This window comes from Actinospongiicola halichondriae, from assembly GCF_049103745.1.
Classification (GTDB): Bacteria; Actinomycetota; Acidimicrobiia; order Acidimicrobiales; family Salinilacustritrichaceae; genus Salinilacustrithrix; species Salinilacustrithrix halichondriae.
Map to the genome: position 1 here is coordinate 3,673,810 of NZ_CP171622.1, position 57,157 is coordinate 3,730,966.

The 57,157-nt window shown below is 69.4% G+C and carries 55 protein-coding genes and 1 tRNA gene (1 of these 56 cut by a window edge); 32 read left to right on the top strand and 24 right to left on the bottom strand.

Annotated elements, in window-relative coordinates; all coding sequences use genetic code 11:
* Window positions 1-26: 26 nt before the first annotated feature.
* The 7 genes from AB8619_RS18260 to AB8619_RS18290 all read right to left on the bottom strand — a co-directional run bounded on the left by AB8619_RS18260 (window position 27) and on the right by AB8619_RS18290 (window position 8,366).
* A complete protein-coding gene (locus tag AB8619_RS18260; protein WP_436794052.1) occupies window positions 27-938 on the bottom strand; it encodes a ParB/RepB/Spo0J family partition protein in 912 nt (303 codons plus the stop codon).
* A gap of 27 nt (window positions 939-965) precedes the next feature.
* Entirely contained in the window at window positions 966-2,285 is a 1,320-nt protein-coding gene (locus tag AB8619_RS18265; protein WP_436794053.1) for an AAA family ATPase, read from the bottom strand.
* Between the two features lie 123 nt (window positions 2,286-2,408).
* Window positions 2,409-3,014 carry a 16S rRNA (guanine(527)-N(7))-methyltransferase RsmG gene (locus tag AB8619_RS18270; protein WP_436794054.1) on the bottom strand — a complete coding sequence of 202 codons (606 nt, stop codon included), beginning with the start codon at window positions 3,012-3,014 and terminating at the stop codon, window positions 2,409-2,411.
* 144 nt (window positions 3,015-3,158) lie between these two features.
* The gene (locus AB8619_RS18275) at window positions 3,159-3,881 is read right to left on the bottom strand and encodes a LysM peptidoglycan-binding domain-containing protein (RefSeq protein WP_436794055.1); all 723 of its coding nucleotides are present in this window, start codon (window positions 3,879-3,881) and stop codon (window positions 3,159-3,161) included.
* A 2-nt stretch (window positions 3,882-3,883) separates the two neighbouring features.
* The gene (locus AB8619_RS18280; RefSeq protein WP_436794056.1) at window positions 3,884-6,061 is read right to left on the bottom strand and encodes a hypothetical protein; all 2,178 of its coding nucleotides are present in this window, start codon (window positions 6,059-6,061) and stop codon (window positions 3,884-3,886) included.
* Between the two features lie 20 nt (window positions 6,062-6,081).
* Entirely contained in the window at window positions 6,082-7,143 is a 1,062-nt protein-coding gene (locus AB8619_RS18285; protein ID WP_436794057.1) for a glycosyltransferase, read from the bottom strand.
* A complete protein-coding gene (locus AB8619_RS18290; RefSeq protein ID WP_436794058.1) occupies window positions 7,140-8,366 on the bottom strand; it encodes a glycosyltransferase family 4 protein in 1,227 nt (408 codons plus the stop codon). The genes AB8619_RS18285 and AB8619_RS18290 overlap by 4 nt, the downstream gene beginning before the upstream one ends.
* A 36-nt stretch (window positions 8,367-8,402) precedes the next feature.
* Between AB8619_RS18290 and AB8619_RS18295 the strand changes: the two genes are divergently transcribed.
* The 6 genes from AB8619_RS18295 (at window position 8,403) to AB8619_RS18320 (ending at window position 18,288) form a co-directional block, all read left to right on the top strand.
* Complete coding sequence (locus AB8619_RS18295; protein WP_436794059.1) at window positions 8,403-9,359, top strand: glycosyltransferase; 957 nt, start codon at window positions 8,403-8,405, stop codon at window positions 9,357-9,359.
* A 5-nt stretch (window positions 9,360-9,364) separates the two neighbouring features.
* Window positions 9,365-10,225, top strand: coding sequence for an ABC transporter permease (locus tag AB8619_RS18300; RefSeq protein WP_436794060.1), 861 nt, complete (start codon window positions 9,365-9,367; stop codon window positions 10,223-10,225).
* Window positions 10,226-10,234: 9 nt separating this feature from the next.
* The gene (locus AB8619_RS18305; RefSeq protein WP_436794061.1) at window positions 10,235-11,458 is read left to right on the top strand and encodes an ABC transporter ATP-binding protein; all 1,224 of its coding nucleotides are present in this window, start codon (window positions 10,235-10,237) and stop codon (window positions 11,456-11,458) included.
* Between the two features lie 317 nt (window positions 11,459-11,775).
* Complete coding sequence (locus AB8619_RS18310; RefSeq protein ID WP_436794062.1) at window positions 11,776-12,618, top strand: glycosyltransferase family 2 protein; 843 nt, start codon at window positions 11,776-11,778, stop codon at window positions 12,616-12,618.
* Window positions 12,619-12,688: 70 nt separating this feature from the next.
* Complete coding sequence (locus tag AB8619_RS18315) at window positions 12,689-17,116, top strand: putative Ig domain-containing protein (protein WP_436794063.1); 4,428 nt, start codon at window positions 12,689-12,691, stop codon at window positions 17,114-17,116.
* Window positions 17,113-18,288, top strand: a complete 1,176-nt coding sequence (locus AB8619_RS18320) for a glycosyltransferase family 4 protein (protein ID WP_436794064.1) — start codon at window positions 17,113-17,115, stop codon at window positions 18,286-18,288. The genes AB8619_RS18315 and AB8619_RS18320 overlap by 4 nt, the downstream gene beginning before the upstream one ends.
* Before the next feature lies 1 nt (window position 18,289).
* Here the strand turns inward: AB8619_RS18320 and AB8619_RS18325 are convergent, their stop codons facing one another.
* Window positions 18,290-19,597, bottom strand: a complete 1,308-nt coding sequence (locus AB8619_RS18325; RefSeq protein ID WP_436794065.1) for a lipopolysaccharide biosynthesis protein — start codon at window positions 19,595-19,597, stop codon at window positions 18,290-18,292.
* Window positions 19,598-19,689: 92 nt separating this feature from the next.
* Between AB8619_RS18325 and AB8619_RS18330 the strand changes: the two genes are divergently transcribed.
* A complete protein-coding gene (locus AB8619_RS18330) occupies window positions 19,690-20,664 on the top strand; it encodes a hypothetical protein (RefSeq protein WP_436794066.1) in 975 nt (324 codons plus the stop codon).
* 23 nt (window positions 20,665-20,687) lie between these two features.
* Here the strand turns inward: AB8619_RS18330 and jag are convergent, their stop codons facing one another.
* Genes jag through rpmH form a run of 5 tightly spaced genes read right to left on the bottom strand, consistent with a single transcriptional unit; the run spans window position 20,688 to window position 23,440 of the window.
* Window positions 20,688-21,632 carry an RNA-binding cell elongation regulator Jag/EloR gene (jag, locus tag AB8619_RS18335; RefSeq protein WP_436794067.1) on the bottom strand — a complete coding sequence of 315 codons (945 nt, stop codon included), beginning with the start codon at window positions 21,630-21,632 and terminating at the stop codon, window positions 20,688-20,690.
* 6 nt (window positions 21,633-21,638) lie between these two features.
* Window positions 21,639-22,634, bottom strand: coding sequence for a YidC/Oxa1 family membrane protein insertase (locus tag AB8619_RS18340; protein WP_436794068.1), 996 nt, complete (start codon window positions 22,632-22,634; stop codon window positions 21,639-21,641).
* Between the two features lie 2 nt (window positions 22,635-22,636).
* Window positions 22,637-22,927, bottom strand: a complete 291-nt coding sequence (gene yidD, locus AB8619_RS18345; protein WP_436794069.1) for a membrane protein insertion efficiency factor YidD — start codon at window positions 22,925-22,927, stop codon at window positions 22,637-22,639.
* Window positions 22,924-23,364, bottom strand: a complete 441-nt coding sequence (locus AB8619_RS18350; RefSeq protein WP_436794070.1) for a ribonuclease P protein component — start codon at window positions 23,362-23,364, stop codon at window positions 22,924-22,926. Before AB8619_RS18350 ends, yidD begins: the two co-directional genes overlap by 4 nt.
* Complete coding sequence (gene rpmH, locus AB8619_RS18355; protein WP_436794071.1) at window positions 23,306-23,440, bottom strand: 50S ribosomal protein L34; 135 nt, start codon at window positions 23,438-23,440, stop codon at window positions 23,306-23,308. The genes AB8619_RS18350 and rpmH overlap by 59 nt, the downstream gene beginning before the upstream one ends.
* 432 nt (window positions 23,441-23,872) lie before the next feature.
* Here rpmH and dnaA point away from each other — a divergent pair, with 432 nt between their 5' ends.
* The 4 genes from dnaA (at window position 23,873) to AB8619_RS18375 (ending at window position 28,211) form a co-directional block, all read left to right on the top strand.
* On the top strand, window positions 23,873-25,303 hold the full coding sequence (gene dnaA, locus AB8619_RS18360) for a chromosomal replication initiator protein DnaA (protein WP_436794072.1): 1,431 nt from the start codon (window positions 23,873-23,875) through the stop codon (window positions 25,301-25,303).
* Between the two features lie 269 nt (window positions 25,304-25,572).
* Window positions 25,573-26,691 carry a DNA polymerase III subunit beta gene (gene dnaN, locus AB8619_RS18365; protein ID WP_436794073.1) on the top strand — a complete coding sequence of 373 codons (1,119 nt, stop codon included), beginning with the start codon at window positions 25,573-25,575 and terminating at the stop codon, window positions 26,689-26,691.
* 54 nt (window positions 26,692-26,745) lie between these two features.
* On the top strand, window positions 26,746-27,840 hold the full coding sequence (gene recF / locus AB8619_RS18370) for a DNA replication/repair protein RecF (protein WP_436794074.1): 1,095 nt from the start codon (window positions 26,746-26,748) through the stop codon (window positions 27,838-27,840).
* A 35-nt stretch (window positions 27,841-27,875) separates the two neighbouring features.
* A complete protein-coding gene (locus AB8619_RS18375) occupies window positions 27,876-28,211 on the top strand; it encodes a DUF721 domain-containing protein (RefSeq protein ID WP_436794075.1) in 336 nt (111 codons plus the stop codon).
* Here AB8619_RS18375 and AB8619_RS18380 read toward each other — a convergent pair.
* Window positions 28,195-29,106 carry a sulfotransferase family protein gene (locus tag AB8619_RS18380; RefSeq protein WP_436794076.1) on the bottom strand — a complete coding sequence of 304 codons (912 nt, stop codon included), beginning with the start codon at window positions 29,104-29,106 and terminating at the stop codon, window positions 28,195-28,197. The genes AB8619_RS18375 and AB8619_RS18380 overlap by 17 nt on opposite strands.
* A 42-nt stretch (window positions 29,107-29,148) precedes the next feature.
* Complete coding sequence (locus AB8619_RS18385) at window positions 29,149-30,021, bottom strand: RNA polymerase sigma factor (protein ID WP_436794077.1); 873 nt, start codon at window positions 30,019-30,021, stop codon at window positions 29,149-29,151.
* Between the two features lie 198 nt (window positions 30,022-30,219).
* Between AB8619_RS18385 and AB8619_RS18390 the strand changes: the two genes are divergently transcribed.
* A complete protein-coding gene (locus tag AB8619_RS18390; RefSeq protein WP_436794078.1) occupies window positions 30,220-32,163 on the top strand; it encodes a DNA gyrase/topoisomerase IV subunit B in 1,944 nt (647 codons plus the stop codon).
* A gap of 19 nt (window positions 32,164-32,182) precedes the next feature.
* Here the strand turns inward: AB8619_RS18390 and AB8619_RS18395 are convergent, their stop codons facing one another.
* Window positions 32,183-32,560: a hypothetical protein gene (locus tag AB8619_RS18395; protein WP_436794079.1), complete on the bottom strand. Its 378-nt coding sequence runs from the start codon at window positions 32,558-32,560 to the stop codon at window positions 32,183-32,185.
* A 43-nt stretch (window positions 32,561-32,603) separates the two neighbouring features.
* Between AB8619_RS18395 and AB8619_RS18400 the strand changes: the two genes are divergently transcribed.
* Genes AB8619_RS18400 through AB8619_RS18410 form a run of 3 tightly spaced genes read left to right on the top strand, consistent with a single transcriptional unit; the run spans window position 32,604 to window position 35,550 of the window.
* Entirely contained in the window at window positions 32,604-33,047 is a 444-nt protein-coding gene (locus AB8619_RS18400) for a DUF5655 domain-containing protein (RefSeq protein WP_436794080.1), read from the top strand.
* A complete protein-coding gene (locus tag AB8619_RS18405; RefSeq protein WP_436794081.1) occupies window positions 33,044-34,000 on the top strand; it encodes a glycosyltransferase family 2 protein in 957 nt (318 codons plus the stop codon). Before AB8619_RS18400 ends, AB8619_RS18405 begins: the two co-directional genes overlap by 4 nt.
* A complete protein-coding gene (locus tag AB8619_RS18410; protein WP_436794082.1) occupies window positions 33,997-35,550 on the top strand; it encodes a phosphotransferase family protein in 1,554 nt (517 codons plus the stop codon). Before AB8619_RS18405 ends, AB8619_RS18410 begins: the two co-directional genes overlap by 4 nt.
* Here AB8619_RS18410 and AB8619_RS18415 read toward each other — a convergent pair.
* Both AB8619_RS18415 and gyrA read right to left on the bottom strand, forming a co-directional pair.
* On the bottom strand, window positions 35,530-35,856 hold the full coding sequence (locus tag AB8619_RS18415) for a pilus assembly protein TadG-related protein (RefSeq protein ID WP_436794083.1): 327 nt from the start codon (window positions 35,854-35,856) through the stop codon (window positions 35,530-35,532). The two genes, AB8619_RS18410 and AB8619_RS18415, sit on opposite strands and share 21 nt — an antisense overlap.
* Window positions 35,857-35,925: 69 nt before the next feature.
* Window positions 35,926-38,415, bottom strand: a complete 2,490-nt coding sequence (gene gyrA, locus AB8619_RS18420; protein WP_436794084.1) for a DNA gyrase subunit A — start codon at window positions 38,413-38,415, stop codon at window positions 35,926-35,928.
* A gap of 180 nt (window positions 38,416-38,595) precedes the next feature.
* Here gyrA and AB8619_RS18425 point away from each other — a divergent pair, with 180 nt between their 5' ends.
* From AB8619_RS18425 to AB8619_RS18440, 4 genes are all read left to right on the top strand, one after another.
* On the top strand, window positions 38,596-39,312 hold the full coding sequence (locus AB8619_RS18425) for a DUF3566 domain-containing protein (RefSeq protein WP_436794085.1): 717 nt from the start codon (window positions 38,596-38,598) through the stop codon (window positions 39,310-39,312).
* 15 nt (window positions 39,313-39,327) lie between these two features.
* Window positions 39,328-39,401, top strand: a tRNA-Ile gene (locus AB8619_RS18430).
* Window positions 39,402-39,497: 96 nt separating this feature from the next.
* On the top strand, window positions 39,498-39,635 hold the full coding sequence (locus AB8619_RS18435) for a hypothetical protein (protein WP_436794086.1): 138 nt from the start codon (window positions 39,498-39,500) through the stop codon (window positions 39,633-39,635).
* Between the two features lie 7 nt (window positions 39,636-39,642).
* The gene (locus AB8619_RS18440; RefSeq protein WP_436794087.1) at window positions 39,643-40,620 is read left to right on the top strand and encodes a hypothetical protein; all 978 of its coding nucleotides are present in this window, start codon (window positions 39,643-39,645) and stop codon (window positions 40,618-40,620) included.
* Between the two features lie 289 nt (window positions 40,621-40,909).
* Here the strand turns inward: AB8619_RS18440 and AB8619_RS18445 are convergent, their stop codons facing one another.
* Complete coding sequence (locus AB8619_RS18445) at window positions 40,910-41,713, bottom strand: inositol monophosphatase family protein (protein ID WP_436794088.1); 804 nt, start codon at window positions 41,711-41,713, stop codon at window positions 40,910-40,912.
* A gap of 58 nt (window positions 41,714-41,771) precedes the next feature.
* Between AB8619_RS18445 and AB8619_RS18450 the strand changes: the two genes are divergently transcribed.
* Window positions 41,772-42,281, top strand: a complete 510-nt coding sequence (locus tag AB8619_RS18450) for a hypothetical protein (RefSeq protein WP_436794089.1) — start codon at window positions 41,772-41,774, stop codon at window positions 42,279-42,281.
* A 1-nt stretch (window position 42,282) separates the two neighbouring features.
* Here AB8619_RS18450 and AB8619_RS18455 read toward each other — a convergent pair whose 3' ends face one another.
* Window positions 42,283-43,014 carry a maleylpyruvate isomerase family mycothiol-dependent enzyme gene (locus AB8619_RS18455; RefSeq protein ID WP_436796413.1) on the bottom strand — a complete coding sequence of 244 codons (732 nt, stop codon included), beginning with the start codon at window positions 43,012-43,014 and terminating at the stop codon, window positions 42,283-42,285.
* 37 nt (window positions 43,015-43,051) lie between these two features.
* On the opposite strand from AB8619_RS18455, the gene AB8619_RS18460 reads away from it, so the two are divergent.
* The 4 genes from AB8619_RS18460 to AB8619_RS18475 all read left to right on the top strand — a co-directional run bounded on the left by AB8619_RS18460 (window position 43,052) and on the right by AB8619_RS18475 (window position 44,517).
* Window positions 43,052-43,402, top strand: a complete 351-nt coding sequence (locus AB8619_RS18460) for a hypothetical protein (RefSeq protein ID WP_436794090.1) — start codon at window positions 43,052-43,054, stop codon at window positions 43,400-43,402.
* 206 nt (window positions 43,403-43,608) lie between these two features.
* Complete coding sequence (rpmB, locus tag AB8619_RS18465) at window positions 43,609-43,845, top strand: 50S ribosomal protein L28 (RefSeq protein ID WP_436794091.1); 237 nt, start codon at window positions 43,609-43,611, stop codon at window positions 43,843-43,845.
* Complete coding sequence (gene rpmG, locus AB8619_RS18470) at window positions 43,845-44,009, top strand: 50S ribosomal protein L33 (RefSeq protein ID WP_436794092.1); 165 nt, start codon at window positions 43,845-43,847, stop codon at window positions 44,007-44,009. Before rpmB ends, rpmG begins: the two co-directional genes overlap by 1 nt.
* 22 nt (window positions 44,010-44,031) lie before the next feature.
* Window positions 44,032-44,517, top strand: a complete 486-nt coding sequence (locus AB8619_RS18475) for an NUDIX domain-containing protein (RefSeq protein WP_436794093.1) — start codon at window positions 44,032-44,034, stop codon at window positions 44,515-44,517.
* A 1-nt stretch (window position 44,518) separates the two neighbouring features.
* Here AB8619_RS18475 and AB8619_RS18480 read toward each other — a convergent pair whose 3' ends face one another.
* Window positions 44,519-45,043, bottom strand: coding sequence for a DUF3105 domain-containing protein (locus tag AB8619_RS18480; protein ID WP_436794094.1), 525 nt, complete (start codon window positions 45,041-45,043; stop codon window positions 44,519-44,521).
* Window positions 45,044-45,242: 199 nt separating this feature from the next.
* Between AB8619_RS18480 and AB8619_RS18485 the strand changes: the two genes are divergently transcribed.
* From AB8619_RS18485 to AB8619_RS18495, 3 genes are read left to right on the top strand one after another with little or no spacing between them, the layout of a single operon-like run.
* Entirely contained in the window at window positions 45,243-46,508 is a 1,266-nt protein-coding gene (locus AB8619_RS18485) for a glutamine synthetase family protein (protein ID WP_436794095.1), read from the top strand.
* 1 nt (window position 46,509) lies between these two features.
* Window positions 46,510-47,259, top strand: coding sequence for a gamma-glutamyl-gamma-aminobutyrate hydrolase family protein (locus tag AB8619_RS18490; protein ID WP_436794096.1), 750 nt, complete (start codon window positions 46,510-46,512; stop codon window positions 47,257-47,259).
* Entirely contained in the window at window positions 47,256-48,029 is a 774-nt protein-coding gene (locus AB8619_RS18495; RefSeq protein ID WP_436794097.1) for a glucose 1-dehydrogenase, read from the top strand. Before AB8619_RS18490 ends, AB8619_RS18495 begins: the two co-directional genes overlap by 4 nt.
* A 13-nt stretch (window positions 48,030-48,042) precedes the next feature.
* On the opposite strand, the gene AB8619_RS18500 is transcribed toward AB8619_RS18495, so the two are convergent.
* A complete protein-coding gene (locus tag AB8619_RS18500; protein WP_436794098.1) occupies window positions 48,043-49,182 on the bottom strand; it encodes a serine hydrolase domain-containing protein in 1,140 nt (379 codons plus the stop codon).
* A gap of 57 nt (window positions 49,183-49,239) precedes the next feature.
* On the opposite strand from AB8619_RS18500, the gene AB8619_RS18505 reads away from it, so the two are divergent.
* The 4 genes from AB8619_RS18505 to AB8619_RS18520 are packed head-to-tail and all read left to right on the top strand — an operon-like array spanning window position 49,240 to window position 53,996.
* On the top strand, window positions 49,240-50,487 hold the full coding sequence (locus tag AB8619_RS18505) for a CaiB/BaiF CoA transferase family protein (RefSeq protein ID WP_436794099.1): 1,248 nt from the start codon (window positions 49,240-49,242) through the stop codon (window positions 50,485-50,487).
* Window positions 50,488-50,512: 25 nt separating this feature from the next.
* Window positions 50,513-51,166, top strand: a complete 654-nt coding sequence (locus tag AB8619_RS18510; protein ID WP_436794100.1) for a Pr6Pr family membrane protein — start codon at window positions 50,513-50,515, stop codon at window positions 51,164-51,166.
* Window positions 51,163-52,575, top strand: coding sequence for a pyridoxal phosphate-dependent decarboxylase family protein (locus AB8619_RS18515; RefSeq protein WP_436794101.1), 1,413 nt, complete (start codon window positions 51,163-51,165; stop codon window positions 52,573-52,575). The genes AB8619_RS18510 and AB8619_RS18515 overlap by 4 nt, the downstream gene beginning before the upstream one ends.
* Before the next feature lie 44 nt (window positions 52,576-52,619).
* Window positions 52,620-53,996 (top strand): NAD-dependent succinate-semialdehyde dehydrogenase, encoded by a 1,377-nt coding sequence (locus tag AB8619_RS18520; protein WP_436794102.1) that lies wholly within the window; start codon window positions 52,620-52,622, stop codon window positions 53,994-53,996.
* Between the two features lie 3 nt (window positions 53,997-53,999).
* On the opposite strand, the gene AB8619_RS18525 is transcribed toward AB8619_RS18520, so the two are convergent.
* Window positions 54,000-54,455 carry a DinB family protein gene (locus tag AB8619_RS18525; protein ID WP_436794103.1) on the bottom strand — a complete coding sequence of 152 codons (456 nt, stop codon included), beginning with the start codon at window positions 54,453-54,455 and terminating at the stop codon, window positions 54,000-54,002.
* A gap of 49 nt (window positions 54,456-54,504) precedes the next feature.
* Here AB8619_RS18525 and AB8619_RS18530 point away from each other — a divergent pair, with 49 nt between their 5' ends.
* Window positions 54,505-56,013, top strand: coding sequence for a xylulokinase (locus AB8619_RS18530; RefSeq protein ID WP_436794104.1), 1,509 nt, complete (start codon window positions 54,505-54,507; stop codon window positions 56,011-56,013).
* A gap of 111 nt (window positions 56,014-56,124) precedes the next feature.
* Here AB8619_RS18530 and AB8619_RS18535 read toward each other — a convergent pair whose 3' ends face one another.
* A protein-coding gene (locus AB8619_RS18535; protein WP_436794105.1) for an EAL domain-containing protein crosses the window boundary here: on the bottom strand, window positions 56,125-57,157 show its 3' portion. Its footprint extends 203 nt past the window's final position; the window shows 1,033 of its 1,236 coding nt (coding positions 204-1,236); the start codon falls outside the window, past its right edge; its stop codon occupies window positions 56,125-56,127.

Consider the following 57,157-nt stretch of genomic DNA (forward strand, 5'->3'; position numbering starts at 1 on the left):
CCGTCGAACCCCGTGAACACGGGGTTTCAGGCCCCGACCATGGCCTTGTAGATGCGCTCCAGGTCGGCGAGATCGGCGAACTGCACGACCAGCTTGCCGGTGCCGGCTCCACTGGTGATCGAGACTCGAGTGTCGAGGTGATCGGACAGGAGCTGTTCGAGTTCGAGGAACCCGGGTTCGGGCAACGGACGGGAGGAACGGTCGGACTTGGTCGGCGCCGACTTGGCCGCCGGCGTCGGGGCGGCCTCGCCTCCGGCCTCGTGCGTACGGACAGCATCCTCGGTCTCGCGTACCGACAGGCGATCACGAACGATGCGACGGGACAGTTCGGCCTGGAAGTCACGATCCGGCGTGCCGAGCAGCGCTCGGGCATGACCAGCGCTGAGCTGACCGTCGGCCACCAGGCCCTGGATCGCCGGGGGCAGCTGGAACAGACGGAGCGTGTTCGAGACCGCGGCACGACTCTTCCCGACCCGGACCGCCACCGCCTCCTGGGTGAGGCCGAAATCCTCGATGAGCTGCTGGAAGGCGGCCGCTTCTTCGATGGCGTTGAGGTCGGCGCGGTGCAGGTTCTCGACCAGCGCCTGCTCGAGCAGTTCGGCATCGGTGTCGGCGTGGCGCACGACCACGGGCACGGTCTGGAGACCCGCCCGCTTGGCGGCGCGCCAGCGGCGTTCTCCGGCGATGAGCTCGAACCGGCCGTCTCCGACGGAGCGCACCAGGATCGGCTGGAGCACGCCCAGTTCGCTGATCGACGCCGTGAGCCCCGCCAGCGACTCCTCGTCGAAATGGACGCGCGGCTGACGAGGATTGGGCGTGACCGCGGCGATGGGGATCTCGATCATCCCCTCGATGTCGGCCATCGAGCCACCTTCTTCGGTGTACTCGGTGGGGATCAGTGCCCCGAGGCCACGGCCCAGACCGGATTTACGACTCATCGGTTCCCCTGTTTCCTGTGCATGCCATCAGTCATCGGACTCGGCCCTGGCGCCACCACTGATCTCACGAGCGAGTTCGCGATAGGCGATCGCACCCCGTGAACGGGGGTCGAAGGCCAGGATCGGCTGGCCATACGAGGGTGCCTCGGACAGCCGGACCGTTCGGGGGACCACGATTCGACAGACCTTGTCGCCGAAGTGCGACCGGACCTCGGTCACCACCTGGTCGGCGAGCTTGGTCCGGGCGTCGTACATCACGCACACGAACGTCGAGACCTGCAGCTTCTGATTGAGGTTTCGCTGGACCAGGGCCACGTTGCGTAGGAGCTGCCCCAGGCCCTCGAGGGCGTAGTACTCGCACTGGATGGGCACCAGCACCTCGGCGGCGGCAGCGAGGCCGTTGACCGTGAGCAGGCCCAGCGACGGTGGGCAATCGATGAGGACGTAGTCGTAGTCGTCGTGCACCTCGGCCAGCGCATGCCGGAGCCGGAGCTCACGGGAGAAGGCTGGGACGAGCTCGATCTCGGCACCCGCGAGGTCGAGGCTGGCGGGCGCCACGAAGAGGTTCCGCATCGCCGTGGCCTCGATGGTGTCGTCGATGCTCGCCTCGTGGATCACGACGTCGTACATCGACAGCTGGAGGTCTCGGATGTTGATGCCGAGGCCGGTACTGGCGTTTCCCTGGGGGTCGAGGTCGACCACGAGGGTGCGATAGCCCGCCTCGGCCAGGGCCGCACCGAGGTTCACGGCGGTCGTGGTCTTGCCCACGCCGCCCTTCTGGTTGGCCACGGCCATGATGCGGGGCAAGGCGTGGCCTGCGGCGTCGACACGGCTCGGGGCCGGCTCTGCCGTCGGTCCAACGGCCGGGACCGCCGTGGCCTGCACCAACTCGGTGACGTCCTCGATCCCCGGGAGCCCTCCTGCGAGGCCGGTGCTCTGCGCCTCGGCCGGCATGGTCGGCGGGCGGGGGACCGCCGGAGCGGGGGGAGCCGGGGGAGCATCCTCGGCAGCGTCGGCGACGGGGGCCTCTGCCTCGGTGTGCGTCGGTTCGACGGCGTGCGGAGTCTCCACCGGCGCGGATTCGGTGCTCTCCGTGGATTCTGTTGCCTCTTCTGCGTCGATCACGGTCGGATCGTCACGGTCGAGGTCGCCTGGGGCTTCCGGGGCCGGCGCTCCCGCTCCTTCGGCGTCGAGTCCGCCGAAATCAGCATCTTCGGCCGGGGTTTCGGCTGGACTCTCGGCTGGGGTTTCGGCCGGATTCTCGGGCGCTTCCGTTTCGACCTCGGCGTCGCGCAGCGTGTCGAAGATGGCGGCGCCGCGAGCCGCGAGGGAGTCGGGATCAGGCACGTCACCCATGGTGGCGGTCGGAGGGGTCGGGGGTCAAGAACCGCTGGAAGGTTTCACGTGAAACGGCAAACATTATCCTACGTACCGTAGATTTACGTTTCACGTGAAACACCCGCCGCACGGTCACCACAACGGTCGCTTGCGGGCCACGCCGGCCTTCCGGGGAAACCGCGTTTCCGGATCACCGGTCGCGCGGAGCTCTTGCATCGATGGTGACGCAGACCGCTCGCCCAGCGAGAGCCCCAGGGGGGCGAGCCCGTCGGTCGACCAACGCGCCTCGGCATCCGGCGGCTCGGTCACCAGCACACGCCCCCCGTGGCGAACCAGCGGGGCGGCGCACTCGGCCGTCACCGCCGGTGGCCCGAACAGGCGAGCGACGACGACGTCGAAGGACCGAGGCGGAAGCAGTCGGCGATCCTCGGCCCGTCCATGGACCGCAGTCACCCGGTCATTCCACCCGAGGGCGTCGATCGCCTCCTGCACCACCACGATTCGTCGGCGAGCGGCATCGAGCAACACCCAGCGCATCTCCGGGAGGTAGCCGGCCAGAGCGAGGCCCGGAACGCCGGCACCAGTGCCGACATCGAGTCCAGACGCCTCGTCGGGCCGGAAATGGGCCGCCAGGGCCTTGGCATGGGCCAGATGCTCCTCCAGCGGACCCGGTCCGACCGCTGAGCGGTCCTGGCCACGCGCCCAGCACGCCAGAACGGTCGTCTCCCACGGCTCCATCCGTGCAGTGTGGCACTTCCGGTCAGGACTGGCGCGCCCGAATGGCGGGTGTTCCACGTGAAACGTCGACTCGGGCATCGGCGCAGGGCGTCGGCCGAGCGTTGCGTTGCGCTGTCGGTGATCAGGCCACGCCGATCACCGGGATCAGGGCGCTGCGCCGCCGATGGGCGGGACGTCGAGCATCTGGCCGGGCACGATCAGATCCGGGTTCCCCGGCTCGACCAACTGGTCGGCGTTGGCGTCGATCAGGGTCTGCCAGTATGACACGACCTGGGCATCGGAAACGGGGCCGCCGGTGTCCGTCTCCAGCATCGTCTCGGCAATCGACCAGAAGTTGTCGCCGTCGACGACCTCATAGGTCGATGCTGCCGGCGGCCCGCGGCCCGGATCGACAGGAGCATCGACCCCGATCGGGTCGTCGACCGTGTCGGGCGGCACGGCCTCGCTCGGCGACGTGGTCGGCGGGGCCGGCGGGGCCGGCGGACCGACGACGACCGTCGTGGTCGACACATCAGCGCCGTCCGGAGCGACGTCGCCCTCATCCACCGTGGTCGTCACTGCAGTCGAGGAGGTGGTGGTCGAGGGCGTCGAATCGTCGGTGCCCACCGTGGTGCTGGGGGACACGGACGCCGCCGACTCACTGTCCGCGGCGTCCGGGATCCACTGGAAACGGCCACCGATGATCACCAGCGCCAGCACCGTCACGGCGAAGGCGCTCACCCCGAGCCCGCGGGACGCGGCGCGCCCGGCGGCCCGCCGGGACTCGAGCAGCACGAAGAGCGCCAGCGCCACCAGCACCGCACCGATACCGAGCACGTCGGTCACGGCATCGATGGTGTCGCGGTCCGCACCGAAGAGATTGGCCACGATCATGGCTGGTACTCCAGGACGGTGCCGCCGGCGTCATGCCGGTGGACCTCGAACAAGCCGGTCGCCACCAAGTCGTCGCCGACCTGGGTGAGCCAGCCGTCGGCACGGCTCACGGTCTGCTGACCGAAGACCTCCTGGGGACGGCTCAGGTACACGAAGTAGCCGCTGGCCTCATCGGCCTCACGGATCGCGCGCACGATCCCGGTCGCCGACGGGGGCGACACGGACACGTAGCGCAGTTCGCCGACGCGGTCGACGTTCACGAGGGCCTGACCGTTCACGATGAAGACATCGGCACCGGTGGGCGCCGACTCGAGCAGAACCTGCACGGTGGCGAGGTCGTCGTCGGTGACCGTCTCGAACTGCTCGTTCCCGTAGCGAGCCAGCACCAGGACCGGCAGTACGGCCACCGAGACAGCGGCGAGCACCGCCCGGCGCACGCTCGGGCCGGCCCCGTCCGGGAACAGCGTGTGTCCGAGCACCAGGACGGCGGCCGGCAGGACGAAGAAGTAGATCCGGATCAACAGCTCGCCGCCGTAGGGCTGGAGCACGAGGAGGGGGAACGGCGTGGCGAACATGGCCGCCAGGAAGAGGACACGGGGCTCCGGACGTCCCCGCCAGAAGCGCAGGAGCGACGCCCCCACGACCAGCCAGACACCGGCACTGAGACCCAGACGACTCCGCAGGACGAGCTCGCGAGCCGCAGCGGCGCCACCGGTGCGTTGGCCGACGTTGTCCTCGACGATCGAGCGGACGTTGCCGACCGAGCCGGTGAGCGTGTCGAGATGGCCGAGCCACCAGGCCTCGCCGCCGAACGACAGCCAGGCGACGGTCAGGAGTCCGACCATGACGCCCAGCCAACGCAGGCGGATCAACCCGGCGAGCCCCAGCGCCAACAAGATCACCGTGAGGAAGCCGGGTGTCAGCTGGTGGGTGATGATCATCGCCCCGGCCAGACCGACGACGGCCAGCACTCGCCACCGGATCGCCGTCGCCTCCTCGTCGATGGCGTCGCCCGCGCCCGCAGGCGCTGCCGGGACCCGCAGGAGGCGCCCGAGTCGACTCTCCGCTCGGGGCCCGGGGCCGGCGAACCAGCGCAGGACCAGGACGATCACCGTCAGGTAGAGGACGAAGGCCGTCGCCTGGGGGCTGAAGTAGTCCTGACCGGCCCAGTCGAGGACCAGGAACAACGTGGTGGCCGCACCCGTCGGGACCGATCCGAGTCCGAGGAGGCGCCCGAGCGTCCAGATGCCGAGGCAGCCCAGCAGCGTGATGACCACGGGGGTGAAGCGGACCAGCCACAGCGTCCCCGCCGTTCCCGCCGCTTGGTCGAGCAGGGCGCTTCCGGCGAAGAACCCCGGCCAGGAGAACCGGGCGTCGAGATCGGGCAACAGGGCGCCGTTGGTGCTGATCTGATCGATGAAACCGACGTGCAACCACGCGACCGGAAACCGCGGGTGGGTCTCGACCAGCCCCGGAGCGCCGTGGAGGATCAGCGCGATCATGGCCGTCAGGGCGGCCATCGCCGCGTGATCACGGGGTCGAGAGCCGAGGACGGCCGCCAGACACACCAGCGACACCGCGACGCCGAGCCAGGTCACGATCGGCACCGTGCCCACGAGGCCGTAGCCGTCGATGGCCCGTTCGTCGGAACCGGCGAGGCCGACGACCGCCAGGACGCCGGCGACGAGACCGGTCACGACGGCGGTCCACCACACCGTCGGCGACAGCCAGTGGGCGGTCGAGTCGTCGCCGACGTCGGTCTGCTCGTGATCCCGTCCCCAGGTGAGGGTCGGGATCCCGTCGACGACGTCGGTCCGCCAACGCTGCAGTGCGATGGCGCCGCCGGAAGCAGTGGCGACCAGGACCATCACCGGCGCCCAGTGCCATGCCAGCACCGTGACTGTGAGGTGCCCGACGACCGCCATCGTCGCCAGACTGGTTCCGACCGCGATGAAGACGTGCTCGGCGCTGGCCAGATGGCCGCTCCGACGCTGGATGGCCCACCCCGGGCCGATCACGAAGAAGAACAGCGCCATCCATCGGCGACCGAAGACGTCGTCGGCACCGACACTGGCCGCGACCACACAGGCGGCCGTCACGACCACCGCGATGTCGAGCGCTGCGGTGACCTGCGCACGCCGACGCTGGTCCATCGGCCCAGGAACAGCGGCCACGGGACGATCGAGGACCACCATCACCGTGTACCCGAGGTCGACAGTGGTGGCCCACCGTCGGTCGATCCCGTCAGGAACCGGTGGGCGAGGGGCGCCACCGAAGCACGCGGCGCGAGCGCGAGCGCCGTGATGAAGCCGGCAGCGGCCACACGACGGGCAACACCGAGGTCGGAGCGCCCGCGAGCGGCACGGATGCCGTCTCGCCATGCCGTGCGCCGACGATCCCCGGCGATCGGGTGCGTCGCGCGCCCGAGGCGGAGCGAGACCAGGCGATTCCCGGCGAAACTGACCGAAACACCGGTCGCCGCGTCGTCAGACAGGCCCAGAGACGCGGCCAGGGCGGCGATGTGGCGGTGCGTGACCTGCGAACGAGCGACGATTCCCTGGACCCGCTCCAGGTCGAACGCCGACCGTGCATCGGCATTGTCGCCGTGGATGCGGTAGTCGCCACCGATCTCGAGCACCCGCCCGACCCGGCCCACGAGCGCGGTGAGGGCGTTGAGCAGGTGATCGGCGCTGATGCGGTACTCGGCCTCGGGCAGCGGGAAGATCCCCGCCAACGCCGCGCGTCGGTAGACGTTGCCCGACGTGGGCTGCCAGGCGAGGTCGTCGGGATGGTGCACGACCGCGCGACGTAGGTCCCCATGCGGGAGCACCGAAATCACAGGAGGTACTGTTCCACCGATCGGCGCGCCGTGCACATCGACTCTGCGCAGCGGTGCATGCACGCGCGCCACCGCGAGGTCCGAGAAGCACGGCCGGGCGCGCGGCACCGCCCCCGGCGCCAACACGTCGTCGGCGTCGAGGAACACCACGAGGTCTCCGGTGGTGACGGCGAACCCGGCGTTCATCGCCGCGGCCTGGCCCTGCCCGTCGAGCTCCACGACCGTGATCATCCGGCCGTAGTCGGCCAGCGTCGCCAGCGAATCGTCGGTCGACCCGTCGTCGACCACGATCACCTCGACATCGTCCTGGGCCAGCGCGCTGTCGACTGCGGCTCGCAGGAATCGGCCGTAGTCACGATTGGTGATCACGATCGACACCCGGCCGGGGATGTCCTGGGTCTCGGGGGAGTCCGTCATCGCCCGTTCCGCACGACCGTCTCGTACACCGCCTCGACGAGGGGAACCACTCGCTCGGGGCGGTAGCGCGATGCCGCCGTCCGGCCGGCTCGACCCATCGCCTCGGCTCGCTCGGGGTCGTTCCAGAGCTCCTCGATGGCACCGGCGAGGGCGACGGCGTCGCCGGGAGGTGTCAACAGGCCGGTGACGCCGGGCTCGACGAGTTCGCCGAGGCCGCCGGTGTCGGAGGCGACCACGGCCCGACCAGCAGTCATGGCCTCGATGGCCACGATGCCGAACGGTTCCGCCCACACCGACGGGACGACGGCGAAGCGCGACCGTTCGAGCAGTGGTCCGACGAGGGCATTGTCCACCGTGCCGAGATGGTGCACGTGCGCGGGGAGTTCGTCGGGGGACGATCGGTCTCGTTCCCCGACGACGACCAGCGCCGGCGGGTCGTCGAGGCGGCTGAGCGCATCCAGGAGGGTGTGGAAGCCCTTGGTGGGCCGGAGATCCCCGATGAACAGGACGAAGGGCACCGGCGGCAGCGGAAGGGCGTCCAGTGCGCTCTCGACCTCCGACGGCGCCGCGATCCGGGGCGGTGGCAACAGGTTCGGGATCACCGAATACCCTGGGGGGGTACGGTTTCCGGTGGCCGTCGCCTCGCTGACCGCGATCGTCGCTCGGCTCGCCCGGTCCTCGGACCGCGCCCCGAGCCGGGTGCCGAGCGTGACCGGGACCGCCAGGGCCGCCCCATAGGTGTCGGCGGTGCAGGCCACGCAGCCGCGGAGCGTGGGTCCGGCACAGACCGCCCCGTCGCGCCACAGGTCCTTCCGGGCACACGAACGTGTGTAGTAGTGCTGCGTCGCCACGAACGCCGGGCCACCATCGCGGCACCACGGCGTGGCCGATCGAGCCAGCCAGTCGTGGCCGTGGACCACGTCCGGGGCCCAACTGCGGACCAGGCGTCGCAGGTGGCGGCTGGCCACGGGATCGACGATCGGTGGGGCCCAGGGCCGGTCGGCAGCGGCATGGGCCCGTCCGAACCGTGCGCTCAGGGTCGGGATCCGGTGGACCGCGACCGGACCGTCGGCCACGACCCCACGGGGCGCGCGAGCGGTCGCCGTCGTGGCCACCGCCACCTCATGGCCACGGTCGACGAGACCGTGCGACAACGAGCGGACGTGCTGCTCCACACCGCCCACGTAGGGCTCGTAGAAGTCCGCGACCATCAGGACCCGCATGGACCGACTCCCTGGCCATGGGTCAACATGCGTGCTGTGTCCCCGATCGAAGCCACCGGATCCGACGTCGAGATCGATGTCGTCATCTGTGCCTACACCCTCGATCGCTGGGACCAGTTGGTGGCCGCCGTGCGCTCCGTGGAGGCCCAGCGCCACCCCGCGGCACGCCTCATCGTAGTGATCGACCACAACGAGGAACTGCTCGCCCGGTCGTCGGCCGAGTTCACCGGCCACACGGTGCTCCCCAACGCCCACAAGCAGGGCCTCTCCGGCGCCCGCAACACCGGCATCGCCGAGGCCAGTGCCGACGTGGTCGCCTTCCTCGACGACGACGCCGCCGCCCACGTCGACTGGCTCGCCGCCACCGCTGCGTCACTCGCGGACGACTCCGTGGGCGGGGTCGGGGGACGGGTGCTCCCCGACTGGGAGACCGCGCAGCCGGGCTGGTTCCCCGACGAGTTCCTGTGGGTCGTCGGATGCAGCTACGTCGGCCTCCCCGAGGTCGAGACCGAGATCCGCAACCCGATCGGCGCCAACATGGCGTTCCGCCGCACCCTGATGACCGATGTCGGGGGCTTCCGCGAGGAGGTCGGCCGTGTCGGCGCCGTACCCGTGGGCTGCGAGGAGACCGAACTGTCGATCCAGGTCCGTCGCCAGGGCCATCGCATCGTCTACTCGCCCGACGCCCTGGTCTCGCACCACGTCCCCGCCGACCGGGCCGGCTGGCACTACTTCTGGACCCGTTGCCTGAACGAGGGGCGCTCCAAGGCCGCGGTCGCCCGCCTGACGGGAGCCGACGAGGCGCTCGAGAGCGAGCGCCACTACGCCAGCCGGACCCTCCCGGCCGGTGCCGCCCGCCGCCTGCGACGTCTCGGCACCGGTCCTCGTCGCCTCGACGGCCTCCTGGGCGCCGCGGCGATCGTCATCGGCCTCGTGGTGACCGGTGTCGGCTACGTCGAGGGGACGATCCGACGGAACCGGGCGATCACATGACCAGCGTGGCCGGCGCAGACGCGTCGGCGGCCGGCGGGCGCGTCCTCCCGGACCTGATCGTCATCGAGCCCCGTGCTCGCACGCCGATCCTCCCGCTGGCCGAACTCCGCCAGCGCTACGAACTCCTGGGCTTCCTCGTCTGGCGCGACATCAAGATCCGCTACAAGCAGACGGCCCTTGGCGTGGTCTGGGCACTGTTGCAGCCGCTGCTCGCCATGCTGGTCTTCACCGTCGTCTTCGGCCGTCTCGCGCGGGTGGGCTCCGACGACGTCCCCTACTCGCTCTTCGCCTACGCCGGCCTGGTCCCGTGGCTGTACGCCTCGAACGCCCTCGCGTTGTCGTCCAACAGCCTGGTCGACAACGAGAAGCTGCTGTCGAAGGTGTACCTGCCGCGCATCATGATGCCGCTCTCGCCCATCCTCGCCGGCCTCCTCGACCTGGGCATCGCGCTCGTCCTGTTGTGCATCCTGACCATGATCCAGGGCGTCGGTCTGTCGTGGACGGTCGTGGCCGTGGTCCCGTTCGTGTTGCTGGTGACGATCGGGCTGCTCGGTGCCGGCGCCCTGCTGTCGAGCCTCAACGTGAAGTACCGCGACGTCCGCTACGCCGTCCCGTTCTTCATCCAGGTCGGCATGTTCGCCACGCCGGTCGTCTACCCGAGCTCGCTCGTGCCCGACGCCTGGCGGCCCGTGTACGCCCTCAACCCGATGGTCACGGCCATCGACGGTGTCCGGTGGTCGGTCCTGGGCACCCCGTTCCCTCCGGCCACCGCGGTCATCGCCTCGGTCGCTGCCGCCGTCCTCATGCTCGTCGGCGGGTGCTACGCCTTCCATCGCAGCGAACGCACCTTCGCCGACGCACTGTGAGCTGCATCCGTGACTGACGACTGGGCCGTCTCGATCGAGGGCGTGGGCAAGCACTACACGCTGGGAGAACACGAGAACTACGGCGCCCTGCGCGACGCGATCACCAACGCCGCCCTGACCGTGGTCGGCCGGCGCCCGCCCCCGGCGCCGATCAAGTCGATCTGGGCCATCCGCGACATCTCCGCCCAGATCGCGCCGGGCGAGATCGTCGGCCTCATCGGACGCAACGGCGCCGGCAAGTCGACGCTCCTCAAGATCCTCTCGCGGGTCACGAGTCCCACCGAGGGTCGGATCCAGATCCGCGGACAGGTCGGATCGCTGCTCGAGGTGGGCGCCGGGTTCCATCCGGAGTTGACCGGCCTCGAGAACGTCTTCCTCAACGGATCGATCCTCGGGATGTCGCGGCGCAGCATCCAGGCCAAGTTGGACGAGATCATCGAGTTCTCCGAGTTGGCCGAGTTCATGTCGACCCCGGTCAAGCGGTACTCGGTCGGCATGTACATGCGGCTCGCCTTCACGGTTGCCGCCCACCTCGACGCCGAGGTGCTGGCCGTCGACGAGGTGCTGGCCGTCGGCGACGAGCGGTTCCAACGCAAGTGCCTCGGGAAGATCAACGACGTCGCCCGGGCCGGACGCACCGTGCTCTTCGTCAGTCACAACATCGACGTGACCACCCGCCTGTGCGACCGTTGCCTGCTGATCGACAAGGGCTCGCTGCTGGCCGACGGACCGGCCGACGAGGTCGCCCGCCAGTACCTGGCCATGAGCGGCGTCGTCGCCGAGTTGGGCGAGCGGATGGACCTCGCCGACGTGGAACGATCCGGGAGCGGCGAGGCACGATTCCGGGCCGCGACGATCGTCCGCTCCGACAACGGCGAGCTCCGGCTGCGCCTGGAGATCGACGCCGACGGTCCGGTCACCGTGCCGTCACTGGGGGTGACCATCACCTCCGAGAGCGGTGTCCTGCTGCTCAGTGTGGACACCGCCCATCTCACGGAGGGTGACGTCGAGCTCGGCGGCGGAACCCAGACCGTCGAGGTCACGCTCGGTCACCTCCCGCTGGTGGCCGGTCGCTACCGACTCGGACTGCGGCTGGCCAATCCGGCCACTCGACGCATCGGCAGCGGTGCGTTCGACCACCTCGATCCGGCGTTCATCGTGCGGATCGACCAGGCCAGCGATCCGGGCACCCGACCCGACAGCCTCCTCTCCGCACCGTTCCACATCCTCTGACCCGTACGCAGACGCGCGCTCTTGGTGACCGACCACCACGATGCGTGCTGGGCTCTTGCTCGGTAAACGCAACATTTCGTCACGGAACGTGACGTTGGAGGGAGAGAACCCTACGAACCGCGCGTGAATTCGGACATCGACGCAAGAATGGCCAAAAGGCCCATGCATTCCGTGCGGAAAGCGGCGTCCCGACCTTGTGATCAACGGTTCAGGACGTGAGTGTGTTGGACATCGACACCTCGTCGAGACCCATTCGACACACACGGACACCTGACGGCGGACACGCCGGGCGTTCTGCACCCGACATCGGAGAAGACATGACGTTGCACGAGATCGCATCCCACCGGCCCAAGACGGCCAGCAGCCTCCACGCGGTGGGCGCCGGGTCGGTGCTCAGCTCGGACGCACGTCACGATCGCTTCGCCATCCACGTCGACGACGAGCCCCGCTGGGTGCTCCGTGGCGACGCCGACCTCCACGTCGAGGTGACCGTCTCGGTGGTCATCCCGGCGATGAACGAGGCGCTCAACCTCCCGTACCTGCTCCCGCAGCTCCCCCCGGGCGTGGCCGAGGTCATCCTCGTCGACGGTCGCTCGACCGACGACACCGTCGCCGTCGCCACCGCGATCCGCCCCGACATCAAGGTCGTGCACCAGACCGGCAAGGGCAAGGGCGACGCCCTCCGCGCCGGCTTCGACGCCGCCACCGGCGACATCATCGTCATGATCGACGCCGACGGTTCCATGTCGCCCCGTGAGATCCCGCGCTACATCGAGGCCCTGGCCAACGGCGCCGACGTCGTCACCGGCTCCCGCCAGATGGAAGGCGGCGGCTCGGCCGACATCACCCCGTTGCGCAAGTGGGGCAACGACGGACTCAACATGGTCTTCGCGGCCCTCTACGGCGTCCGCCACACCGACCTCTGCTACGGCTACATGGCTTTCTGGAGTCACGCCCTGGAGAAGCTGGATCTCGACTGCGACGGCTTCGAGATCGAGACCCTCGTCAACGTCCGTGCCGCCAAGGCCGACCTCAGTGTCGTCGAGGTCCCCAGCCACGAGGCCCGTCGCCTCCACGGCGAATCGAACCTGCGCACGTTCCGCGACGGCTTCCGAGTTCTCCGCACCCTCCTGACCGAGCGGCGCAACGCCCGGGTCTGACCGGGCATCCCAAATTCCGGGCTTCCGGCCCACTCGCGGTGGCAGCCCCACCGAAGGAGTCAGCAAGAAGATGACGGATCGTCTCCGTTCCAGTGCCCTCGTCGCCGTGCTCGTGGCGATCCTCCTCAGCAGCACGCTGATCGCAAACGCCACGTCCGACGACACCACGGACGCCCCGATCAGCGAGGCCGCCGCGAGCGATGACGCTGGTGACAGCACCAGCGACGACGTCGTCACCGACGACACCCGTCCTCCCCTGGTCGTGGACGCACCGTCGAACCCCGTCCTCGCCGAGCGCTTCGAACTGACCGTGTCGACCGATGCCATCGACGGCGCTTCGGCGCTCGAGGGCGTCGTCCGCTTCGACGACACCAACCTGACCCTCACCGACGTCCGCACCGACGACGACGCCCGCGTCCTCGTGGTGCGCCGCACCGACGGGGCCGCGTTCGCCGCCCTGCCCTGCGCCGACGACTCGTGCGACCCCGCACCCGACGTGACCCTCGCCTTCGCCGCAGCACGCGCCGGTGACTTCGCCATCGATCTCCTCGCGACCCTGGTGGTCGACGCTGCCGGCAATGCCGTGGACCACGCACCACCCACGACCACCGTGGTGACCGTCGGTGACGCGGGCAGCCAGTACTCGTCCCTCGCCGAGGTGTGGGACGCCGACCGGATGCCCGAGGCACCGGCCACCGACCGTCTCGACATCAGCGGTGACGGCGTCGTCTCGTCCATCGACCTGACCGAGGGCGTCATCGCCTGGAACGAATCCCGCACCGCCGGCGACCCCTGCACGCTCGACCCGACCTCGGCCGCCGCCGATCTCAACGAGGACGGTTGCGCCGACGTCTCCGACCTCCAGGCCCTGACCCGTGCCGTCACGACCAGTGCCGTCGGCGCCGGCATCGCCGAAGCCACACCCACCGACAGCGTCACCACGGGCGACGACGCCGGCGACCCCTCCTACCAGGGCATCCGCACCGGCCTCACGACTCCGGCCGCCACCCGGTCCGGTGCCTCGTTCGCCTCCACCTCCCTCCCGATCGCACCCACCCCTGCCGCGCCCACCGTCCACGTGGTGACCACCACCAACGACGGATACGACACCCAGACCAACGACGGCGTGTGCGTGAGCAACCTCGGGGACGGCTGCAGCCTCCGGGCCGCGATCCTCCAGGCCCGCGCCACGGCCGGTCCCGACCGCATCGAGTTCGACATCCCGGGTGCCGGGACGCAGACGATCAACCTCACCAGCCGCCTCCCGACCATCAACGACACGACCGGCGCGATCGTCATCGACGGCTACACGCAGCCCGGATCCGCACCCAACACCTCGGCGCTCACCTCCAACGCCGTCATCAAGGTCCAGGTCCGGGGGATCGGGTACAACAACGGCGGCGCCGCCTTCACCATCTCGAGTGGCGGCAACGTGATCCGCGGCCTCGCCATCTACGACGCCTTCTACGGCATCGAGATCGTCGAAGCACAGGCGGTCGGCAACCAGATCCTGGGCAACTTCATCGGCACCAACGCCGCCGGCACCTACGGCTTGTCGTCCGGGTTCACCCTCGGCGCCGGCGTGTGGCTCAACAACGGGCCGACCGAGAACCACATCGGCACGCCCGCGCTGGCCGACCGCAACGTCATCTCCGGCAACCGGACCGTCGGCGTCAAGGCCGAACACGCCCGAACGAAGTACAACGTCGTCCAGAACAACATCATCGGCATGAACCCGGCGACGACGGCGGCCCTGCCGAACAACGCCGGGTTCGACCTCCAGTGGCACTCGACCGACCAGGTCATCGGCGGCACCGGGCCCAACGAGGGCAACCTCATCTCGGGCAACAGCTACACCGGCATCGACCTCTCGCACACCACGCGCTTCAACCAGATCCTCGGCAACCGGATCGGCACCGCGGCGAACGGCATCACCGCCACCACGGTCACCGGCAACGCCGACGGCATCCTCATCAAGGACAACCCCTTCGGCAACGTCATCGCCCACAACGTCATCTCGGGCAACGACCACGACGGCATCTGGGGCAAGCACAACTACACCGACGCCAACACCATCCGCGACAACCTCATCGGCGTCGGCCTCGACGGCTCACCCGTGCCCAACCGCGACTGGGGCATCTGGCTCACCGGCGAGTCCGACCTGATCACCCGCAACGTCATCGCCCACAACGACGACGGCGGGATCTACGTCAACAACTCCAACGGGGCCAACAACAGCTACCCGCCCGAACTGACCCGCCAGAACCGCATCACCGACAACTCCTTCTACGGCAACGGTGGTCTGGCAATCGACATCGAGCCGGTCGGCCCCAACCCCAATGATCCCGGCGACGCCGACGAAGGCGTCCACAACCTGCTGAACTTCCCCGAGATCACGGCCTTCGTGCCCGGACACCTCGAGGGAACGGCCTGCATCGGTTGCTCGGTCGAGGTCTACATCGCCGATGCATCGACCGACTCGCACGGCGAGGGTCGCCAGCGCATCGCCGCCATCACCACCGGTGCCGAGGGCGAGTTCTCCCTCGACCACGTCGCCTTGACGAACGACGTCCCGATCACCCTGCTCGCCATCGACGCCGTGGGGAACACCTCGGAGTTCGGTCCGAGGACCCAGATCGGCGAGACGCTCACCTTCACGCCGACCGCGCTGACCGGGGCATTCCACTACGTGGACATCTCGGGCATCGACCATGCGATCGTCGACGACGACGGGTACCGCAACGACGGGGGGCCCTCCGGCACCTCGTCGAGCGTCGTCTTCGACTTCAGCGTCCCGACCGCGGGCACCTACGTGGTAGCCGGTGGCATCTACGCCCCGTCCGGGAGCTCCAACAGCTTCTGGGTCCAGATGGACGGCGCGCCGAGCAGCGGCATCTACTGGAGCACCCCGACCCAGTCCGGGATCCAGCAGGCCACCGTCGGAGCCTCGACCGGGCCCGATCCCTACCCGTTCGACCTGACGGCCGGTGCCCACACCATGACGTTCTTCCTCCGGGAGGACGGGATCGGGCTCGCCAACATCACGCTCATCCCCCTCTCGGCCGAGAACGCCCCTCCCGTCGTGACCGACCCCGGCCCGCTGTCGAACCTCTTCGGCGAAGCGGTCGACGTCACCATCGCGGCCAGCGACCCCGACGGTGACGTCCTCACCTACTTCGCCAGTGGGCTCCCGGCGGGCATCGAGATCGACCTCGGAACCGGCCGTCTGACCGGCACGACCAGCGCCGGAGGCACCTACGCCCCGAAGATCCACGTCTTCGACGGCGTGGCGCTGACGACCCTCACCCTCGACTGGACGGTCGCGCCGCCCAACACCGGGCCGGTCTTCACCGACCCGGGGCCGCAGGCCATCGTCCACAACGCTCCGGCATCGGTGCAGATCCAAGCCACCGACCCCGACACCGATCCCATCACCTGGTCGGCCACCGGACTCCCGGCCGGACTGACCATCGCCCCCGACACCGGGCTCGTCACCGGCGCACCCACGACGCTCGGCACGGTCGACTCGGTCGTGACCGCGACCGACGGAGCCCACCCGACGACGCTCGCCGTCTCGTGGACGGTGACCCCGGCGCCCTTCGCCTGCGCCGTCGACGGCGAGAACGACACCGTCTCGTGGACCGATCAGGGGGCGAGCGTCTACTACGTCCGCCACCACCTGAACGGTGCGAGCAGCTACGTGGGGTCGTCCAACGGGCTCGAGTACACGGTCACCGACCTCGACGGCACCTACGAGGTCCACTTCTACAAGTCCGGCGTCAAGACGATCACCACCTGTGACGGCCCGGGCAACCCGCCCTTCGTCTGTGCGGTCGACGGCGACACCCACACGCTCTCGTGGAGCGACGAGGGAGCCAGCAAGTACCACGTCCGCCACCTGCTCGACGGCACCTGGAGCTACATCGGTTCGAACACCGAACTGGCCCGGATCATCGGCGATCTCGACGGCACGTACGAGGTCCACTACTACGCCGCCGGCGTGAAGGTCGCCACGACGTGCGACGGCCCCGGCGACCCGGTCCTGCCCCCGTTCGAGTGCTCGATCGACGGCGAGACCAGCATCCTGTCGTGGAACGACCAGGAGGCGAGCGTCTACTACGTCCGCCACATCCTGGGTGAGTCGAACACCTACGTCGGCTCGTCCAACGGCCTCGAGTTCCCCATCACCGACCTCGACGGCACCTACGAGGTCCACTTCTACAAGTCGGGCGTCAAGACCCCGACCACGTGCGACGGCCCCGGCAACCCGGTGACACCGCCGTTCGAGTGCTCGATCGACGACGTGAACAACATCTTGTCGTGGACCGATGAAGGGGCGAGCGTCTACTACGTCCGCCACATCGTGGGCGCCACCGACACCTACGTCGGCTCGTCCAACGGCCTCGAGCTGGCCATCACCGACCCGGCCGGGACCTATCTCGTGCGCTACTGGACCAACGGCGTCAAGACCGACACCACCTGTACCCTCACGCCATGACCGACACCGGGGCGCGGCGGCCCCCCGGACCCCTGCTCTTCGTCACTCCTCGCTACCCGCCGTTCGTGGGCGGCACGGAGGTCCACGCGGCGGCAGTGGCCCGCCGCCTCCGGAGCCGCGGCGTCGACGTCCGAGTCCTGACCACCGACACCTCGGCTGACCAGGCTCGCGACACCGTCGTCGACGGCGTGCCCGTGCGGGTGATCCCTGCTCGGCCCAAGGGCGGCGACCTCTACCACGCCCGGACCCTCGACGCCGAGATCGCGGCGGCGGCTCCGGGCGCGATCCACGTGCAGGGCTATCACACGCTCCTGGCGGCCAGCGCCATGCGATCGGCGAGCCGCCGTGGGATCCCCTACGTCGTGACCTTCCACAGCGGCGGTCACTCGTCGCGACTGCGGAACCTGCTCCGGCCGGTCCACCAACGTCTGCTCACCCCGTCGTTCCGGCGAGCAGCAGCGCTCGTGGCGGTGTCGGAGTTCGAAGCCCGGCTCTTCGCCTCGCGCACCGGCCTGCCACGCCATCGCATCGAGGTCATCCCCAGCGGGAGCGACCTCACGCTGGTACCCCGCACGACTGTGCCCGACCGCACCGTCATCACCTCGATGGGCCGGCTCGAGCGCTACAAGGGCCATCAGACGCTGCTCGAGGCCCTCCCGCACCTCCTGGCACGTCGACCCGACACCGAGGTGCGGATCATCGGGAGCGGCTCGTACGAACGACGCCTCCGGCGCCTCGTCACCAAGCTCGACCTCGAGGCCCACGTCCGCTTCCTGTCGGTTCCCTCCGACGAACGCGAGCGGTTGGTCGGCCTCCTCCAGGAGAGCAGCCTGGTCACGCTGTTGTCGGCCTACGAGTCGCAGGGACTCGCGGCCTTCGAGGCCATCGCCGTCGACGTACCCGTGATGGTCCTCGAGTCGACCGCCCTCGCCGAGCTCAGTGAGGCCGGTCTCGCCGCGGCCGTCCCGCCCAACACCTCGCCCGCAGGACTCGCGAGCCTCATCGACGCCGAACTCCGCAAGCCGTTGGTGCCACGGTCGACCGACCCGCCAGGGTGGGACCGCACCGTCGGCGCGCTCTTCGACCTCTACGAGCGCACCACGCCGATCCGGGCCGGCGACCCGGAGGCACTGGCCGTGGAGTCCGACGATCTCGGCTCCGAGGGCCGCTGACTCACGCGACGGGGTGCACCGTCGAGTCGTTGCGGAGCACGAACCTCGTCAGCGGATCGACGACGAGCGCTGCGACCACGTTGACGGCGAGGAAGGCGACGCCGAGGTACCGCACGTGGTCGGTGAGCAACAGCGCCACCACGGCGGCCAGCAACGCCACGGCCTGGATGCTCTGGAAGACCCCGGAATGCGCCACGCGATGATGGAACCGCAACAGGGCCAGCCGGCACTCGACGTAGGCCGCGGGGGCGACGCCCAGGGCGCCGAACGCCAGGATCACCGTGCCACGATCGGCGTACTCCGAGCCGGCGACCGACAGGAGTGGACCGACCAGGAGGGCGCCGAGCGCAGTGGCGGGGAGCAGACCCCACAGGACCAGACGGGTCGCACGCCGCATGAGTTCGTCGGTCTCCGCGCCGTCGTGGCTGAGCTCCGACAACAACGCACGCGACAGCATCGGCAGCACCAGGACGGCGACGGTCAGGATCGTCCACGGCAGCCCGATGTACGCACCGTCGCCGTCGTTGCCCAACTCGAGGACCAGCACGGGCACCAGACGCAACGAGAGCAGCTGCAGGGCAGCACCGGGGAAGTCGCGCAACGAGTAGGCGAGCAGTGGCCCGACGGCGACGCCCGTGGTCGCCGGCCCGGTCAGCGTCTGCTGGAGGCGGGGAAGCACCCTCCGGAACAGGAACCAGGTGACGACCACGATGCCGGCGAGGGCAGGCGCGGTCCAGGCGATGAGGATCCCGGCGCCACCACCGACACCCACACACACCGGCAACAGCGCGTACTTGGCGAGGGTCGTGACCACGTTCTCGACCGGCACCCACTTGCTCTCCCGCAAGGTCACCAACACGCCGTCCTGCAGGGCGAAGATCACCCAGACCGGGACCGAGACCGCGAGCACGACCGTGAGGAGCGTGGACCCGCCGTCGACGACCGGGCCGCCGCGCAGTGCGCCTGCGCCGAGCACGCCCAGCGCGGCCACGCCGCTGGCGCCGAGGGTCACCAGGTACGCGCGTCGGACGAGGGACTCCTGGTCAGCACCGGCAGCCGGCAGGAACCGGGACAGGCCGGTGGGGAGGTTGAGTTGGCACAGGAACGCTGCACTGATCAGGATCGACGCCGCCGCGACGGCAGCAGCGACGTCGCTCTCGTCGGAGAAACGTGCCGCGACCAGCCAGAACACCGTCCCGAGCGCGCCCGTGGCCGCGGTGTTGAGCAGGACGTAGATGCTGGAGCGTTCCAGATGACCGGAGCCGGCCGTTCCGGGACCGCGCCCGGATCGGATCGGTGCGACAGACATGAGCTTTCCGGTGTTGCCGTGGGCGGGAGACGCCGGAGTCACGGTACCCGACCCGTAGGATCAGGCGGCATCACGACCGGCGGAGGACCACGATGACCAAGCACGATCTCGTCGTCGTCGGCGGGCGGCAACGGGCCCCGTCGGGCATGCGCGAGATCGGCGACGGTTGGTACGGCTATGCCGGCGGCGTCGTGCTGCGCGTCACCGACGGTGTGGCCTCGCTCGAGGCGTCGTACACGTCGGCGCCCGGGACCTGCGGCCCCGACGATCCGGTGCTCCTCAAGTCGGGCACGGTCCGGCCGGGTCGTCTCCACCTGTGCACCCAGACCGAGATCCTGGACATGGTGCTGCCCGACCTCCGGGTCGAGCGCCACCTCAGCCTCCCGTTCTTCAACGACGTGCACCACGTGGTCCCCACCGACCGGGGCACACGACTGGTCGCCGTGTCGGGCATCGAGTCGGTGGTCGAGGTGGCCGACGACGGCACCGTGATCGACGCATGGCACACCCTCGGTGGCGACCCGAGCAAGCACATCGACGGCGGCCGCGACCTGCGCCAGGGTGTCGACCTCAAGCCCCACACGTCGCACCCCAACCACGTGTTCCTGCTCGGGGACGAGCCGTGGGCCACGCGCTTCGAACAACGCGACGCCGTCTCGTTGCACGACCCCTCACGCACGATCTCGATCGGCGAGGAACGGATCCACGACGGCTTCGTCCACGACGGCTTCGTCCACTTCACCACCGTGAACGGGCACGTCGCGGTGGCCGACACCACCACGCTCGAGGTCGTCGGGATGCATGCGCTCGACGACGGCCTCGGCTCCGACGAGAGCCTGGGGTGGGTGCGGGGCCTGTGGGTCGCCGACGACCACGCCTGGGTCGGGTTCAGCCGCATCCGGTTCACCAAGGTGCGGGCTCGCGTGAGCTTCCTCCGCACCGGGACCCGGTCGCGACCGACCCGGATCGCCCGTTACTCCCTGCCCGACTGGCGCCTCGAGGAGGAGATCGACCTCGAACCGGCCGGGTGCAACGCGGTCTTCACCGTCGCACCCTGGCCGGCGTGAGCGCCGTCGTTCGAGAAGCGGGCTCAGTCGTCGGGGTGGATGACCACGTGCCGGCGGCGATCCTCGCCACGGCTCGAGGTGTGGACGCCGTCGATCTCGTTGGCGGCGTCGTGCACGATCTTGCGATCGGGCGGTGACATCGGCTCGAGCGCGACGGCCGACCCGGAGTCGAGCACCTTGTCGGCGACCTGGGCCACGAAACGCTCGAGCGCCTCCTTACGGCGGGCGCGGTAGCCGGCCACGTCGACACGCAGGCGGCCTTCGAGGCGGCCGGAGTGCTGCTGGGCCACGGCGGTGCGGGTCAGCTCGGAGATCGACGAGAGCGTGTTGCCCCGCTGGCCGACGAGGAGACCGAGATCGTCACCCTCGACCCGGATCTCGATCGCGTCGTCGTCCTCGAGGTGCTCGGACTCGATCGACGCCTCGGCGCCGAAGGCCTCGACGAGGCCCGTGACGAAGTCGACGGCAGTCGGCTCCTGCTCGGAGAGGGGGATGTCGCTCATTGGTGCTCCTCTCGACCCGCCGGTGCGAGTCGGGTTCGGTGAATCAGATGATGTCGACGCTGCCGAGTCGTCGGCGGCCTCGGTCGATGACGACGCCGGCGTGTCGTGGGACGGCTTCTTCCGCGCTGCGGGCTTCTCGGCCGCGGGCCGGCGCTCCTTGCGAGGATTGGCCGTCGCAGGCGGCGTGTCGGTCGTGTCGGCGTTGTCTCGAGGAGCCCCGCCGCGTGTCTTGCGTCGGCGCCCTTCGTTCTTCTTGCGCCGGTTGCGGCGGTCGACCTTCGGGCGCGGGCGGGTCGGGCGCACGCGCGCCCGGACCGTGGCATCGCGCTTGCGGAGCCCGAACAACGACGTCGACGCCTCGGTGACGACCTCGAACTCGAGATCGTCCTCGTGGATGCCGAGCGCGTCGAGCGCGCGGTCCGTGGCCTCTGCGACCGTTCGTCCGGTGGTGACGACCCACTGCATGGGCCGCTACCTCCGCTTCTTCTTCTTCTTCTTGGAACTCGGCTGGTACTTGCCGCCGGCCGATCCGTTGCCAGAGGCGCCTCCGTTGCCCGAGGAACTCGCCGGCGTGCCGTTGCCGGTCGCCGCTCCGCCCTTGGCGTCCTTCGGGTTCTTGGTGTCCTTGCCGTCCTTGGCCAGCTTGCGGGCCTCGGCGGCGGCCTTGTTGGCCTTGGCACCGGGAGCGTCGTCGTGCCCGTAGAGCGAGCGGGTGATGTACGCCTGGAGACCGATGCGGTACACGCTCGAGGTCACCCAGTAGACGACGAGGGCCGCCGGGAAGTTGATCGAGATCACACCGAAGAAAGCCGGCATGACCCGCAGCAGGATCTTCTGCTGCGGCATCGCCATCCCACCGTCGGGGTTGCGGGCCGAGACCTGCTTCTGCTGGAGGTACTGCGCACCGATCATCAACAGGATCAGGATCAGGTACGGCATGCCGTGGATGATCGACTCACCCAGCGCATCGGAGGTCGACTGGGCCAGATCGAGCCCGAAGCTCTTCATCTCGGTCCTGCCGACCAGGTCTTGGTACAGGCTCGAAGTGTGGTCGAGATACTGCGGGTCGAAGCACTTCTGGGCGGCGTCGGTGACCGACTCGGGGCACGCCTCGACGGTCGTCCGGGTCAGGCCCCGGATCAGGCGGAACAGCAGCAGGAAGACCGGAGCCTGGACGAGCAGGGGGAGACAACCACCCAGCGGGTTCAGCTCGTTCTCCTGGTAGAACGCCATGAGTTCGGCGTTCATCTCCTGGCGATCGCCGCCCTTGTGCTTCTCCTGGATCTTCTTCAGCTCCGGCTGCAGGAGCTGCATCTTGATCATGCCCCGGGTGCCCTTGAGGGTCAGTGGCGTCGTCACCAACATGACCAGCAGGGTCATGAGCATGATCGCGATCGCGTAGTTGGGGACGATCGCGTAGAAGAAGTCGAGTACCTGGGCGGCGGCCTCGAAGATCGTGTCGAACATCGTCAGCGTGTCCTTCGGGGCATCGTCAGGGGTTCTTTCGGGGATTCATGGCCGGGCACGGGGTCGTATCCGTGGCCGCCCCAGGGGTTGCAGCGACCGATGCGGCGCACCGCATACCAACTGCCTCGGGCGGCGCCATGGGTCTCGAGCGCCTCGCGGGCGTAGGTCGAACACGAGGGCACGTAGCGGCAGGGCGAGATCCGCCCGGCGAAGACGTACTGGTAGGCGCGGATCAGGGCGTCGATGACCCGGGCGACCGGTCCCAGGCGAGCCGGGGTCGCGGCGGTGGTCATCCGAGTTCCGCCAGCGCCGAGCGCAGATGGGTCCGGAGTTCGCCGAACTCGAGGCTCACGACGCCGGGGCCGACCGAGACCAGGAACTGACCCGGGCCCAGCAGTCCTTCGTCGAGGCACTCGCGCATCAGGACCCGGAGCCGACGGCGCACGCGGTTGCGGACGACGGCATTGCCGACCGAACGACCGATGCCGTACGCGACGGCGCGGTGGTCGGGGTCGACGGGTTCGTCGTCGGGCGACACCGGATTCGGTGCATGCACGACACGGACCGGACCCGAGCGCCCTCGTGAGCGACTCGCGCCCAGGGACGCGAAGTCCCGGCGGCGGCTGACCGCTGCGGGTGCTCGGGACACACGGGGAGACACACGTGCCGGCTCAGGCCGACAGACGAGCGCGGCCCTTCGCGCGGCGGCTCGCCACGACGGCGCGGCCACCGCGGGTGCGCATCCGGTGCCGGAATCCGTGCTTACGGGCCCGGCGCTGCCGCTTCGGTTGGTAGGTGCGCTTCATGAGAGTGTCGATTCCTTGCGTGACGGTCGAGATCGGTGGCCCGATCGGTCGCCCATCTCGACTCCGTCGAGGAGTCAGGGCGCACCGGACCAACCCACCACGCTACCGATCACTCCCCGGGCAGCCAAGCGCGGGCCTCCACCGCGCCCGCGCGACGGCGTGCCCGGCGTCACACGACGACGCCGTGAGCACGTCCTGGACCCGCCCGACCCCGCGTGACCTGCGGTTTTCGGACCCCTTGCATCGGCCCGGGAGGCGACTGCTACGGTGCGCCGCCAGAGCGAGTTCCGCCGGTTGATTTCCCCCGTGTTCACCGTCTGGATTCGTACGAACTGCGGCCGTCGCCCCGATCCGGACGGCGATTCGACGTTTTGTCCACAGGTGTGGACGTAGTTGTGGATTCTCGGGAGCGGACATGGAGGCGGATCGTCGATGAGCGACGCCGAGACGGTCTGGAGCAGCTGTGCAGCGCTCCTGCGAGATCAGGTGTCCGGCGTCGTGTGGAACTCCTCGTTCCAGAACGTCGAGGCCACCGGATTCGACGGTGAGCGTCTCACGCTCGGGTTCCCGTCCTCGGTCGTGCGCGACCGCGTCCACGACCGTTACCTGGGCCTGTTGCGGGCCAATCTCGCCGAACTCGGTCACGACAACGTCGTCATCGTGCTCGAGAGTCGACCGCCCGGACCCCAGGAACTCCCGCTCTTCGACGAGCTCTCCGCCATCCGTGACGACGGCGCCGTCGGGCGCACCGCCGGCGTTCCCGACGACGACCGGGCCCGCCCGGACGCCGGCGACGGCCACACCATCCCCGCCTCGCCGGCCAGCCACACCCCGCAGGCCACGCTGAACGAGCGCTACACCTTCGACGCCTTCGTCACCGGCGCCTCGAACCGCTTCGCCCACGCCGCCGCGCTCCGGGTGGCCGAGACCCCGGCGCGCAGCTACAACCCGCTCTTCATCTACGGCGACGCCGGCCTGGGCAAGACCCACCTGCTCCAGGGCATCGGCAACTACGTCCTCGAGAACTACCCCAACTACCGGGTGCGCTACGTCACCTCCGAACAGTTCCTGTCGGAGTTCGTCGACTCGATCCGCGCCGGCACCAACGAGGCGTTCAAGCGTCGCTTCCGCGACATCGACGTCCTCCTGGTCGACGACATCCAGTTCTTCGAGGGGAAGAAGGAGACGCAGGAGGAGTTCTTCCACACCTTCAACCACCTCCACACCTCGAACCGTCAGATCGTGCTGTCGTCGGATCGACCGCCCGACGCCATCCCGACGCTCGAGGATCGGCTGCGCACCCGCTTCGTCATGGGTCTGCTCACCGACATCCAGCCCCCCGACCTCGAGACCCGCCTGGCCATCCTGCGCAAGAAGGCCGAGGACGAGGTCTCACCGGTGCCGGACGAGGTCCTCGAGTACATCGCGGCCTCGATCAACGACAACAACATCCGATCGCTCGAGGGCGCCCTCACCCGCATCACCGCGTGGGCGTCGCTCAACAAGGAGACGATCACCCCCGAGCGAGCCGCCGAGACGCTCAAGGACCTGGTGTCGGAGCGTGAGGCACGCCCGATCACCCCACAGGCGATCCTCGACGCCACGTCGGAGTACTTCAGCTACACGGTCGAGGAGTTGATCGGCCGCTCGCGGACCCGGCCACTCACGACCGCACGCCACGTCGGCATGTACCTGTTCCGCGAACTGACCGACCTCAGCTTCCCCAACATCGCCAAGGTCTTCGGTGGCCGCGACCACACCACCGTCATCCACGCCGTCGATCGCATCAAGACGCAGATGAAGGAACGTCGCCAGGTGTTCCAGCAGGTGACCGAGCTGATCCAGAAGCTCAAGGCCGAATAGTTGCGGTCGCTTGAAACGTCTCGCACGGCCTGTGGAAAACCCACTGCGCGCGCGCTGGATGGACACTGCGCGCGAGGCTCCAACTGTGGACGTTCGGTGTCCCGTCGGTCCCGAAGCACGGGCGAACCTCGTGGCTGGGGACAGTCGCCGAACAACGATCACCCCGCTGACCTGCCGCGATGGGGCAGTATCCACAATCCACATCCCCCACCACCACACCCATTCTTGTCATCACCTACCTGGGTAGAAGCTGAAGGAGCGCAGACACCGTGAAGTTGCGTTGCGAACGAGACGTCCTCGCCGAAGCGCTGTCGACCGCGGGAAGGGCCGTCGCCAACCGTGGTGCGCTACCCGTGCTCTCCGGTGTCCGGATGGAACTGGCCGGCGACCAACTCACGCTGACCGGCTCCGACCTCGAGCTGACCGTCTCGGTGCAGCTCACCGTGGCCGGCCTGGCCGACGGCGTCTCCGTCATCCCCAGCCGTCTGCTGAACGACATCGTCAAGGCACTCGAACCGGGTGCGGTCGAACTCGAGACCAACGACGAGACGGCCCGCATCGCGTCCGGCCGATCCGAGTTCTCGCTCAAGCCGCTTCCGGCTGACGAGTTCCCCCGCGTGGCGCCCGTCGAGGGTGACGAGGTCCGCTTCGACGCCGAGGCGCTGGTGGGCGCGCTCCGTCAGGTCCTCCCGGCCGCGAGCACCGACGACAACCGCCAGATCCTGACCGGTGTGCTCCTGGCCGCGGCCAACGCCGACGAGGGCGGCGAGGGTCTCCGTCTGGTCGCGACCGACAGCTACCGCCTGGCCGTGGTCGACCTCCCCGGCGTGAGCGTGCTCTCGTCGGGCAAGTCGGTCCTGGTGCCGTCACGTGCGTTGGCCGAGTTGTCGAAGGCGCTGGGCGACGGTGGAGAGATCACGCTCCGCCTCGGCGAGCGCGACGCCAGCTTCGCGGTCGCGACCGACGCCGGTGGCGTGATGTTGACCACGCGTCTCATCGAGGGCGACTACCCGAACTACCAGGGTCTGATCCCGCAGTCGCAGCCGAACCTGTTGACCGTGTCGCGTGAGCCGCTCATCGAGGCGCTGCGCCGGGTCAAGCTGCTCGCCCGCGACGCCACCCCGGTCCGGATGCAGATGTCGGCCGACGGGCTCGAGCTCCGTGCCGTCACCCAGGACGTCGGCGAGGGCACCGAGTCGCTCGACGCCACCTACACGGGCGACGACCTCACCGTCGCGTTCAACCCGGACTACCTGCTGGCCGGCATCGAGGCGGTCGAGGCCGAGGAGATCAGCCTCGCCACGATCGACTCCCTCAAGCCGGCGGTCGTGCGCGACCCGACGACGAACGACTTCCTCTACCTGCTGATGCCCGTCCGGGTGCAGTAGTCCCCGCCCTCCCGGGCGAGGACGCTGACGAGTGCAACGCATTCGTCTCGGGTCATGTTGCACCTCTCACACCTCTGGCTGACCGACTTCCGGAGCTACTCGTCGGTCGACGTCGAGTTGCCGGCCGGCACCACGGCGGTGTTGGGCAGCAACGGGCAGGGCAAGACCAACCTGCTCGAGGCCATCGCCCATCTCGCCGGCGGTTCACTCCGTGGCGCGACGACCGAGTCGATGGTGCGGGTCGGCGCGGAACGGGCCGTGGTCCGGGCCGAGGCCGTCCGGGGGAACCGCGAGTTGCTGGTCGAGGCCGAGTTGGCGACCCGCGGCCGGGGACGCATGCAGCTCAACCGCCAGCCGGTGAAGCGCCGGAGCGACCTGCTCGAGGCGCTGTCGGTCACCATCTTCAGCCCCGAGGACCTGATCCTGGTCAAGGGCGGGCCCGGCGAACGACGGACCTGGATCGACGAGGCCGTCGTCGGCCTCGACCCACGGCACGACAGTGTGCGCGCCGACGTCGATCGCATCCTCAAGCAACGCAACGCGCTGCTCAAGGGCGTGCGCGGTCGACTCGACGACTCGGCCGCCCTGACCCTCGACGTCTGGGACGACCGTCTGACCCGCGCGGGCGAGGAACTCGCGGCGCATCGTCGAGCGGCGCTCGACCAGCTGACCCCGCGGATCGCCACGGCGTACCAGGACCTCGCCGGTCGGGCGCTCCCGATCGACACCTCGTACCAGGCGGCGTGGATGGCGACCGGGCTCGCGGCAGCACTGACCGAGGCACGTGACCAGGACCTGCGCCGCGGCATCACGACAGTCGGTCCGCACCGCGACGAGGTGGCGTTCTCGCTCGACGGGCTGCCGGCCCGCACGCACGCCAGCCAGGGCGAGCAGCGGTCGTTGGCACTGGCCATGCGCCTCGCGGTGCATCGAGCGATCACCGACGCGCGTGACGTGAGCCCGATCCTCCTGCTCGACGACGTGCTCTCCGAACTCGACGACGCCCGGGCGGCGGCATTGCTCGCCAACCTGCCCCGCGGTCAGACGTTGCTGACGTCGGCGACCGCGCTGCCCGCACCGGTGCTCGGGTCCGTCGCCGCGCCGGATCTCGTCCTCGAGGTGGTCGACGGGTCGGTCCGACCGGCCTGACTGCCAGGATGACCGGACTGCAAGGATGATCGGTGATGGCCGACGACCGCAGTGACGAGGACCCGATCGACCTCGGGCCGCTCACCGACATGTCCTCGCTCCTCGACCGCGTGGTGCGGGGCATGGGAGCGCCTGGCACCGACGCCGTCGACCTGGTGTTCAACCGTTGGGAGGAGGTCGTGGGCACGGTGCTCGCGTCCCGTACCCGGCCCGCCGGGCTCGAGGGCGGTCGACTGGTGCTCGTCGCCGACGATCCTGCGGTGGTCAGCCACGTCCGGTGGCTCGAGGCCGATCTGATCGAACGTCTCGACGGCCTGTTGGGGGTCGGTCGCGTGACCGGGGTCGACGTACGGGTCAGCCGTTCCCGTTGACCGTGACCGCGGGGACCGACAGGTCGCTCGCGTCGAGCAGGGCCAGATCGGCACGGAAGTGCTCGACCAGACGCTCGGTGACGTCGTCGGGCAAGGACGCGTCGACCTCGGGAGACGGTCGATTGACCTGGAGGCGGTCGAGGACCGCCCCGGCCCGCTGACGCATCGAGGGACTGGCAGCGGACCACAGCTTGTCGTAGGGCAGCAATCGCCAGAGCGCGGCCTCGGCGCGTGGGAAGCGGGCCTCGCGTGACGCGACGTTGAAGCGTTCGCCGGCCGCGCCGGGTTGATGGGCTTCGACGCCGAGGTGCGCGGTCACCCGGGCGACGACGCCGACGGGGTCGGCGGCGAGCTCGTCCATGTGCAGCACGAGCATCGCCTCGGCGGGGAAGTGGGCTCGGTAGTCGAGGAGCACGCGGCCGTACTCGCCGAAGCGGATGTAGCCGTCCTCTTCCTCGATCGGGCCGTCGAGCGAGGGTGGGGTGTCCAACTGCTGCCGGATCGCCTCGGCGAAGGGCCGCTCGTCGGTGCGGAACCGGGCCCGCATCGCCCAATGGCTGCGGGCGCGGTCGACGGGATCGCGGAAAAGGGCGATGATGCGCATGTCGGGGTTCACTGCGGCGACGTTCGCGGCGGTGCCCGGCGCGCACATGTACTGCGGCGTCGCCTTGCCGCGGAGTCGACCGTCCGGCGGACCGAGGAGCTGGCGGGCCTGGGTCTCGACGCGGGTCGGATCACCGGTCTCGTGGAAGATCGGTGCCTCCTTCTCGGTCGGCAACGCCAGACGCGGGTGGTCGCCGAGGAGGTGGTGCAGCGTCGTCGTGCCGGCCTTCTGGGCGCCGATGACGAGGAAGTCCCATCCACCGCTCGTGGCGGGGTGATCGGCGGAGGTCACGGGCTCACGCTACCGAGGGCGCTCGCACCGGGCGGGATCGTGCTAACTGTTCGCCGGGGTCGATGCCAGCTGCCGGAGGCGGTGGGTCAGCGGTGCCGGCGGAGCGAGCACCCGGTCGACGAGCGACAGACCGGGAGCCTCGACGGCATCGAGGCGAGCGGCGCAGCGGCGGCAACGGCGCAGGTGCAACAGGAGATCCTGCTCGCCCTCGTGGTCGAGGTCCTCGTCGAGGTAACCGAGGAACTTCTCGAGGGCGGGGTGGCAACGATCGGTGGCGGCGAGGAGTTGACCGCGCACGGCGGCCACCCGCAGGTCGCCCATCGCCCCGTCGATCAGGTCGTGGGTCTCGAGGCGTCGGAGCCCGAGGACGAAGGCGGTGTCGACGTCGTCGAAGCCCTCGACGGCGTGCAGCCAGACGGCGGTCCGAGCCACCTCGTCGAGGAGGGAGAACGATGCGGCCAGGAGCCCGACGTCGCCGGCCTGGTCGAGAGGGAACATGCTGATGTCGGCGTCGAGGTCGAGTTCGACACCAGGTGCGGCACCCTGTTCGAGGCCGTGGCGACGGACCACCTCGAAGAGCCACGCTCGGGGGTTCGACCAGGTGCCGATGGCCGCACCCTCACCCTGGAGCACCTCGCGCCAGGCGTTCTCGACGACGATCTCGGCGGTGTCGACGTCGAGGGTGATCGCGCACGCCAGGCGCCAGGTGGCGACCCGGTGGCGGCGCAGCAGCGGGACGACCGCCTTGCGGTCGTCCAGGGACAGGAAGCGCTGCAGGAGGCGGAGGTCGCGACGGGTGCTGGGCGACACGGCGGTGGCACTGGTGCCCGATCGCCACAGGCGGTCGACGAGGATCATCTCGTCTCGGTCGAGGGGGAGTTCGTCGAGCTGGTCGTCGCTGGTGGTCTCGCCCATGGATCTGTTGTTCGGCGCCGGTTCGCCGGTGTCCTACCGATCCTGCTGACGGACCCTGCGCGTACCGCTCCGCGACGCTCGACAACCACCCCGTCGATGGCCGGGATGTCGGGGGTCCACTGGTAGGATGACACCGTTGTGACTTGGGAAGACGACCGCGAATCGGACCCCGAATCAGCCAGCGAATCGGAGGAAACCGTGGCCCCTGAGACGACCTCGTACGGCGCCGACAACATGCGGGTCCTCGAAGGACTCGAAGCTGTCCGCAAGCGACCCGGCATGTACATCGGATCGACCGGCCCCGTGGGCCTGCACCACTGCGTGTGGGAGGTCGTGGACAACTCGGTCGACGAGGCCATGGCCGGCCATTGCACCCGGATCGACATCACGATCCTCCCCGACGGCGCCTGCAAGGTCGTCGACGACGGGCGCGGCATCCCCACGGGGATGAACAAGGCCCAGAAGATGACCGGCGTCGAGATCGCGCTGACCAAGCTCCACGGTGGCGGCAAGTTCGACGGTGAGGGCTACAAGGTCTCCGGCGGCCTCCACGGCGTGGGTGTCTCGGTCGTCAACGCCTTGTCGACCAAGGTCATCGTCGAGGTCGACCGCGACGGCAAGCGCCACCGCATGGACTTCGCCGACGGCGGCGTCCCCCAGGGCAAGCTGAAGGTGACCGGTGACTCCCCCCGGGGCCGCACCGGCACGTCGGTGACGTTCTGGCCGGATCCGACCATCTTCGAGACCATCGAGTTCTCGAGCCGCACGATCCTCGAGCGGCTCCAGATGATGGCGTTCCTCAACCGCGGTCTCGAGATCCGGTTCCAGGACCAGCGCGAGTCGACCCCCGAGCACCTCCGCGACAACGAGCGTGTCGAGTACAAGTACAACGGCGGCATCCAGGACTTCGTCAAGCACATCAACAAGACGAAGGATTCGCTGTGGTCCAAGGTCGGCTACTTCGAGGGCAGTGACGAGACCCAAGAGGTCGAGATCGCGTTCCAGTGGAACACGGGCTACAACCGCGACGGCATCCACTCCTTCGCCAACGGCATCGCCACCAACGAGGGTGGCACCCACGAAGAGGGCTTCAAGACCGCCCTCACGTCGACGATCAACAAGTACGCCAAGGAACACCCGGTCGCCAAGAACAAGAAGGACCTGGGTCTGACCGGCGACGACGTGCGTGAGGGCCTCACCGCCGTCATCTCCGTTCGCCTCCAGGAGCCCCAGTTCGAGGGCCAGACCAAGGCGAAGCTCGGCAACACGGCGATGCGTTCGCTCGTCACCAAGGTCACCAACGACCAGTTGCAGCAGTGGTTGGAGGAGAACCCGACCGAGGCCAACAAGGTCATCCGCAAGGCGTACTCGGCAGCCGAGGCGCGCGAAGCCGCCAAGGCGGCGCGGAACAGCATCCGGTCCAAGACCCTGCTCGATGGCGCCGGCATGCCCGACAAGCTCAAGGACTGCTCGGCCAAGAACACCAACGAGCGCGAGCTGTTCATCGTCGAGGGCGACTCCGCCGGCGGTTCCGCCGTCTCGGCTCGCGATCCTCGGACGCAGGCGATCCTGCCCATCCGCGGCAAGATCCTCAACGTCGAGCGTGCCCGCATGGACAAGATGCTCAAGAACACCGAGGTCCAGGCGCTGATCTCGGCCATCGGTGCGAGCGTGGGCGAGGAGTTCGACGTCGAGAAGCGTCGCTACGACAAGATCATCGCCATGTGCGACGCCGACGTCGACGGCTCACACATCCGCACCCTGCTCCTCACGTTCTTCTTCCGTCAGATGAAGCCGTTGGTCGAGAAGGGCTGCATCTACATCGCGCAGCCGCCGTTGTTCTCGACCCTGGTCGGCAAGTCCAAGATCTACCTCAAGGACGAGAAGGCCCGGACGGCGTTCCTGGGCGAGAACCCGAACCACAAGAAGGACTTCCAGCGCCTCAAGGGTCTGGGCGAGATGGACGCCGACGAGCTCGAGGTCACGACGATGAACCCCGAGTCCCGCCGGTTGCTCCAGGTCACGGTCGAACAGGCCGCCCTCGCTGACGAGGTGATGTCGGTCCTCATGGGCGACGACGTCCCGGCTCGCAAGGACTTCATCGTGACCAACGCCAAGGACGTCAAGTTCGTCGACATCTGAGTTCGCTCCGCCGGGCGGTCTACAGGACCGGCTTGCAGTCGTGGGCGCAGTCGGTGGCCGGGTCGGGAACGGCGGCCGGGCGATGGAGGATGGCATGCGTCGGCGTGAGATGGGCCAGACGGGTCTCGTCGTCGCCGCTCACGGTCATGTCGGCGTCGACGATGAGTGAGTAGTCACCCGATGTGTCGGGTGGCCACAGCACCGAGACGGCAGGGCGCGCAGCGCCGTTGCGACCGGTCGATCGTCCGCAGGGTCCGACCAGCGTGCCGGCCTCCCAACGCAACACGATGGCGGTGGCGTGGGGGCGACCGTCGTCGTCGGAGGTGAGGAGGTAGGGCGCCATGGTGCGGGCGGCGATGGCGTCGGCGAGGCCAACGAGTTGGACCGGGATGCTCATGGGGCGAGGGTATCCCCGGGTCCGCCGCGCGAGGCTGGGCGCGATGTGGACGTGCCCGGAGTGCGACCGCCGCTTCGGGCGGACGAACCAGGGTCACGAGTGCGCGCCGGCGATGACGCTCGACGAGTACTTCTCGTCGGGGCCCGACTTCGAGCGTCCGATCTACGACGCGGTCCAGGCCCACCTCGACACGATCGAGGGCGACCCGACCCATGTCGAGCCGGTCTCGGTCGGCCTGTTCTGCAAGCACGGCAGCCGGACGTTCCTCCAACTGCGCACCATGACCAAGTGGGTGGCGGTCGGCTTCGTCCTGCACCGCAAGGTCGAGAGCGACCGCCTGTCCCGCAAGGTCGTCGGCGAGGGGAGTCGTTGGTATCACGTCGTCAACGCCCGCGGCCCCGACGACATCGACGAGCAGGTGTGCGAGTGGATCACCGAGGCCTACCGGGCCGCCGACGACGGTCCGGGTACCGTGCGGCCCCGATGACGGCGCGGCGAGGCACGGACTCCGAGATCGCCGTGGTCGTGGTGAACCACAACACCGTCGACCTTCTGGCGCAGTGCCTCGAGTCGGTGGTCGCCGAGGAGCCCGCCGACATCGTCGTCGTCGACCACGCCTCGACCGACGGCAGTGTCGCCATGGTGCGCGAGCGCTTCCCCGACGTCGGCCTTCTGGCGTGTGACGACAACCCCGGGTACGGCGCCGGCGTGAACCGCGGCATCGCCCGCACCGCCGCCGCGTGGTGCCTGGTCCTCAACAGCGACACCGAGGTGGCCGCGGGGTGTCTCGACGCCCTGGCCCACCACGTGACCACCCACGACGACGCGGCCGTGGTCGGTCCGCGGCTGTTCGACCCCGATGGTTCGGTCCAGCACTCGTGCTACCCCGAGCCGACGGTCGGACAGATGGCGCTCCAGGATCTCGGTCTGCTCCCGCTGATCGCTCGGATCGGCCCGCTCGCTCGCCGGCACGTGCACACCGCCGCGTACGACGAAGTGCGGTCGGTCGCCTGGCTGCTCGGGGCTGCGCTGTGCATCCGACGCGAGGTGTGGGAATCGCTCGGCGGGTTCGACGAGCGTTACCGGATGTACTTCGAGGAGGTCGACTTCTGCCGTCGCGTCCGCGATGCCGGATCGAGCGTCCAACTGGCACCGGACGCCGCGGTCGTCCACGTCGGCGGCGCCAGCACCTCGGCCTACCGCGACGAGTTGGCCCGCCGGTACTTCTCGAGCCGGGCCCGGTACCACCGCGAACATCTGGGCCGTCGATCCCTTGCCCTGCTCCGGGCCGAGACGGCGCTCGTCGCCGCCGCGCAGTGGACCCGTGAGCGTCTCCGTCTGGCGTCCGGGTCGGGTGACGCCGCCCGCGCTCGGACGTTCTCGCTCGTCGCCCGCGACGCGATCCGCGGCTGGTCCACGGAGCAACCGTGGACGGCGTGAACACCCCAGCCGGAGAGCGCATCGACTGGTGTCACCTGTTGCCGACGCCGCCGGAGGGCTGGCGGTCGCTGGTCGTGTTGGGCGCCCCGGAACGGACCGGCCACCTCCTTCGATCCGCGGGGATCGCCGCCGCGGTGTCGTTCGACGTTGCCGACCTGGCCTCGGCCGATGCGGTCGCCGTCGTCGGCGACGTCGCGATCCCCACGGGCGAGATCGTGGCCCGAGCGCCGCAGGCCACCGCCGTACTCGTGGTCGAACGGCATCGAGGACGAGCACGAATCGCGGCGACGCGAGCGCTTCGGGCCGGGGGACTCGGTGTCGTCGAGCGGTACTGGCCCGTCCCCGACTGGGATCACCCACGCCGGCACCTCCCGATCGACCATCCCGGCGCGATGCGGTGGTACCTCGACCATCTGCTGGTCGAACGCACGGCCGTCGCCCGGGTGAGCGGTGCCGTGCTCGCCACGCTGGCACGTCGATCGCCGTCGGTCCTCGGCCTCGTCCTGCCGACCGTCGTCTTCGTGGGAACGCGGCCCACCACGCCGTCGGGTGGGGTCCGTCCCCTCGTCCTGACGAGTGGGAACGACCGCTGGAGTCGCACGGTGCTGTGCGAGTTCGCCCCCGGCGACTCCCGGCCCCGGACCGTGGTCAAGGTGCCGACCGAACCGGCGGGGAACGACGTCGTCGTCGCCGAACAGGAGTCCCTGCGACGCCTGCGTGACCTGCTGTCGCCGACGATGCGCGACACCGTGCCCGAGCCACTCGGCACCGAACGTCGTGGGGCACTGGTCGCGGGACGCGAGACCGGGATCACCGGGACGTCGATGGCGGTGAGTTCGGGTCGTGGCGACCGGTCGGCGGCGATGGGCGATCTCGCTGCCGCGGTCGCGTGGGCCCGGCGGCTGGTCACGGAGACGCAGGAGATGCACCCGTGGCACCCGGATCGGTTCGACGACTGGATCGTCGCTCCGGCCGTCGAACACCACCGGTTGTTCGGCCACGCCCCGCGTCTCGACGCCCTCGTCGAGACCCTCCGTGCGGCGGCGGCGGACCTCGACGGGACGCCGATCGCGCACGGATGGACGCACGGGGACCTGGGGCCGTGGAACATCCTCCGTCGCGCCGGTGGTGTGGCGGTGGTCGACTGGGAGGCCACCGCCCCTCCCGCCCCGACGCACATCCCGCCGTTGACCGACCTCGTCTACCTCGGGACCTACTGGCTCCACGTCGCGGCCGGCCACCACGACGCGGTCGGCCACCGCGAGGCCGCGCGTCGGTTGTGGACCGAGGTTCCGAGCCCGTCGGCGTCGGTCTCCGCGGTCCGCGATGCGTTGGGTTCGGCCGTGCGCGAGTCCTCGATCCCGCCGGCAGTGGTGGCCCTGGCCGTGGTCCACACCTGGCTCGAGCAGGCCAACCGCGTGGCGCGTCGGCGTACCGACCTCGGCCTCGCAACGCCGACGGTGGGGATCCACGCCGACACGGTGGTCGACGTCCTGTGCGACGACCCGGACGGCGTGGTCGCGGTGGCGTCAGCGATCGCCCGGGCCTGACCGCACCGTCGAGCGCACGGCCCGCGCCGTGGCCCGGCGACCGCCGACGACGACCACCACCTCGACGGTGTCGCCGTGCTGTTCGTAGGACTCGAGGCGGCCTTGGTTCCGGGCAGCGATCGTCTCCGCTTCGGCGCGTCCCTCGAGCGCACCGGCCAGCGCGACCGCATCGGCAGCGTTCTGCGCCTCGGCCCGTTCGATCGTGGCCCGGGCGATGAGTCCCAGCGGGATCAGCAACAGTGCGGCGAGCACCAGGACGATCGCGACCAACGGCGTCGTCTGCCCGCGTGATGCGGCGTTCGACATGACTTCCTCCAACGTGTCGTCATCGGAGGAAGTGGGAGTACGAGAGTCTGGGGCCCGACCGGGCCGAGCTCACTCGTCGTCGTCGGAGAAGAGTACCGGTGCGACGGCGGCCACGTGGACGTCGCCCTTGACGTCCATGACCTTCACGCCGGTGGCGTCGCGACCCTGCGACGAGATCGTGCGGGCCTCCATGCGGATGGTGACGCCGTCGTTGGCGATCACGAAGATCTCGTCGTCGAGGCCGACCATGAACGCCGCGACCACGCTGCCCTTCTTGGCGGTGATCTTGATGCCTCGCACGCCCATGCCACCGCGGCCCTGGACGTTGAACTTGTCGAGCTGGGTGCGCTTGCCGTAGCCGGCGTCGGTGACGATGAGGATCGCGGTGTCGTCGCGGGCGATGTCGCAGGAGACGACCTCGTCGTCGGCCGACTTGAGCTTCATGCCTCGCACGCCGGCGGCGCTGCGCCCCATCGGACGGACGTCGGACTCGTTGAACCGGATCGTCATGCCGGCCTTGGAGACCATGAACATGTCGGACTCGCCGGTGCTCGAGAGCACCTTCACCAACTCGTCGCCGTCACGGAGGTTGATGGCGATGAGGCCGTCGCGTCGCGACTTGTCGTACTCGGTGAACTTCGTCTTCTTGACCTGGCCCTGCTTCGTGGCGAAGAACAGGTACGGCTGGGTCTCGTAGTCGCGGGTGTCGATGATCGCCTGGATCCGCTCGTCGGGCTCGAGCTGGAGCAGGTTGACGATCGCCGTGCCGCGTGCGGTGCGGTCCTTCTTGGGGATCTCGTGAGCCTTGAGGCGGTACACCTTGCCCTGGTTCGAGAAGAACAACAGGTACGCGTGCGCGGTGGTGGTGAGGATCTTGGTGACGTAGTCCTCGTCGCGCAGCTTGGCGCCGGCCACGCCCCGACCACCACGGCCCTGGCGGCGGAAGCTGTCGGCCTCGACCGTCTTGACGTAGCCGCGGTGCGACATGGTGACGACGAGCTCCTCGTCGTCGATGAGGTCCTCGATGTTCAGCTCGCCCGGGTCGTGGGTGAGGATCGAGCGGCGGTCGGTGGCGAACTTGCCCCGGATCTCGACGAGCTCGTCCTCGATGACCTTCCGCAGCTTCACGTCGTCGGCGAGGATCGCGTTGAGCTCGGCGATGGTCTCGGCCAGCTTGGCCATCTCCTCCTCGAGGTCGGAGCGTCCCAGCCGGGTGAGGCGGGAGAGCTGCATGTCGAGGATGTGCTCGGCCTGGATCTCGGAGAACTCGAACGGCGCGGCCATGAGCGCTTCGCGGGCGGCCTGCTTGTCGGCCGACGCCCGGATGGCGTCGATGATGGCGTCGATCATGTCGAGCGCCTTGAGCAGACCCTCGACGATGTGGGCGCGGGCCTCGGCCTTGCGGAGGCGGTACTCGGACCGGCGGGTGATGACCTCGACCTGGTGTCCGACGTAGGACTGGAGCGCCTGGAGGAGGTTGAGCGTGCGGGGCACGCCCTCGACCAGGGCGACCATGTTGATCGAGTAGCTGGTCTGCAGCGGCGTGTGCTTGTAGAGGTTGTTGAGGACCACGAGCGCCGGTGCGTCGCGCTTGAGGGTCACGACGAGGCGGGTCTTGCCCTTGGCGGACTCGTCGTTGAGTTCGGCGATGCCCTCGATGATCTTGTCGTTGACCAGGTCCTTGATCTTGCTGGCCGTGGCCGAGATCGAGGTCTGGTACGGCATCTCGGTGACGATGATCTGGTCTCGGGTCTTGCCCTCGACGATCTCGGCCTTGGCCCGCAGCTTCACGGTGCCCTTGCCGGTCGTGTAGGCGTCGATGATGCCCTGGCGCCCCATGAGCAGTCCGGCGGTCGGGAAGTCGGGGCCCTTCACGTACTTCATGAGGTCCTCGACGGTGGCGCCGGGGTTGTTGAGCAGGTGGACGGTGGCGTCGACGACCTCGCCCAGGTTGTGGGGCGGGATCTTGGTGGCCATGCCGACCGCGATGCCCTCGGAGCCGTTGACCAACAGGTTGGGGAAGCGGGCCGGGAGGACCGTGGGCTCGGTGAACTCGCCGGAATACGTGTCCTTGAAGTCGACCGTCTCCTCGCCGATGCCGTCGAGCAGGTGGGTGGCGAGGGTGGCGAGACGGCACTCGGTGTAGCGGGCGGCGGCGGGACCGAAGTCGGGCGAGCCGTAGTTGCCGTGGAAGTCGATCAGCGGGTGGCGCAGCGAGAACGGCTGGGCCATCCGGACGAGGGCGTCGTAGATGGCGCCGTCGCCGTGGGGGTGGAAGTGGCCCATCACGTGGCCGGTGACGCGGGCGCACTTCATGTGCGAACGGTCGGGGCGGGCGCCGATGTCCTCCATGCCCCACAGGATCCGGCGATGCACGGGCTTGAGGCCGTCGCGGGCGTCGGGGAGGGCCCGCGACATGATGACCGACATGGCGTACTCGAGGAACGAGTTCTCCATCTCGTCCTGGATCTCGATGGGCTCGATGTCGTAGGCGTCGCCGTCCGACTGGTCCGTGTCGCCGCCGTCGGTGGGGGGTGGCGGGGTGCTCTGATCGGACACTGGGAGATCGCTCCTCGGAGTACTGCTCGACGGTGGGGGAGGATGGGGAAACGCGTCTCCGGGACACGAATCACATGCAGGTGATTCTACCGCTTCGGGGGTGTCAGCCAGGGGTCCCCGAGCGCCGAATATGCTCGGTGCACTCGGGCGACGAACCACACGTCCATACACTGGAGCACGATGGCGAACGAACCCTCAGGCCTGCGAGGCGACGGCGGGACCCAGGGTCGACGAGGTGCACGCGGCGAGGCCCATCGACCACCGCCGCGCCGGCGGCGCAAGGCCCGTCTGGTCCACCGCGTGGTGCGGCACGTCGAGGTGTGGTCCGTGGCCAAGATCGCCACGGCCTTCGCGTTGTGCGGCTACGTCATCGGGATGATCAGCGGCTACCTCCTGTGGCGGGCGGCCGATCGGGTCGGCACCATCGACGGCATCGAGGGCTTCTTCGAGGACTCGGGTGGTTACGAGGGTGGTTTCGAGATCCTGGGCAGCGTGGTCTTCCAGGCGACCGCGGTCGGCATGGCCGTCCTGTGCGCCCTCTTCGTCGCCCTGGCATCGCTGGGCGCGGTCCTCTTCAATCTCATCTCCGATCTCACCGGCGGCATCCGCATGACCGCCATCGACGAGGACCTGATCGTCACGCCGGCCCGCCGTCCTGCCGGCGACGCACCGGCACGCCCCCCGGCCGACGAGCCGACTGCGGCGTCTCCGGCCGACACGAACGCGACCACCACGAACCCGCCCGCGACCGCACCTGCCGTCGCGGCTCCGGCCCGCGATCCGTGGAAGATGCCCACGCCGGACGAGACCTGGACCACGCCCACCACCGGTACCGGCAACGGTGCAGCACCCACCGACGAGTCGATCGGGCTGGGTTCCGCCGACGAGGTGGTCTAGATTCGCCTGCCTCCCGGGGCTATAGCTCAGTCGGTTAGAGCGCACCCCTGATAAGGGTGAGGTCACAAGTTCGATTCTTGTTAGCCCCACGGGAACCTTCGGCCGCAGGGCGGCCTCGGTTCCATGCAGTTGTTCGGCTGCGCCTCACAACTGCGGTCCACGGCCGACTGCCACGGAGCATGTTCATGAACCTGTTGCGACGGGCAATTGCGGCACTCGGTGTCGCCGCGGTCGTGGCCGGCGTGCTGCGGGTGCGCGGGACCGGTGGCACGCCACCCCAGTCCGGTGGCTGGCGGGAGCTGCAGGGCAACGATCTCCGGTGACCCGCTCGTGAGCGGCCGCACCGCACTGGTGTCCGGCATCGGCGCGACGGGTGCCCGCGCTGCGCGTCAGTTGGCCGGATGCCCGGAGTTCGATGCCGTCGTGCTGGCTGGTCCGGGTGAACGACCCGCGGCCCTCCAGCGATCGATCGGCGCCGTGGCCTCGCTCGGTGTCGTCACCGACGACAGCGATGCCGTCGTGCTGGCCGGTCCGGTGGGTTCACACGTCGACGATGCCAGGCGGGCGGTGCGCGCCGGTCGCCATGTGATCTCGACCAGCGACGCCATCAGCGACGTCGAAGGTCTCCTCTCGCTCGACGCCGATGCCCGCGAACGCGGCGTCTCGGTCGTCGTCGGAGCAGGTTTCTCCCCGGGACTCACCTGTGTCCTCGCCCGCCACGTCGCGGGGTGGATGGACGAGGTCGACGAGATCCACGTCGCCCGCTTCGGCACCGGTGGGCCGGCGTGCGCACGTCAGCACCACGCCGCGCTGTCCGGTCGGGCCGCCGACTGGCGTGACGGCGACTGGGTGCGACGACCCGGCGGGTCCGGCCGCGAGTTGTGCGTGTTCCCCGACCCCATCGGGTCGGTCGACTGTTACCGCGCCGCGCTGGCCGATTCGATCCTGCTGCAGCGGGGGTTCCCGGCCGCCGAACGGATCACCGCCCGTCAGGCGGCCAATCGCCGTCAGCGCCTCACGGCCTGGCTCCCGATGCTCCGGCGTCCGCATCCCGAGGGCCGCATCGGTGCGGTACGGGTCGAGGTCCGCGGCCGGCGAGCGGGGACGACGGTGATCGAGGTCGCCGGCGCCATCGACCGCCCGGCCGTGGCGGCGGGTGCCGTCGCCGGCCTCGCAGCCCGTCGCGCCGTCGCCGGCGCCTTCCCCGTCGGGGCCCACGGTCTCGCCTCGGTGGTCGATTCGACGTCGTTCCTGGCCGATCTGGCCGACCTCGGCGTCCGCGCCGCAGTGTTCGTCGGCTCGACCTGACCGTCTCCACCCGGGGCGACACGTCTCCACCCGGGGCGTGGCGTGTGTGCGGAACGTGCCGATCGGCACGTTGGGTGTCGTTTCCGTACCGGTACGTGCCGATCCTTGGCCCGGGCCCAGGTGTGCGGAACGTGCCGATCGGTACGTTCGGTGCGCTTTTCGTACTGCAACGTGCCGATCGGCACGTTGCGAACGAGGGTGACGTGCGAACGAGGGTGACGTGCGAAGGAGGGTGACGTGCGAAGGAGGGTGACGTGCGACGAGGGGTCCCGCCCCGTCGCCCTTCGGCTCACGCCGCCGGCTGCCCCGGAACGAGCAGCGACAGGAGTTCCTCGTGCCGCTCGCCGTTGGTGGCGACGCCGCTGGCCGCCAGTGGGTCGCTGGTGTCGAGTTCGCCACCGTCGATGGTGGTGAAGCGACCGCCGGCCTCGGCGATGACCAGCGGCATGGGGGCGACGTCCCACAGTGCGGCGGCGGGGTCGACCATGGCGTCGGCGCGGCCGGTGGCGACGAGGGCGTAGCCGAAGCCGTCACCCCAGGTACGCAGCGCCCACCCGGCCCGCTTGACGTTGAGCAGCGCGGTCTCGTCCCAGCGGGTGTAGCCCGAGGCCATCATGAACGGCGTCTCCGACCGCTCGCCGACCCGCGCCGGTCGTCGCTCGCCCTGACGGTCGTCCTGGAAGCATCCGAGGCCCCGACCGGCGTACACGCACTCGCCGATCGCCGGCATGTTGATGACCGAGACCAACCAGCCGTGTTCGTCCTCGAGGGCGGTGAGGCCGGTGTAGAGCGGCACGCCCCGCATGAACGCCTTGGTGCCGTCGATCGGGTCGATCACCCAGCGTCGACCGGACGTGCCCTCGGCCGCGCCCTCCTCCTCGCCGAGGATGGCGTCGCCGGGATGGGCGACAGCGAGCTCGGAGCGGATGTACGACTCGGCGTCCTTGTCGGCTTCGGTGACCGGGGTCCCGTCGCCCTTCGACTCGATGGCCAGGTCGTCGGCACGGAAGCGGGACAGCGTCCTCCGCCCGGCTTCTTTCGTGAGCTCGACTGCCCAGGTGAGGAGGTCGGGATCGGCCGCAGGCGCAGTCATCTGGCCAGCATGCCACGGGGCCATTGCCGATCCCGTGCTCGGGTGTAATGATGTAATCATGTCTCGCAGCACCGACATCGCCGGCTGGTTCCACGGACGGGTGGACGACGGTTGGTTCACCGACCTCGAGGTCCGGACCGACAAGGAAGAGGTCCTGGTGGTGGGGACGCTGGCCACGCCGAAGCTCGGCAAGGGTGACGGCGACGACGCTCGTCGGGTGGCGGCCTCGGCGCGGATCAACGGCTTCCGGGAGGACACCCGCGAGCGGCGCATCGTGATCGCCAACGAGGCCGAGCACCTCTTCGGCAAGAAGGTGTCGTGGGGCGCTCGGTGCGACGGACTCGAACGACGTTTCACGGTCGCCAACGTCCCGGTCATGACCCGCCTGCTCTTCGACGAGCGGCAGGTGCTCGACACCCTCATCGACGCCGGCATCGCCCGGTCGCGGTCCGAGGCGTTGGCCTGGTGCGTCAAGTTGGTCGGCGCCAACCAGGCCGAGTGGATCGAGGCGCTGCGTGTGGCGGTCGCCGACGTCGAGAAGGTCCGGGCCGAGGGGCCCAGCGTCTAGCTCAGATCCGGACCTTCGACGGCCACCACGTCCGAGCGTCGAGATCGCCGAAGGTCTCCACCGCGATCGGACGGCGATTCCAGACGAAGAGCAACAGGTCGGACGCTGCCCCGCGAACGGCCATGTCGCCCTTGCCGTGCGTGCGTTCGACGTCGACGCCCTCGGGCGTGAACGTGAACATCCACTCGCCGACGCCGTCGTCGAGGCCGCCGTCGGTGGCGTGGAGGTGGACCGTCTCGCCGTCACCGGTGATCCCGCGTCGCTTGGCATGGGGGAGGAACACGTCGGCGAACTCGTCGACGCCGTCGATCGCCAACGCGGCGTCGATCGGGGTCGGGTCGGTGTGCGCGGCCTGAGCGTCCCAGCGGTGGACGGCGGCTTCCTGCGCCATGCGTCGGAACCAGAAGGCCGAACCGTCTTCTCCTGCCCAGTTGGGGCGGTGTTCGGTCGGGTCGACGACCAGCAGTTCCTCGTAGAGCGCGTCGGCCGCCCGGGCGAACGCGGTGATGCGGTCGACGTCCTCGGCCGGCGGGTCGAAGGGGACGATCTCGGAGCCGGGTTCGGCGCGCAGTTGCGCCGTGGCGAAGCGCAGCACGCCCTCGTGGTGGCCCAGGAGCTCGGCGACCGTCCATCCCGGACACGCCGCGATCGACTGGTCGAGCGCGTCGGCCGGCGTCGCACCGATGGCGTCGAGATCGGCTCGCAGGAAGTCGAGGTACGCGGTGGGTTCCATCACGGCTCGCACGGTATCGGCGTACGGTGAGGGTGCTGTGGGGACCAAGCTCGCGGAAGTCGCCGGGTGGACCGTCGGGGTCCTGGTCGGCATCTACGTCGCCTTCGTCGCGACCTACGCCCTGCTGATCCCCGAGTGCGTGACGGACGGAGACACCCGCGATGGACGGCTGTACCTCGCGGTGAACGCCGTGGGCTCCGTGGTCGCGATCGTGGGGGCCGCCGGCATCACGATCCGCGTCCATCGAACCATCGACGACGAGCGTCGGTTCCTCGCCGGCCCTGTCTTCGCCGCCTCGATCGTGGTGCTGTACGTCGTCGCGCTGCTGCTCAACGGGGTGACCGGCATGGTCTTGGACGTCGGGCAGTCCACGTTGTCGTGCTTCTGACCATCGGACGCGTCCACGGGCCGGTTCTCCACAGGAGTTCCACACCTGTGATTACATCGATGTGGTTTCCCACAGGTGGGGACGGACAGTGGACAACGAGCACCCGGGTTGTCGTTTTCGGCGCGCGCCTGCGAAACTTGTCGACTGCTCGCACCGGAGCGCGCATCTGTTCGCGCCCAACCGGGATCTCGAAGGAACGCCATCGCATGTCCAACATCTGTCAGGTCACCGGCCGCAAGCCCAGCTTCGGCAAGACCATCTCCCACTCGCATCGCCGCGGCAACCGTCGGTGGACGCCGAACATCCAGAAGCAGCGCTTCTGGGTCGAGTCCGAGAAGCGCTGGGTCAGCCTCACCGTCTCGGCCAAGGGCATCAAGACGATCAACAAGAAGGGCATCGACGCCGTCCTGGCCGACATGCGCCGTAAGGGAGTGAAGGTCTGATGCCGAAGAACGACAAGCGCCCCATCATCAAGCTCAAGAGCACGGCCGGCACCGGGTTCACCTACGTGACCCGCAAGAACAAGGTCAACACTCGTGAGCGCCTCGAACTCAAGAAGTTCGACCCGGTGGTCCGCCAGCACGTGATCTTCAAGGAAGAGCGCTGAGCCTCGAGCGCTGAGCTGAGCGTTGGCTGGCGACGAGCTCGTCGACGTGGTCGACACCGACGACTCGGTCGTCGGACAGGTCACCAGAGCGGAGATGCGCCGGATCGGGGCTCGCCATCGCGCGACCTATGTGATCGTGCGCACCACCGACGGCGGTGTGGTGGCCCACAAGCGCGCCGACTGGAAGGACATCTGTCCCGGTTGGTGGGACCTGTGCTTCGGCGGCGTGGTCGATGCCGGCGAGGACTGGGACCGCGCGGCGGCGCGCGAGCTCGCCGAAGAAGCGGGGATCGACGGCGAGCTACGTCATCTCGGGACCGATCGCTACGACGCCCCCGGCGTCGGCATCAACTGTGGTGTGTACGACGTCGTCCACGACGGCCCGTATCCGTGTCCTGACGGCGAAGTCGTCGAGACCCGGATCGTGCACCCCGACGAACTCGACGAGTTCCTCGCGACCCACGACGTCTGTCCGGACTCCCTGGCTGTCGTGGTTCCCCGCCTGTAATCTAGTCGGCGAGTCCGACACCGCCGGCGCAGGTCACGGCCGGTTCCGGAGCGGCGGCGCCGTTCACGTAGGTGTCGAGGAACTCCCCGAGGCGCGGATCGTCGGCCGAGTCGACCTCGAGGCGACGTTCCCAGGCCACGGCCACGACCGGTGCGGCCAGACCGGGGTAGGGCGAGACGATCACCCGGTCGGACCGCTCCGCCGCCAGGGCCACGAGCGCGTCGACGTCGACGTCGGCCTCCGGGTCGTAGGTGAACCACACGGCGCCGTGTTCGAGCGAGTGGACGGCGTTGCCGTTGGGGACGGCGATGTCGTACACGCCGCAGTCGAGCCAGATGTCGATGTGATCGCCACCCGAGGGCGGATCGGCGTCGTAGGTCGGGTCGTCGACGTGGCCGTTGGACTGACCGGACTCGACGACGACGCCTTCGACCTCCTCGCCGGTGCCCTCCTCGGGGTCGTCGCCGCAGGCAGCGACGACCAACATCGAGACGAGAACGGTGGCGACGACACGGTGGAGGCGCATCTCCACAGTCGAGCACACGAGTCGTCGCGATCCCTCGCAGGCGTTGCTTCCTGCCAGGGTCAGTGCTGGCGCTCCTCCCGACCCCGGTACGCCTGTGGTTGGATGACGCCCGCATGGCTGACATCGGCGCACCACCCGGGATGATCGACGTCGACGGGCTCCGCGCCCTGGTCGCGGGGGCGCGGTCGACACCGTGATCGTGGCGTTCCCCGATCTCTACGGACGTCTGGTCGGCAAGCGACTCGACGCGGCCTTCTTCCTCGAGGACCCGGCGGGCGGCACCCATGCGTGCGACTACCTGTTCACGGTCGACATGGAGATGGAGCCCGTCGACGGCTACGCCTTCACCGACTGGGAGCAGGGCTACGGCGACGTCCACCTCGTGCCCGACCTGGCGACGCTGCGGATCTGCTCGTGGCTCGACCGCACCGTCATGGTGCTCTGCAGCGCCGAGCGCGGCCACGAGCCGGTCGCGATCGCACCGCGGTCGATCCTCGACCGTCAACTCGAACGAGCGGCCGACGCCGGCTATCACGCCCTCGCCGCCAGCGAACTCGAGTACTTCCTCTACCGCAACGACTACGTCGCCGCCGCCCGTGACGGTTACCGCGACCTCACGCCGGCCGGTTGGTACATCGAGGACTACCACCTGCTCCAGGGCACGCGCACCGAGGACGTCAACGGTGCCTTCCGCCGCCATCTGTCGGCGTCGGGGATCCCGGTCGAGTCGACCAAGGGGGAGTGGGGCCGCGGCCAGCACGAGGTCAACATCAAGTACGCCGACGTCCGCACGATGGCCGATCGCCACGTGGTCCTGAAGCACGCCTGCAAGGAGATCGCCGAGTCGCTCGGCTCGGCCGTCACCTTCATGGCCAAGCCCGACGCCGCCGAGGCCGGATCGTCGTCGCACCTGCACCTGTCGCTGTGGCGCTCGAACGCCAACGTCTTCAACAGCGACGAGACCTTCCGGCACTTCCTCGGTGGTTGGATGGCGCATGCCGCCGACCTCATGGTCTGCCTCGCCCCGACCATCAACTCCTACAAGCGCTACCAGTCGCAGTCGTGGGCACCGACCGCCGTGGCGTGGTCGAACGACAACCGCACCACCGGATTCCGCATCGTCGGCGAGGGTCCCGGCAAGCGGATCGAATGCCGCATCCCCGGAGCCGACGTGAACCCCTACCTGGCCTACGCCGCCGCGCTGGCCAGCGGGCTCGACGGCATCGAGAACGAGACCGAGCCGCCCCCGATGTTCGAGGGCGACGCCTACTCGGCCGCCGACCTCCCCGCCGTGCCCCGGACGTTGGCCGAGGCCGTCGACCGGTTCGACCAGTCGGCCTTCGCCCGCACCGCGTTCGGCGACGAGGTCGTCGACCACTACACCCACTTCTTCCGGACCGAGGTCCACGCCTACGACGCCGCGGTCACCGACTGGGAACGCCGCCGCTACTTCGAGCGGATCTGACATGGCGCGGCCGCTGGTCGGGATCACCACCTATCCGCAGAACGACCGGGGTCGCTACGAACTCCCCGAGGAGTACGTCGCGAGCGTGCGCCGAGCCGGCGCCGACGCCGTCCTGCTCCCGCCCGGCGCCGGTGCGGTCATCGGGCTGCTCGGTCGCCTCGACGGCCTGGTGCTCGCCGGGGGCGGCGATCTCGACCCGGCGACCTACGGCGGGCAGAGCCACGAGACCATCTACTCCCTCGACGAGGCACGAGATGCCGACGAGCTCGCGATCGTGCACGAGGTGCTCGACCGGGGGTTGCCGACGCTCGCGATCTGTCGTGGGTCGCAGGTGCTCAACGTCGCCCTCGGCGGCACGCTGCATCCGCACCTGCCCGACGTCGCGCGACTGGACGAGAACGGCGAGGCGGTGATCCACCGCGACGCCGAGGCCATCCGTCGAGGGCTCCCCGGACCGGTGCCGCACGACGTCTCGGTGGAGGCCGGCTCGCTGGTCGCCGAGGTGATGGGTGCCACCGAGGTCACCCCGATGAGTTGGCACCACCAGGCGATCGACCGACTCGGCGAGGGACTCCGTGCGGTGGCCTGGGCGCCCGACGGGACGATCGAGGCCACCGAGCACGAGTCGCATCGGTGGTTGGCCAGCGTGCAGTGGCACCCTGAGCTGTCGGCCGAGTCCGACCCCACCCAACAACGACTGTTCGACGCGCTGGTGCGCGTCGCCGACGGAGAAGAAGGACGGAACGCGTGAAGCTCCAGTGGAAGGTGGCCATCGTCACCGGTGCGGCCAGCGGCATCGGCGCGCACTCCGCCCGCCTGTTCGCGAGTGAGGGCGCCACCGTGCTGTGCGTCGACCGCGATCACCACGGCGCCAACGCCGTGGCCAACGAGATCACCGCCGCCGGCGGTCGGGCCAAGGCGCTGACCGTCGACATCTCGTCCGAGGACGAGGTGCGCGGCATGGTCGACACCACGGTCGAGGAGTTCGGGCGTCTCGACGTGCTGTTCAACAACGCCGGCGTGATGTTGCCGACCGACGGTGACGCCGAGGAGACCAACGAGGACGTCTGGGACACGACGTTCGCGATCAACGTCAAGGGGGTGTGGCTCGGCTGCAAGTACGGGATCCCCGCCATGCGCGACACCGGCGGCGGCTCGATCATCAACACCGCCAGCTTCGTCGCCGTCGTCGGCGCGGCCACGGCGCAGCTCGCCTACACCGCGTCGAAGGGTGCCGTCCTGGCCATGACCCGTGAGCTCGCGGTGATCCACGCTCGCGAGAACATCCGGGTCAACGCGCTGTGCCCCGGTCCGCTCGAGACCAAGCTGCTGATGGACTTCCTCGACACCGAGGAGAAGAAACAGCGGCGGCTGGTCCACGTGCCCATGGGTCGCTTCGGCCAGGCCGAGGAGATGGCCAAGTCGGCCTTGTTCCTCGCCAGCGAAGACTCGAGCTACATGACCGGGTCGACCTTCCTGGTCGACGGTGGCCTCACGTCCGCCTACGTGACCCCGGAGTGATCGACCGGCGCGATCAGGCGCTGAGCAGCGAGAGGTAGGCCGCGGTGGCGAGTTCGCCGCCGCGCGTGTCGCCCATGAGCTCCGGTGCCATCCGGTTCATCACGTAGGCGATCGACATCCGTGCGTCGAGATCGATGATCGCGAGCGAACCACCCCAGCCGCCCCAGAACAGCGTGCGGGGGTTGGGGAGCGGGAGCATGTCGGAGGGCAGGCCGTAGCCGAGTCCGAGCCGGAGCGGCGCTCCCATCACCAGGTCGGTGCCGTCGGCCTCGACCTGCATCGCTCGTTCGAGCATCGGGAGTCCGAGGAGACGGACACCGTCGACCTCGCCACCGCAGGCCATGGCCGAGTGCACCCGGGCGACCGAGCGAGCATTGCCCGTCCCGCCGGCGGCGGGGATCTCCGCTGCGCGCCACTCGCGGGTGCGTGGCTCGGTGGCGTCGAGCGGGCAACTGGCCATGGTGCGGATGGCGATCGATGCCGGATCCTGGCCCTCGAGGGCGCCGCCGAGCGCCGCCGTCGGCGGGATCAGCTCGGCCACGCGGTGGTCGTGCTCGGCGGCGAGGCCGATGTGGAAGTCGGCCCCGAGCGGTTCGGCGACGTCTTCCCGGAAGAAGGTGCCGATGGATCGTCCGGTCACCCGCCGGACCAGCTCACCCTGGAGGAAGCCCTGCGTCACCGCGTGATAGCCCGATGCGCTGCCCGGCTCCCACCATGGCGCCTGTCCGGCGAGCTGGGTGACGACAGCGTCCCAGTCGTAGAGGTCGTCGGGGGCGATTGCGGGGTCGAAGCCCGACAGTCCGGCCGAGTGGCTCATCACGTGGCGGACGAGCACCCCCTCCTTGCCGTTGGCCGCGAACTCGGGCCAGTACTCGGCGACGGGCGCCTCGACGTCGAGCAGTCCCCGGTCGGCGCACATGAGCACGCACAGGCCGGCCATCGTCTTGGTCGTCGAGTAGACGTTGACGATGGTGTCCTCCTCCCACGGGTCACCCTCCGGGTTCCGATCGCCGGCCCACAGGTCGACGACGGGCTTCCCGTCGACGGTGACGGCGACCGACGCGCCGAGCTCGCCTCCGCCTTCGAAGTTCTTGGCGAACGCGTCGCGGACGGCGATGAATGCGGGATCGGTCGTTCCGTGGATCTCGGGCATTCCGGCAGCGTGGCACAGCGACGAAGTCGGTGCTCGCCGTGCGATAGGCCTGTGGTCGTGGACGCCGACACGACCGGACCGACGCTCGAGGGCGTGCGGGTCCTCGACCTGACCCAGTACCTGGCGGGTCCTGCCTGCACCCGGATGTTGGCCGAGATGGGCGCCGAGGTCATCAAGGTCGAGGCCGCGCCGTTCGGCGATCCGAGTCGGGCCTTCACTCCCCGTCGGAACCGCCGGGCCGGGTTCTTCGTCCAGCAGCACCGAGGCAAGCAGAGCGTGTGTCTCGACCTCCGCTCCGACGCCGGCATCGCCGTCGTGCGCGCCCTCGCCGACGAGGTCGACGTGGTCGTCGAGAACTTCAGCCCCGGGGTCATGGACCGCAAGGGATGGGGCTACGCGGAGCTCGCATCGACGAACCCCGGCTTGATCATGGCCTCGGTCTCGGGCTTCGGCCAGACCGGTCCGCTCCGCGACAAGCCGGCGTTCGACTTCGTCGCCCAGGCCTACGGCGGGGTCATGCACATGACCGGCGACCCCGACGGGCCGCCGACCTTCGTCGGCATCGGCCTGGCCGACACCGGCGCGGGCGTCCACGCCTTCGGCGCCATCGGCATGGCCCTCTTCCACCGCGAGCGCACCGGCAAGGGCTGTCACATCGACGCCTCGATGGTCGACTCGCTGGTGCACCTGCACGAGACCGGGATCTACGCGCCGTCGATCACCGGGCCGTTCGGGGACGACCCCACGGCCGAACCCTATGTCCCGATGCGCGCCGGTCGTCACTACCAGCCCTCGGCACCGGGCGCGGGCTATCGGTCGCCGGAGGGGTGGATCGTCGTGTTCTGCACCCAGGGTCAGATCGACGGCCTGTGGCGGGCGCTCGGTCGTCCCGAGCTCGGTGACGACGAACGCTTCCGGACCAACGACGGCCGCCTCGCTCACCGCGACGAGCTCACCGCGCTCATCGAGGACTGGATGGCGACCTTCGACACCGACGCCGCGGTCCTGGCTGCCCTCGACGCCGAGCGTGTGCCGTGCTCGCGCGTGTTGAGTCCGGCCGAGTTCGTCGACGAACCCCACCTGGTCGAGCGCGGGATGATCCGCGAGGTGGTCGACCCGGTGGCGGGACCGGTGACCATCCCCGGCTTCCCGCTCGCGTTCGACGGTGATCGCCCGGCGGCCGCCGGCCCGGCGCCGACGCTCGGTCAACACAACCATCAGGTGCTCGGTGGGTTGCTCGGGTACGACGACGCTCGCATCTCCGCGATGGAGGCCGACGGGGTCCTCGCGTCCAAGCCCCGCTGACGGCGCCTCACGTAGCCTGCTCGCGATGACGCGGGATGTCCGGTTCGCCCGGATCTGGTTCGGGCTGACAGCGGTCGTGGTCGCGATTGCGGTCGTCGTACAGATGCGGGCGACGCTGCGCCTCGACGAGGGGTTCTTCGACAACGACCTCAAGCGGGTGCTGAACATCTTCGTGTTCTTCACCGTGCAGTCGAACCTGTTGGTCGGGGTGACCTCGGGGCTGCTGGCGGCTCGGTTCGACCGGGTGTCCACGGCCTTCCGTGCTCTCTACCTGGCCGCGCTCCTTGACATCACCGTGACTGGCGTGGTCTTCCAGATCGCCCTGGCCGACCTCGACCAACTCCAGGGCAAGGCCGCGGCCGCCGACTTCCTGTTGCACAAGGCCGTGCCGATCCTGGCAGTGCTCGGGTGGTTGCTGTTCGGACCGAGGGGCCTCTTCGACCGGCGGATCATCCCGCTCGCGGCGGCGGTCCCCGTCGCCTGGGTGGCGTTCACGCTCGCCCGCGCCCCCTTCGCCAGCGACTTCTACCCGTATCCCTTCGTCGACGTCACCGACCTCGGCTACCCACGTGTGGTCCTCAACCTGGTCGTGATCACCGCGTTCTTCTTCGGGCTCGCGGCCGGAGCGGTGGCCCTCGATCGCCGACTCCCCACCGGCCGGGTACCGTCCCGGCCATGAGCAGCCTCTACCCCTACGCCGATCGCCTCCCCGTCAACCGCGGACTGCCCCAGCAGGGGCGGAGCCGCGAGGCGATCCTCGAGGAGTTGCGGGGCCTCGCCTCGGCCGAGGACGAAGCATGGGAAGACGGTCAGTGTTCGGGATCGATGTACTGCGGCGACCACGACCACTACGGCTTCATGAACGAGGTGTTCGGCCTCTTCGGGCACATGAACATCCTCCAGCGCGACATGTGCCCGTCGGCCACGCGCTTCGAGGGCGAGGTCATCGCCATGGCGCTCGATCTCATGCACGGCTCGGCGGCCGAGGAGCGAGGACACGACATCGCCGGCATGGTCACCTCCGGCGGTTCGGGCTCGATCATGCACGCGATGCTCGCCTATCGCGACCACGCCAAGGCCACGAAGGGCATCACCAACCCCAACGTCGTCAAGCCCGAGACCTCGCACCCGGCCTTCGACAAGGGGTGCCACCTCTTCGGCATCGAGGTGCGCAACGTCCCGGTCGATCCCGACACCACCACCGTGAACCCCGAGATCATGGCCGAGCGCATCGACGAGAACACGATCGCCATCGTGGGCTCGGCCTGCAACTACGGCTACGGGACCATCGACCCCATCCCCGCGCTGAGCGAGGTCGCCGAGCGGTTCGACGTCGGCCTCCACGTCGACGGATGTCTCGGCGGCTTCATCCTCCCCTTCGGTGAGGAACTCGGCACCGAGGTGACCGGCGGGACGATCCCGGTCTTCGACTTCCGTCTCCCCGGCGTCACCAGCATCTCGGCCGACACCCACAAGTACGGCTACGGCCTCAAGGGCACGTCGACGCTCCTCTTCCGCGACAAGGAGGTGCGCAACAGCCAGTACTTCTTCCGCACCGACTGGACCGGCGGCAAGTACTGCTCGCCCGGCATGGACGGCTCGCGTTCCGGCGGTCTACTCGCCGCCACGTGGGCGTCGATGGTCAGCCTCGGCCGCGAGGGTTACCTCGACTACGCCCGACAGATCTTCTCGACGGCGTCGGCCATGCAGGACGCCGTGCGGTCGCACTCCGAGCTGCGGATCATCGGTGACCCGACGTTCTGCTTCTCGTTCACTTCCGACGTGTTCGACATCTACCACGTCAACGACTTCATGAAGCTGCGTGGCTGGCGGTTCAACGGACAGCAGTACCCCAACGCCATCCACATGGCCGTCACCCGTCCCCAGACCCAGGACGGCGTGCTCGAGCGGTTCGTCGCCGACCTCGCCGAAGCCGTTCCCTACGCCGTGGAGAAGAAGGACGAGACGCCGGGCTCGGCCGCGGTCTACGGCGGTGTCGCCGGCGGCATGACCGACGAGGCCGACGAGTTCATCACCAGCATCATGGCCGACATGATGGACAAGCATCAGGGGCTGCCACTGCCCTAGGCGCCCGGACATCGGCCGTCGCGATGTCGGGTAGGGAGGTCACCATGTTGACCAGCACGAACCCAGCCACCGGCGAGGTCGTCGCGGAGTACGACGAGCACTCCGACGACGAGGTGCGAGCGCTCGTCGCCGAGGCTCACGACCGACAGGTCGAGTGGCGACGCACCGGGTTCGCCCACCGGGCCGAGATCCTGCGGAGGACCGCCGACCTGCTCGAGCAGCGCGCCGATTCGCTCGCCGAGTTGATGACGGCCGAGATGGGCAAGCCGATCGCCGATGGCCGCGGCGAGGCCGAGAAGTGTGCATGGGTCTGCCGCCACTACGCCGACCACGCCGAGGAGCAGCTCGCCGACGTCCCGCTGCTCGCCGACCGAGCGCGCAGCTACCTGCACCACGAGCCGCTGGGGCTGGTCCTCGCGGTGATGCCCTGGAACTTCCCGCTGTGGCAGGTCTTCCGGTTCGCGGCGCCCGCCCTGATGGCCGGCAACGGCGGTCTGCTCAAGCACGCCTCGAACGTGACCGGGTGCTCGCTCGCCATCGAGCGGCTCTTCGCCGACGCCGGCGCGCCGACGGGCCTGTTCCGCAGCCTGAAGATCGGATCGGGCGCGGTCGAGTCGGTGCTGTCGAACGACCTGGTGCAGGCGGCGACGCTCACCGGCAGCGTTCCGGCCGGCTCGGCCGTCGCCGAGACCGCCGGCCGCCTGCTGAAGAAGACCGTCCTCGAGCTCGGTGGGTCCGACCCCTACGTCGTGCTCGCCGACGCCGACATCGCGGCCGCCGCGAAGACGTGCGCCACGAGTCGACTCATCAACTCCGGGCAGAGCTGCATCGCCGCGAAGCGGTTCGTGGTCGTCGACGAGGTGCACGACGCGTTCGTCGAGGCCTTCGTCGCCGAGATGGAGTCAGCCGTCGTCGGTGACCCCACCGACGAGGCGACGACGGTCGGCCCCCAGGCGCAGCTGCATCTGCGCGACGAACTCCACGATCAGGTCGAGCGTTCGATCGGGCAGGGCGCGCGCCTCGTGCTCGGTGGCCAGAAGCCGACCGGGCCCGGGGCCTACTACCCCCCGACGGTGCTCGTCGACGTCCGTCCCGAGATGGTCGCGGGCGAAGAGGAGCTGTTCGGGCCCGTGGCCGCGGTGCTGCGCGCCGAAGACGAGGCCGACGCCATCCGCATCGCGAACGAGACACGCTTCGGCCTCGGGGCGGCCGTGTTCACCCAGGACCTCGAGCGCGGCGAGCGCATCGCAGCCAGAGAGCTCGAGGCCGGCTGCTGCTTCGTGAACGACTTCGTGGCATCCGACCCGCGGCTGCCGTTCGGTGGCATCAAGGAATCGGGTTACGGACGCGAGCTGAGCCACCTCGGCATCCGCGAGTTCGTCAACCAGAAGACCGTGGTCGTCGGGCCGAAGAGGAGCTGACGGTCAGCGACCGAGGGCGTCGGCCGTGACCTCCATGTGCCCGAGGTGCTGGAACAGTTCCTCGAACACGTGGAGGACCAGCGCGGCATCCGTGCGGTCGCCACCGGGGAGGAACGCGCGGAACTCGTGATCGGTCGCCGTCGGACCCACGTCGAACTCGGTGGCCAGGGCGTGACAGCGCGCCACGGCCTCGGCGACACGGGCACGCAACTGGTCGACGGTCGCCTCGGTCGTGAACTCCGAGTCGCGGTCGCGTTCGCTCTCGCGCCCCAGACCCGGCATCTCGAACCACGACGGAGCGAGCTCGCAGCAGTGGACGACCAGGCCCGCGACCGAGTTGGTGCCCCATCCCTCCGGACGTTGGTTGACCGTCTCGTCGTCCATGCGGGCGAGGACGTGTTCGATGCCCGTGAACACGTGGATCAGGTAGTGGCGGACGGTGTCGGCGGTCAGCTGCACGACGCGACGCTAACCCCGCGGCATCTGGTCCATGTGCTCAGATGCCGAGGTGGCTATCGAGACGGCACTGGGGATCGACGTCGGCACGACCAATGTGAAGGCGACGATCGTCGCTGCGGACGGCACCGTCCACGCGCTGGCCAGCCGAAAGTTCGCGGCGACGATCGCGGGTGACGTCGCCGAGCTCGACGCCGAGGTGCAGTGGCAGGGCGTGGCCGACGCGGTGCGTGCCTGCGTCGCCGACGCCCCCGACGCCGCAGCCCGGATCGTGGCCGTCGGGGTCGACAGCCAGTACTCGTCGATCGTGCCCGTGGATGCCGACGGCATCCCGGTCGCACCGATGCGGTTGTGGTCCGACCGCCGCGGGACCGAGCGGAGCTTCGCCATCCTCGAGGACGAGGACGCCTTCTTCGGCTTCATCGAGCGCCACGGCATCCCGCCGGTCGGCGGCGGTCTGAGCCTGGGGCACGTCCTCCATCTCCAACACGACTGTCCTGAGGTGCACGCCCGCACGGCCGCCTATCTCGAACCCATGGACTACGTGAACGCCCGACTCACCGGGAGGATCGCGGCCAACCAGGCAACGCAGTTCATGAGCCAGGTGATCGACAACCGCTCGCTCGGACAGACCGCATACGACGACGTCCTCGTCGGCTGGGCCGGCGTCGACGTCGACCGTCTGCCACCACTGCTCGCGCTCGACGAACAGATCGGGACCCTGCGAGCCGACGTGGCCGCCGACCTCGGCCTGCCCGCCGGTGTCGTGGTCCACGCCGGCATCAACGACACGCAGGCCGGTTCGGTCGCGACCGATGCGTATCGACCGGGGCGCGGCGGGCTGTCGATCGGCACCACGTCGGTCCTCGTCGACTCCATCGCCTCGAAGGAGGTCGATCTCGACCACGAGGTCCTGTCCTGCCCGGGGCCGTTCGACGACTCGTACCTCCTCTTCGCCGAGAACGGTCTCGGTGGCCGGTCGGTCGAGCACGTCCTCGAGAAGGTCGTCGACACCGGTGGCTTCGACACCCTCGACGAGGTGCTGCGCTCGACGGCGGTCGGGAGCGGCGGACTGCTGTTCCTCCCGTGGCTGCGCGGCTCGCTCGCGCCGGCCGCCGACGCCAACATGCGCGGCGGCTTCGTCAACATGAGCCTCGACACGACGCGGACCGAGATGGTCCGGGCGACCTGTGAGGGTGTGGCGCACAACCTGGCGTGGCTGCTCCCGCACGCCGAGGCGCTCACCGGGAACCGGATCGAGGAACTGGTCTTCGTCGGCGGTGCGGCACGGTCCGCGGGCGCGGTGCAGATCGTGGCCGACGTGATGAACCGTCCCGTGCGCGTGCCCGACCGACCCGAGGTCGCGATCGCTCGGGCCACTGCGCTGCTCGCACTCCACCGCCACGGGGTGCTCGCCCGTGTCGACCTGTCGACACTCGCCGACGGCGGCATCGCCGTCGACCCCGACCAGGGTCATCACGAGCTCTACGCGCGCCACCAGCCGCAGTTCGAGGCCGCGTTCGCGGCACTCCGTCCGATCTCGGGCGCGCTCAACACCTGAGGTTCCTGAACTCGACGCTCCAGGCGTCGGGGGCCGACGGCTGTGACGTCGAGTTCGCCGTGCAGACCCCACTGCCGGTTGTTCAGCGGCCCGCAACCGTGCGGCCGGAACTCAGCGCGTCGTGAGGATGTGCGACAGGAGGACGCGGACGCCGTGGGCGACGGTCGGCCGGTCGTGGAGGACGCGGTGGGCGACGGGTCCGGTGGAACCGATCTCGGCGAACGGCTCGGTCAGGATCGACGCCGCCATCGAGGGCGCGATGACGGTGAGCGACCACGGCGACCCGAGATGGGGTCCGGCGTCGGAGTCGACGCCGACGACGCCGGGTGCGGGCTCGGCGCCCACGCCGGGCGCGATCAGGGCGACCAAGCTCGCGCGGGGAGCGATGGTCGAGAGGACCTCGATGTAGCCGGGGGGAACCGTCTCGGCCGAGGGCGCGGTGGCGACCACGATCGCCGAGTCGGTGTGCATCGACACCACCGCCAGCAGTTCAGCGGCCATCTTCTCGACCTGCGAACCGGGCAGCGTGTCGACCTCGACCTGGGCGACACAGTCGACGAAGGGGATCGGATCGCCGACGCTCACCCCCCGCAGTCCGATGGGCCGGGCGGTGGGCAGGACGATCTCGGGCCGTCGGTCGGGCATCGCGTACCGGAACCCCTGGACGAGGTCGGCGCCCAGGGCGCGGGCTCGGTTCTCGTGGGCCTCGGACTCGACGCCCTCGCACACCAACAGCGCGCCGGTCTGGTCGCAGTAGTGGCGGGCGGTCGCGCTCACGTGTGCCGCTCGGTTGTCGAACTGGCGATGGAGGATCGACATGTCGAGTTTGACGATGTCGGGCTGCAGCACCCACAGCAGGGTGAGGGTGTCGTCGAAGGCGCCCACGTCGTCCATGGCGACGCCCCACCCGCGTGATCGAGCGGCGTCGGACGAGGCGATCAGCGATGCGGGGTTGGTGAGGAGCGCGCGTTCGGTGATCTCGAGGATCATGCGGACGCCGCGTCGTTCGGCGACGTCGAGGATCGCCATGGTCTCGGGGGCGAGCGGCGACATCATCGCCTCGGGCTCCACGTTGCCGAAGACCGTGACCGACGGGTCCCACGGCGTGGCCATCACCGCTTCGAGCGTCGCCTTGGTCATGGCG

Bases quoted from the DNA above. Each gene is read 5' to 3' on its own strand.
- rpmB (WP_436794091.1), top strand. From the start codon at position 43,609: ATGTCCAACATCTGTCAGGTCACCGGCCGCAAGCCCAGCTTCGGCAAG.
- AB8619_RS18340 (WP_436794068.1), bottom strand. From the start codon at position 22,634: ATGTTCGACACGATCTTCGAGGCCGCCGCCCAGGTACTCGACTTCTTC.
- AB8619_RS18320 (WP_436794064.1), top strand. From the start codon at position 17,113: ATGACCGACACCGGGGCGCGGCGGCCCCCCGGACCCCTGCTCTTCGTC.
- AB8619_RS18260 (WP_436794052.1), bottom strand. From the start codon at position 938: ATGAGTCGTAAATCCGGTCTGGGCCGTGGCCTCGGGGCACTGATCCCC.
- AB8619_RS18510 (WP_436794100.1), top strand. From the start codon at position 50,513: ATGACGCGGGATGTCCGGTTCGCCCGGATCTGGTTCGGGCTGACAGCG.
- AB8619_RS18385 (WP_436794077.1), bottom strand. From the start codon at position 30,021: ATGGGCGAGACCACCAGCGACGACCAGCTCGACGAACTCCCCCTCGAC.
- rpmH (WP_436794071.1), bottom strand. From the start codon at position 23,440: ATGAAGCGCACCTACCAACCGAAGCGGCAGCGCCGGGCCCGTAAGCAC.
- AB8619_RS18375 (WP_436794075.1), top strand. From the start codon at position 27,876: ATGGCCGACGACCGCAGTGACGAGGACCCGATCGACCTCGGGCCGCTC.
- jag (WP_436794067.1), bottom strand. From the start codon at position 21,632: ATGCAGTGGGTCGTCACCACCGGACGAACGGTCGCAGAGGCCACGGAC.
- rpmG (WP_436794092.1), top strand. From the start codon at position 43,845: ATGCCGAAGAACGACAAGCGCCCCATCATCAAGCTCAAGAGCACGGCC.
- AB8619_RS18310 (WP_436794062.1), top strand. From the start codon at position 11,776: ATGACGTTGCACGAGATCGCATCCCACCGGCCCAAGACGGCCAGCAGC.
- AB8619_RS18425 (WP_436794085.1), top strand. From the start codon at position 38,596: ATGGCGAACGAACCCTCAGGCCTGCGAGGCGACGGCGGGACCCAGGGT.
- AB8619_RS18315 (WP_436794063.1), top strand. From the start codon at position 12,689: ATGACGGATCGTCTCCGTTCCAGTGCCCTCGTCGCCGTGCTCGTGGCG.
- AB8619_RS18455 (WP_436796413.1), bottom strand. From the start codon at position 43,014: ATGGAACCCACCGCGTACCTCGACTTCCTGCGAGCCGATCTCGACGCC.
- AB8619_RS18415 (WP_436794083.1), bottom strand. From the start codon at position 35,856: ATGTCGAACGCCGCATCACGCGGGCAGACGACGCCGTTGGTCGCGATC.
- AB8619_RS18435 (WP_436794086.1), top strand. From the start codon at position 39,498: ATGAACCTGTTGCGACGGGCAATTGCGGCACTCGGTGTCGCCGCGGTC.
- AB8619_RS18445 (WP_436794088.1), bottom strand. From the start codon at position 41,713: ATGACTGCGCCTGCGGCCGATCCCGACCTCCTCACCTGGGCAGTCGAG.
- AB8619_RS18450 (WP_436794089.1), top strand. From the start codon at position 41,772: ATGTCTCGCAGCACCGACATCGCCGGCTGGTTCCACGGACGGGTGGAC.
- dnaA (WP_436794072.1), top strand. From the start codon at position 23,873: ATGAGCGACGCCGAGACGGTCTGGAGCAGCTGTGCAGCGCTCCTGCGA.
- AB8619_RS18480 (WP_436794094.1), bottom strand. From the start codon at position 45,043: ATGCGCCTCCACCGTGTCGTCGCCACCGTTCTCGTCTCGATGTTGGTC.
- yidD (WP_436794069.1), bottom strand. From the start codon at position 22,927: ATGACCACCGCCGCGACCCCGGCTCGCCTGGGACCGGTCGCCCGGGTC.
- AB8619_RS18395 (WP_436794079.1), bottom strand. From the start codon at position 32,560: ATGAGCATCCCGGTCCAACTCGTTGGCCTCGCCGACGCCATCGCCGCC.
- AB8619_RS18515 (WP_436794101.1), top strand. From the start codon at position 51,163: ATGAGCAGCCTCTACCCCTACGCCGATCGCCTCCCCGTCAACCGCGGA.
- AB8619_RS18500 (WP_436794098.1), bottom strand. From the start codon at position 49,182: ATGCCCGAGATCCACGGAACGACCGATCCCGCATTCATCGCCGTCCGC.
- AB8619_RS18520 (WP_436794102.1), top strand. From the start codon at position 52,620: ATGTTGACCAGCACGAACCCAGCCACCGGCGAGGTCGTCGCGGAGTAC.
- AB8619_RS18405 (WP_436794081.1), top strand. From the start codon at position 33,044: ATGACGGCGCGGCGAGGCACGGACTCCGAGATCGCCGTGGTCGTGGTG.
- AB8619_RS18290 (WP_436794058.1), bottom strand. From the start codon at position 8,366: ATGCGGGTCCTGATGGTCGCGGACTTCTACGAGCCCTACGTGGGCGGT.
- AB8619_RS18490 (WP_436794096.1), top strand. From the start codon at position 46,510: ATGGCGCGGCCGCTGGTCGGGATCACCACCTATCCGCAGAACGACCGG.
- AB8619_RS18400 (WP_436794080.1), top strand. From the start codon at position 32,604: ATGTGGACGTGCCCGGAGTGCGACCGCCGCTTCGGGCGGACGAACCAG.
- AB8619_RS18330 (WP_436794066.1), top strand. From the start codon at position 19,690: ATGACCAAGCACGATCTCGTCGTCGTCGGCGGGCGGCAACGGGCCCCG.
- AB8619_RS18270 (WP_436794054.1), bottom strand. From the start codon at position 3,014: ATGGAGCCGTGGGAGACGACCGTTCTGGCGTGCTGGGCGCGTGGCCAG.
- AB8619_RS18285 (WP_436794057.1), bottom strand. From the start codon at position 7,143: ATGACGGACTCCCCCGAGACCCAGGACATCCCCGGCCGGGTGTCGATC.
- recF (WP_436794074.1), top strand. From the start codon at position 26,746: ATGTTGCACCTCTCACACCTCTGGCTGACCGACTTCCGGAGCTACTCG.
- AB8619_RS18325 (WP_436794065.1), bottom strand. From the start codon at position 19,597: ATGTCTGTCGCACCGATCCGATCCGGGCGCGGTCCCGGAACGGCCGGC.